Raw genomic sequence first — 55913 nt, 5'->3', positions numbered from 1 at the left:
CCGACCGAGCTGCGGCTGCTGCTCGAACTGAGCCGGCGGCCGGGGCAGGCGCTCTCCCGGCAGCAGCTGCTCCGTCTGGTGTGGGAGCACGACTACCTGGGCGACTCGCGGCTCGTGGACGCCTGCGTGCAGCGGCTGCGCGCCAAGGTGGAGGACGTGCCGTCCTCACCGACGCTGATCCGTACCGTGCGCGGCGTGGGCTACCGGCTGGACTCGCCTCAGTGACCGATCCGCACGACACGTCCCACGGCCTGACCGTGGCGAAGAGGGCGATACCGGCAGGGCTGCGCTTCACGAGCCTGCGGCTCCGGCTCGTGGTGGTCTTCGCGCTCGTCGCCCTGACGGCCGCCGTCTCCGCGTCCGGGATCGCTTACTGGCTCAACCGCGAGGCCGTCCTGACGCGTACGCAGGACGCGGCGCTCAGCGACTTCGAGCAGGAGATGCAGAACCGGGCCGCCGTGCTGCCCGAACACCCGACGCAGGGCGAGCTGCAGCACGCGGCGAACCTGATGGCCGACAGCAGCCAGCACTTCAGCGTGCTGCTCATCGACACGGACGAGAACGACCGCCGGGTGGTGGGCAATTCGGACCTCGACGCGTTCACGGTCGCCGACGTGCCGCGCTCCCTGCGGGCCGCGGTGGACAAGAAGCAGCCGGTCACCGACAACAACAAGAACCCGTACCACCTGTACTGGCAGCGGATCACGCGCGGCGACACCCCGTACCTGGTGGGCGGCGCGCAGGTGAACGGCGGGCCGACCGGCTACATGCTGAAGTCGCTCGAACCGGAGGCCAAGGATCTGAACTCGCTGGCCTGGTCGCTCGGGATCGCGACCGCGCTCGCCCTGATCGGCTCCGCGCTGCTCGCGCAGGCCGCGGCGACGACCGTGCTGAAGCCGGTGCACCGGCTCGGTGTGGCGGCGCGCAGGCTCGGCGAGGGCAAGCTCGACACAAGGCTGCGCGTCTCGGGCACGGACGAGCTGGCCGAGCTGTCCCGGACGTTCAACAAGACGGCGGAGAACCTGGAGAAGAAGGTCGCCGACATGAGTTCGCGCGACGAGGCGTCGCGCCGGTTCGTCGCCGACATGTCGCACGAGCTGCGGACGCCGCTGACGGCGATCACCGCCGTCACCGAGGTCCTGGAGGAGGAGCTGGACGCCGAGACGGGGTCGGTCGATCCCATGATCGAGCCGGCCGTCCGCCTGGTCGTCAGCGAGACCCGGCGCCTCAACGACCTGGTCGAGAACCTGATGGAGGTCACCCGCTTCGACGCGGGCACCGCCAGGCTCGTCGTCGACACCGTCGACATCGCCGACCAGATCACCGCCTGCATCGACGCCCGCGCCTGGCTGGACGCCGTCGAGCTGGACGCCGAGCGCGGCAACCTCGTCCGCCTCGACCCGCGCCGCCTCGACGTGATCCTCGCCAACCTCATCGGCAACGCCCTCAAGCACGGCGGCTCCCCGGTGAACGTCTCGGTGCGCACGGAGCCCGGCGAGGGCGGCGACCTCGTCATCGCCGTACGGGACCACGGCCCCGGCATCCCCGAGGACGTCCTGCCGCACGTGTTCGACCGGTTCTACAAGGCGAGCGCCTCCCGGCCCCGGTCGGAGGGGAGCGGCCTCGGCCTCTCCATCGCCCTGGAGAACGCCCACGTCCACGGCGGTGAGATCACCGCCGCCAACCACCCCGACAGCGGCGCCGTCTTCACGCTGCGGCTCCCGGTGGACGCGGACGCGAGCGACACCGGGGACCCAGGGGACCCAGGGGACACGGAAGACACCGAGAACGCCGGGAACTCGCAGGAAGGCGGTGTCGTCACATGAGGCTGCGGGGACGGCTGTGGGGGCTGCTCGGGCTCTCGGCGGTGCTGCTCGCCGGGTGCGGGATCCGCCCCACGGAGGTGCCCACCGAGTTCGGCGCGGCGCCCACGCGCGTGGGCTGCGCGATGTCCCGTACCGAGGGGGTGCGGGCGCAGGCGGCGGGCGAGTTCGGGGTGCAGGTGTACCTCGTCTGTACGTCACAGCTCGTGACGGTCGACCGGACGGTCACCGTGCCGCACGACCGGACCTCCGACCGCGTCGGTGTCGCCCAGGAGCTTCTGGCGCAGCTGGCCGAGCCGCTGTCGGCCAAGGAGAAGCAGGCCGGCTACACGACGGACGTCGGCTCCCGAACGAAGGTCTCGGGCCCGCGCGAGGGCGACCCCGCCGACGCGCTGCGCCTGAACGTGCCGCCGGACGACCTGTCGCCGTACGCCCTGGCCCAGATCGTGTGTACGTTCGCGAACAGCAAGGTGGCCGTGGACGGCGAGGACCAGGTGGCCCTCGGCGGTCCGGGCGACGACCCGCTGCGCGGCTACGAGTGCTCGGACGCGGTGAAGGCCCGGCCGGGGACAGCGCCCGCCCCGGCCGAGACGGTGGGCTGATCGCGCCCCATGACGTGACCCAGCTCATCATGGGGTCCCCGGAACCGATCGTCCCACCCGGGGCGTCTACGGGGTCGTGCAGCGCCACAGCTCGAACGGTCACGGGACCGTCATCCGCTTCCGTACGGCAGGGCTCGTCCTCCTGGCCGCGCATCTTCTTCTCGTCGCCTGGGTGACGCTGCGCCCCCTGGACGTGCCCTGGGTCAGCGCCGCGAACCTGCATCCGCTGGCCTCCATCCGGGCCGATCTGGCGCTCGGCTGGCGGCAGGGCGCCCGGTGCATCGTCACCGGTCTCGCGCTGCTCGCCCCGCTCGGCGTGCTGCTGCCCCTGGCGGGCGGCCGTCTCTCCGTGTCCACCTGGGGTTCGCTCCTGCGTACGGTCGCGGCCGGGGCGCTGATCTCGCTCGGCATCGAGCTGCTGCAGACCGGGGTGCCGGGCCAGGTCGTGAACATCGACTCGCTGCTGCTCAACACCGTGGGCGTGGCCCTCGCGCACGTCGCCGTGGTGCCCGCCCTGCGGGCCAGGCTCCGCCGCAGGGCCGAGCTGCGGCCCCTCCCCCAGCAGGAGCCGGCTCAGGGTCCGACCCCGACGATTCCCAGGGTCGGCGTAGCCCCGTGAGCCGATGCCTCACCCAGCTCACCGCCGTACCTTCGAATACGTAAGCAACGACGTAGGAACCACACCACGAAGGTTCGCGAAGGAGCCCACCATGACCGCCCTGGCCCGCCCCACCAACGGACGGATGATCGGCGGAGTGTGCGCAGCGCTGGCACGGCGTTTCGGCACCTCCGCGACCACGATGCGCGTGATCTTCCTGCTCTCGTGCCTGCTGCCGGGACCGCAGTTCCTGCTCTACATCGCGCTGTGGGTGCTGCTGCCGGGCGAGAACAAGGCGCGCCAGGCCTGGTGACCTGAAGCCATCGACGTACGAGAAAAGACATACGGAAAGGGGCGCACCCCGCGAGATCGCGGGGTGCGCCCCTTCGTCGTGCGCCGCGCCGGGGTCAGCCGAGGACCGGGACGCCGGGGCTGACCGGCAGGCCCTTGGTGGGCAGCGAGTCGGTGGGCAGCGAGTTGGTGGGCAGGCCGCCGAGCAGGCTGTCGACCGGGTCGTCGCTCTCGGCGAGCTGCTGCACGACCGGCTGGACGGTGGTCAGGCCGTTGTTCACGGCGTTCTGCGCGCCGTGCAGCGCCTCGGGGCCGCCGGCGGGCAGCGAGCCGGTCACCTGGTCAAGGGGGAGGCCCGAGGTCAGGCCGGTGACGGTCCCTGCGACGTCCGGGATGGCGGCAGCGTTCGCGGCGCCGGCGCCGGCGACGGCGAAGGCGGCTCCGAGGGCGGCGACACCGAGGGTCTTGGCAGCAGACTGCTTCATGGGGTCCTTTGTTCCTTGTTCTGGGGGACGCGGTTCCGTTCCCGGCAAACACGCGAGATCACCCCGGAGTTACTACCGACCCTCATCCGGCACCCGGTCCCGCCCTGCTGACCGTACGGGGAAACCGCAGGTCAGACAGGAGAGCGAGCCGTGTCAACACGGGACGGCGACAGCCCGTTCGCCGTCAACCCCGTGTTGACCTGACGCTTAACCGAAAAGCCACTCCGCACGCAGTTCGGCGTAGCGCGGCTTGACGACGTCGTTGATCATGGCGAGGCGCTCGTCGAACGGGATGAAGGCCGATTTGAGCGCGTTCACGGTGAACCACTCGAAGTCGCCCAGCGTGTAGCCGAACGCGTCGGCCAGGTGCTCGAACTCGCGGCTCATCGACGTACCCGACATCAGGCGGTTGTCCGTGTTGACGGTGATGCGGAACCGCAGCTTGCGCAGCAGCCCGATCGGGTGTTCGGCGTACGAACTGGCGGCGCCGGTCTGCAGGTTGGACGTCGGGCACATCTCCAGCGGCACGCGCTTGTCCCGTACGTAGCCGGCGAGGCGGCCGAGCTTGACGGTGCCGTCCTCGGCGACCTGGATGTCGTCGATGATCCGCACGCCGTGGCCGAGGCGGTCGGCGCCGCACCACTGCAGGGCCTGCCAGATGGAGGGCAGGCCGAACGCCTCACCGGCGTGGATCGTGAAGTGGTTGTTCTCGCGCTTGAGGTACTCGAACGCGTCGAGGTGGCGGGTGGGAGGGTAGCCCGCCTCGGCGCCCGCGATGTCGAAGCCGACCACGCCGAGGTCGCGGTAGCGGTTGGCGAGTTCGGCGATCTCCAGGGCGCGGGCGGCGTGCCGCATCGCGGTGAGCAGGGCGCCGACGCGGATGCGGTGGCCGTTCTCCTTCGCCCGGCGCTCGCCCTCGCGGAAGCCCTCGTTGACCGCCTCGACGACCTCTTCGAGGGTGAGGCCGCCCTCCAGGTGCTGCTCGGGCGCGTAGCGGATCTCGGCGTAGACGACGCCGTCCTCGGCCAGGTCCTCGGCGCACTCGGCGGCGACGCGGAAGAGGGCGTCGCGCGACTGCATGACGGCGCAGGTGTGCGCGAAGGTCTCCAGGTACCGCTCCAGGGAGCCGGAGTCGGCGGCTTCGCGGAACCAGAGGCCGAGCTTGCCCGGGTCGGTCTCCGGCAGGTTCTCGTAGCCCTGCTCGCGCGCGAGGTCGACGACGGTGCCGGGGCGCAGGCCGCCGTCGAGGTGGTCGTGCAGGAGGACCTTGGGGGCGCGGCGGATCTGATCCGGGGTCGGCACCTTGGGGCTGTCGGGGCGGGGCACGGTGGGCTGGCTCGTCATTTCCGCACTCTAACTCCTACGCGCGTAGATCGCTCCGGTTCGGCGAGAGAAAGTGCGGAGAAAGTGATCCGTCGATACGTAACAGTGACCCCACGGACGGGTGGCGTACATCGGTGGTTCTGACACTGTTCTGTCATGCAGCAGCAAGCGACGCCGGTGCGCGAGGCGAGGCTCGGCAAGGCGAACGGGCCCGTGCCCGGGGCGGTCGGCGGCGTGGTGCTGCTGCTGCCCGCGGGCGAGGAGACGTCCACACGCAAGCCCTCCCCGCTCACGACCGCGTTCCTGCGGCCGCTCGCGCGCAGACTCACGCGCTGCGGCCGGGAGGAGGGCCTGGTCACGCATGTCGTGCACTACCGCAGACGCGGCTGGAACGGGACGCAGGCCGAGACCGCGCGGGACGCCGGGTGGGCCGCCGACGAGGTGGTGCGCCGCTACGGCGACGTGCCGGTCTGCCTCGCGGGCGTCGACATGGGCGGCCGGGCGGCCCTGCACGCGGGCGGGCACACGGCTGTCGAGTCCGTGCTCGCGCTCGCCCCGTGGCTGCCCGAGGACGACGTGGCCCTGGCCCCCGAACCGGTGAAACAGCTCGCGGGGCGGCGGGTGCTGATCGTGCACGGCACGGACGACCGGCGCACGGACCCCGAACTGTCGTTCCGGTTCGCCGAGCGCGCGAAGAAGGCCAACCGCGACGTGTGCCGCTTCGAGGTGCACTCCGACGGACACCGGCTCGCCCAGCACCGCGCCGAAGTCACCGCGCTGTCGGTGGACTTCGTGCTCGGTACGTTGTTCGGGCATCCGTTCTCACGGCCGTTGCAGGACGCGCTGGCGGCGCCGCCGCCCTTGGGGCTGCGGATGCCGCTGGCCGCGGGGTTCGGGGAGTCGCTCAACCGGTGAGTCCGTCGGTGTGTCCGTCGGTGTGTCCGTCGGCTTGTGGCAGGAGTCTGCCGCGCCTCGAGAGCAGGAACTTCTTGAACGCCGCGACCGGCGGCGTGTCCGGGTGGCCCTCCAGCCAGGCCACGCCGATCTCGCGGACCGCCCGCTGCCCGGTGACCGTCAGCTCGACCACTCCGGGGCGCGGTACGGCCGGCGGCGGCAGGAGCGCCACGCCGAGGCCCGCAGCGACGAGGCCGCGCAGCGTCTCCGCCTCCTCGCCCTCGAAGGCGACCCGGGGTGTGAAGCCCGCCTCCGCGCACAGGTCGTCGGTGATGCGGCGCAGGCCGTAGCCGGGTTCGAGCGTCACGAAGGACTCGTCGGCGGCCTCCACGAGCCGGATTCGCCTGCGCCCGGCGAGCCGGTGGTCCTCGGGGACGACGAGACGCAGCCGCTGCTCGTCGAGGCGGCGGGCGACGAGCCCGGGGGCGTCCGGCACCGGCGAGGTGAGGCACAGGTCGAGTTCGCCCGCGCGCAGCCGCTCCAGCATGGCCTCGCCGTAGTTCTGGACGAGGCTGAAGCGGATGCGCGGGTGGTCCGCGCGGAAGGCGCGGAGCAGGCCCGGCACCGTCTCCGTGCCCATGGTGTGCAGGAAGCCGAAGGCGACCTTCCCCGACTCGGGGTCGGCGTCGGCGCGTACGGACTCGGCGGCCTTTTCCACCTCGCCGAGGGCGCGCTCGACCGACACGAGGAAGGTGCGGCCCGCCGGGGTCAGGGAGACGGTGCGGCCGTGGCGGGCGAACAGGTCGACGCCGAGGTCCTTCTCGAGCCGCACCATCGCGCGCGAGAGCGTCGACTGCGGTACCTGCATCTCGTGGGCCGCGCGCGTGACGTGCTCGGTGCGGGCGACCCCGGCGAAGTAGGCCAGGCGGGGCGCGAGCAGCCGCACGATGTCCTCGTCCTGCGTGTGCTGATGCTCCATGGGAACGATTATGGGGCGTTCATGCATTGGACGCATGAATCAAGGAGTCCTACGGTGCTGGCATGCCTGCTGCCAGTAGCCGGGCGGCCGCCTCCACGGACGCGGTCGCCGATGCCTCCGACACCGCCACCGCCGCCGCCGATACGCGTATGAGTCCGGGCGGGCCCGGCTACCGCCGCATGAGCTTCGCCCTCTTCCTCGCCGGTGTCGCCACCTTCGCCCTGCTCTACTCGACGCAGGCGTTGCTCCCCCTCGTCTCCGACAGCTTCGGGGCGAGCGCGAGCGCGGCGAGCTGGACGGTCTCCGGGGCGACGGGCGCGCTCGCCCTGTGCGTCCTTCCGCTGAGCGCCCTGTCCGAGCGGTTCGGCCGGCGCACCCTGATGACGGCGTCCCTGACGGTGGCCGTCACCGTCGGGCTCCTAGTCCCCTTCGCGCCCAGCCTGGGCGTCCTGATCGCCCTGCGCGTGTTGCAGGGCGCGGCCCTCGCCGGGCTCCCCGCCTCCGCGATGGCCTACCTCGCCGAGGAAGTACGGCCGAAGGCCCTCGTCAGCGCCATCGGGCTGTTCGTCGCGGGCAACTCCATCGGCGGCATGAGCGGCCGCGTCATCGGTGGCTGGATCGCGCAGGAGTGGGGCTGGCGGGCGGCCGTCGGCACGATCGGCGTGATCGCGGTCGTCTGCGCCGCCGCGTTCCGGCTGCTGCTTCCGGAGCCCCGCCACTTCACGCCGGGCTCACTGCGGCCCCGCGCCCTGGCCAGGACGGTCGGCAACCACCTCGCCAACCCGCTGCTCCGCCGCCTGTACGTGATCGGCGCGCTGTTCATGCTGGTCTTCGGCGCGGTGTACACGGTGATCGGTTACCGGCTCACCGCCGCCCCGTTCTCCCTGCCGCAGGGCATCGTCGGCTCGATCTTCCTGGTGTACCTCGTCGGTACGGTGTCGTCGGCGGCGGCCGGACGGCTCGTCGCGCGGCTCGGGCGGCGCGGCACGCTCTACCTGGCGGCGGGCACGACGACGGCGGGCCTGGTCCTCGCCCTCGTACCGCACCTCCTGGTCGTGCTCCTCGGGCTCGTGCTGATCACGGCGGGCTTCTTCGCCGGGCACGCCACGGCGTCGTCGTCCGTCAGCCACACCGCGACGCACGGCCGGGCGCAGGCGTCCGCGCTGTACCAGTCCGCGTACTACATCGGCTCCAGCGTCGGCTCGGCCGTCGGCGCCGTCGCCTTCCACGAGGGCGGCTGGGCGGGCACGGTCGGCCTGGGCGTCGTGGCCGTGCTCGGCGTCGTGACGGTCACGCTGTGGGGTTCGTACGCGGCACGGGCGCAGGGCCGCCGGGCAGCGGCGGGAACGGCCGCCGCACACTGACCCACGCCGGACTTCTGCCTCAGAGGTTGCGTCAACGCCCCCCGGACCTGCGCTTATCGCCGGTCCGGGGGCCGTTGTCAGTGGGCTGCGGTAGCTTGCGGAGTGCTGGGACTCACAGCGGCGATGGGGGCGTTGGACGATGAGCGACACTGCGACGAAGGCCGGGCTCGACGACCTGGAGAAGTACCGGGTCGAGCTGACGGGGTACTGCTACCGGATGCTGGGCTCGGCGTTCGAGGCCGAGGACGCCGTACAGGACACGATGGTGCGGGCCTGGCGCGGCTTCGACAAGTTCGAGGGCCGCTCCTCGCTGCGCTCCTGGCTGTACCGCATCGCGACGAACGTGTGCCTGGACTCCCTCCAGGCGGGCAACAAGCGGGCCAGGCCGATGGACCTGACGGCGGCGGCGCCGCTCGCGCAGGCCGCGCTGACGCCGCGCCCGGACAATGTGTGGCTGGAGCCGATGCCGGACGCGCGCGTCCTGCCGACGGTTCACGACCCCGCGGAGGCGGCGGTGGCCAAGGAATCGGTACGTCTCGCGTTCGTCGCGGCCCTGCAGCAACTGCCCGCCAAACAGCGGGCGGTGCTGATCCTGCGCGAGGTCCTCGCGTGGAAGGCGAGCGAGGTCGCCGAGCTGCTCGACACGTCGGTGGCGTCGGTCAACAGCGCGCTGCAGCGGGCGCGGGCGACGCTCGCGGACGCGCCGCCCGCCGACTCGGCGACGGCGGACACGCTCGACGAGGAGCAGCAGAAACTCCTCGCGCGCTATGTGGCCGCCTTCGAGGGCTACGACATGAAGGCGCTCACCGCGCTGCTCGCCGAGGACGCCGTCATGACGATGCCGCCGTTCGACCTGTGGCTGCGCGGCGCGGACGACATCACGGGCTTCATGACGACGATCGGCCACGAGTGCGCGGGCTCACGCCTGCTGCCGGTGTCGGCGAACGGGACACCGGCGTTCGCCCACTACAAGCCGGACCCGGACAACGGCGGGTTCGTGCCGTGGGCGATCCAGGTCCTGGAGATCTCAGAGGGCCGGATCGCCGGTTTCCACTGCTTCCTGGATCTCGGCAAGCGGTGGTTCCCGCTCTTCGGCGTCCCCGAGAGACTGCCCGCCTGAGCCGTCGCCGGACAGGCCGAGCGCGTCGGCCAGCCCGGACATCCGGAGCAGCAGGGCGAGTGCGGGGGACGGATCCCGCAGCCGGATGCGTCCGCCGGCCCGGCGGGCGGCCAGCTGCATCCGGGCGAGCGCGTCGACGGTGACGAGGTCGGTGCTGGTGACACCGGAGACGTCGCACACGACGGTCGGCTCGCGGCCCGGGGCCCGTTCGCGGGCGGCGCGGACACGGTCGCACAGGGCGGAGGCGTCGCCGGGGCGGATCGGCCCGGCGACGACCACTACGGGAGGGATGGAGGAAGCAGCCACGCAGAGAAGGACCCCGCGTCCGGCCGGAACTCATCGCCGTCGTGGTGTGCCGGGGCGGCGTGGGCTGGGTCACGTTGCGGCAGATAGGCGTTGACCTGCGGTTCCTTCCCGTCCGAGGGTGGAGCCCGTGCAAGGGGTTCTGAACGGGTTCGCGGTTATCGCCATCGTCATCGCGGTCGGCTATGTCATCGGGCGGCGCGGTCATCTCGGCGAGGGCGGCCGTGAGGTCCTGACGAGACTGGCCTTCCACGTGGCCACCCCCGCCCTGCTGTTCACGATGCTGGCCGAGGCGGACCTGTCCCTGATCCTGTCGCCGAGCCTGCTCGTCACCGCGCTGTCCACGGCCGCGATGGCCGGCGTCTTCGTCGTGGTGGGGGTCGTACGCGGCTGGGGTGTCGGCCGGACGACGATCGGCGCGCTGTGCTCGTCGTACGTGAACTCGGGAAATCTCGGCATCCCGATCGCCGTGTACGTCCTCGGGGACGCCTCGCTCGTGGCGCCGGTGCTGCTGTTCCAGCAGATCGTCGTGACCCCGGTCGCCCTGACGATCCTGGATCTGGCGGAGTCCGGATCGTCCGGGACGCGGCAGTCGTGGGGGCGGCGGCTGCTCACCCCGTTCCGGAACCCGATCGCGATCGGGGCGCTGTCCGGTGTCCTCGTCTCGGCGACGGGGATCACGGTTCCCTCCCCCGTCCTCGACCCGCTGGAGCTGATCGGCAACATGTCGGTCCCGGCGATCCTCATCGCCTTCGGCATATCGCTGTGCGGGAGCTCCTGGCCGGGCGGGCGCGGCGCGGACCGGGTGCCGGTGCTCCTGTCGACGACGCTGAAGGCGGTGGGTCAACCGGTGGCGGCGTGGGCGCTCGCGGCGTTCGTCTTCGGCCTGCGCGGCGAGCGGCTGCTGGACGTCGTGGTGACGTCGGCGCTTCCGGCGGCCCAGAACCTGTACACGTACGCGAGCCGCTATCGGGTGGGCGAGCGTCTGGCGCGGGAGTCGATCCTGCTGTCGACGATGGCTTCGGTGCCGGTGTTGGTGGTGGTGGCGGCGTTGCTGGGGTGAGTCAGAGGGTCGGAAACTCGCCGGTGTCGATGGTCAGGTTGAAGGGGGCGGGAAGCTCCAACGGCTCCCCGAACTTGACGACGCTCAGTGGCCGGTAGACATCGCCGTGTGGTTCTCCGAAGAGCGTCGACACAGGGCCTTCGGGAGCGAAGCGGTCGATCAGCAGGAAGAAGGGAATGCCCGCGGCGGCGTATGCAGCGCACTTGCTGATCCGGTCATGCGTGGCGTTGGAGCGAGAGGTGATCTCGACGACAAGTTCGGCCATTGCTGCTGGAATGTTCGAGTACGACTCCCCATTCTCAAGCGCCGGTGCCATGAGCACGTCTGGGACCAACATCCCCATGCGGGAGGGCACCGCGACGCCCAGGGTCTGGAAGCACTCCCAATGCTCGGGGAGTACGGAGTACAGGCGCCGCTGGATGCGCGCGGCAATGTAGTTGTGCTGGTAAGCGGGCGAAGGTGACACGGTGATGGTCCCGTCTACGATCTCCACCTTGCAGCCCTCAGGCCAGTCCATCTCCTCCCAGAGCCGGACCAGTTCGTCCCAGCTTTGCCCAGGGTCGTTGCGGACGGTAGGTGCGCTCATGGCGGTCTCCAATCTGTGCGTCACCCATGCCAGCATGCCGAACGGGACCGGTGCGGGTCCACCGATCCCGTTCACCCGAAAGAGGAAACCGCAGGTCATCCGATGCGTTCCAGCACGATCGGGCGCGCCGAGAACTCCGTCCCCGCCGCCGCGATGTCGTACGCCCCCTCCACCGACTCAAGGGCGTAAGCGAACCGCTCCGGCGTGTCCGTGTGGAGGGTGAGGAGGGGCTGGCCCGCGGTCACCGGGTCGCCTGGCTTCGCGTGGAGTTCGACGCCGGCCGCCGCCTGGACCGGGTCCTCCTTGCGGGAGCGGCCCGCGCCGAGGCGCCAGGCGGCCAGGCCGACGCCCATCGCGTCGAGGCGGGTGAGGACGCCGGAGGCGGGCGCCGTGACGACGTGGGTCTCGCGGGCCGTGGGGAGCGCCGCGTCCGGGTCGCCGCCCTGGGCCGCGATCATCCGGCGCCACGCGTCCATCGCCGAGCCGTCCGCGAGGGCCTTCGCCGGGTCGGCGTCCTTGAGGCCCGCCGCGTCGAGCATCTCGCGGGCGAGTGCGAGGGTGAGTTCGACGACGTCGGCCGGGCCGCCGCCCGCGAGGACCTCGACGGACTCGCGGACCTCGAGCGCGTTGCCCGCGGTGAGGCCGAGCGGGGTGTTCATGTCCGTCACCAGGGCGACGGTCGGCAGGCCGTGGTCGGCGCCCAGGCCGACCATCGTGCGGGCCAGCTCGCGGGCCTGCTCCAGCTCCCGCATGAACGCGCCCGTGCCCACCTTCACGTCGAGGACCAGCGAACCCGTCCCCTCCGCGATCTTCTTCGACATGATCGACGAGGCGATGAGCGGGATGCAGTCCACGGTCGCGGTGACGTCCCGCAGCGCGTAGAGCTTCTTGTCGGCGGGGGCGAGGCCGCTGCCGGGCGCGCAGATGACGGCGCCGACGTCCTCCAGGGTGCGCATCATCTCCTCGTTGGAGATGTTCGCGCGCCAGCCGGGGATCGACTCCAGCTTGTCGAGCGTGCCGCCGGTGTGGCCGAGGCCCCGGCCCGAGAGCTGCGGGACAGCCGCGCCGCACGCCGCGACCAGGGGCGCCAGCGGAAGGGTGATCTTGTCGCCGACGCCGCCGGTGGAGTGCTTGTCGGCGGCGGGGCGGGGAAGGACCGAGAAGTCCATCCGCTCGCCGGAGTTGATCATCGCTGCCGTCCAGCGGGCGATCTCCGCGCGGTCCATGCCGTTCAGGAAGATCGCCATGGCCAGGGCCGACATCTGCTCGTCGGCGACCTCGCCGCGCGTGTAGGCGTCGACGACCCAGTCGATCTGCGCGTCACTGAGCCGCCCGCGGTCCCGCTTCGTACGGATGACGGAGATGACGTCCATGGCACTTCCTCCCGGTAGCAGACCCACAAAACAGATACGAGCGCCGACTCTACGCGCATAGAACCCGACGGGTAAGACGGCCCCGCCAACTCGGCGGGGCCGTCTCGTGGTTACGCGTGTTCCAGGTGCTCCGGGCCGAACGCGTCCGGCAGCATCTCGCCCAGCGGACGCACCCCCGACGCGGTCTCCAGGAGCAGCTCCCGGCCCCCGAACTCGTAGAGGAGCTGGCGGCAGCGGCCGCACGGCATCAGGATCTCGCCCTTGCCGTCGACGCAGGTGAAGTGCGTCAGCCGGCCGCCGCCGGTCAGCTGGAGCTGGGAGACGAGGCCGCACTCGGCGCACAGGCCGAGCCCGTACGAGGCGTTCTCGACATTGCAGCCGGTGACCGTGCGGCCGTCGTCGACGAGGGCCGCCGCGCCGACCGGGAAGCCCGAGTACGGCGCGTAGGCGGCGGCCATGGCCGCGCGGGCGGCTTCCCGAAGCCCGGCCCAGTCGATCGCGGAGGTCACGTGCCCTGCCCCTTCCGGTACGGCTGGCCGTCCGCCTTCGGCATGCGCAGGCGCTGGGCCGAGAAGGAGAGGACGAGCAGCGTGACGACGTACGGCGTGGCGGTGACGAGCTGCGTCGGGACGTCGTCGGTGGTGGCGTACCAGGCTGCCATGCCCGCGGCGGCGACGGCGCAGACGACACCGGCGACGTACTTCTTCTTCACCAGCATCCAGATGGCGCCGATCACCAGGAGCAGGGCGACGAGCAGGAGGAGCGCGTGGACGTTCTCCGTGCCGCCGCGCAGCTTGAGGCTGTCGGTGTAGCCGAAGAGGCCCGCGCCGAGGGCGAGTCCGCCCGGCATCCAGTTGCCGAAGATCATGGCGGCGAGACCGATGTAGCCCTTACCGGCCGTCTGCCCTTCCAGGTAGAAGGGGTTGGCGACGATCGAGAGGAACGCGCCGCCGAGTCCGGCGAGGCCGCCGGAGATGATCACGGCGAGGTACTTGTACTTGAGCACGTTGACACCGAGCGACTCGGCCGCGACCGGGTTCTCGCCGCAGGAGCGCAGGCGCAGCCCGAACGAGGTGCGCCACAGCGCCCACCAGGTGAACGGGATCAGCGCGACCGCGATGATCGTCAGCGGCGACAGGTTGGTGACCAGGCCGCCGAGGAGCCCCGCGATGTCCGAGACGAAGAACCAGTGTTTCTCGTTCAGGGTCGTCAGCCAGTTGGAGAGGCCGGGGACCGTGATCGTGCCGAGCGAGTCGACCGGCGGGGACTGCTTGGTGGTGCCGCCCTCGACGCCCTCGAACGTGAAGTTGGAGAGGTAGCGGGTGACGCCGAGCGCGAGGATGTTGATCGCCACACCGGAGACGATGTGGTTCACGTTGAAGGTGACCGTGACGACCGCGTGCAGCAGGCCGCCGAGCGCGCCGCCGATGATGCCGACGAGCACGCCGACCCACGGGCCCCACTGATAACCGGCCCAGGCACCGAACCAGGTGCCCAGGATCAGCATGCCTTCGAGGCCGATGTTGACGACGCCCGCGCGCTCGGCCCACAGACCGCCGAGACCGGCGAGGCCGATCGGCACGGCGAGCTGGAGGGCCGTCGCCATCTGGCTGACGTTGGTGATGCCGTTCGCGTCAGTGACGATGCGGACGAGGGAGGTGAGTGCCAGGACGCCCGCGATGACGAGCATCAGGACCGGCAGGGAGAGTGTGCGGCGGCCGCCGGGTGCGGGCTGCGTCGCGGCCTTCTTGTCGACCATGACCGTGCTCATCGGGCAGCCACCTCCTTCGTGAGTGCGTTGGTGTTCTCACCGGCTGCGGCGGCGAGTTCGATGCCGACCCGGCGCTGCTGGCGGCGCTGGCCCCAGACCCGTACGGCCTCGTAGGAGACGACGACGGCGATGGTGATGATGCCCTGCATGATCACCGCGATCTCCTTGTCGTAGCCGCGCAGGTCGAGTTCCTGCGAGGCCTTCTCCAGCCAGGAGATGAGGAGCGCGGCGAAGGCGATGCCGACCGGCGAGTTGCGGCCGAGCAGGGCGATGGTGATGCCCTGGAAGCCGATCGTGGTCGGGAAGGTGAGCGAGTACGTGTGCGTGTCGCCGAGCAGGAGCGGCAGGCCCGCGAGGCCCGCCAGGGCGCCCGAGACGAGCATCGCGGTGAGGACCATGCGCTTGGCGTCGACGCCCGAGGCGGCGGCGGCCGACTCCGAGGCGCCGGTGGCGCGCAGGTCGAAGCCGAAGCGGGTGCGGTTGAGGACGAACCAGTACGCGACACCGAGCAGCGCGGCGATCACGACGAAGCCGTATATCTCGCCGACGCCCTCGCCCATGTCGATGCCCGGGAACCAGCCGGACTCGTGCATGACGCCGGTCGTCTTGTTGTTGCCGACCTGCACGCCGAAGACCTCGGGCAGGTACAGATAGCCGATCACGCTGGACGCGATCGAGTTCAGCATGATCGTCGCGACGACCTCGCTGACGCCGCGCGTCACCTTCAGGATGCCCGCGATACCGGCCCACATGGCGCCGGTCAGCATGGCGACGAGGATGAGGAGCGGGATCTGCGCGAAGCCCGGCAGGGCCACCTTCGCGCCGACGATCGCGGCGACGACGGCGGCGAGCCGGTACTGGCCGTCCACACCGATGTTGAAGAGGTTCATGCGGAAGCCGATGGCGACCGCGAGCGCGGCGAGGTAGTACATGCCGGCCTGGTTGATGATCAGGACCTGCACGTCCGAGAACGTCGCCTGCTCGAACATGATGCTGTACGGCTCGATCGGGGACTTGCCCGAGGCGAGCAGCACGATGGAGGTCAGCACCACGGCGGTGAGGAGCGCGATGACCGGCCCCGAGACGCCGAGGAGCAGCCGCTCCTTGTCGAACTTGTTCTTCATGGCCATCAGGACTCGTCCTCCGCCTGCCGCGCCGCGGGCTGCTCGGCGGCGTCTTCTTCTACGTGTTCGAGTTCTACGTGTTCGAGGTGGCCGGAGGCCGCGCCCGTCATCGCCGAACCCAGCTCCTCCGGGGTGATCGTGGCCGGGTCGGCGTCGGCGACGAGCCGCCCGCGGTAGATCACACGGAGGGTGTCGGAGAGGCCGATCAGCTCGTCCAGGTCGGCCGAGATCAGCAGCACGGCCAGGCCCTCGCGGCGCGCCTCGCGGATCTGGTCCCAGATCTGCGCCTGCGCGCCGACGTCCACGCCGCGCGTCGGGTGCGCGGCGATGAGGAAGCGGGGCTTGTGGCTCATCTCGCGGCCGACGATCAGCTTCTGCTGGTTGCCGCCGGACAGGGAGGCGGCGGTGACGTCGATGCCGGGGGTGCGGACGTCGTACTCCTCGACGATGCGGCGGGTGTCCGCCTGCGCCGCCTTGAGGTCGAGGAGGACGCCGCGCGCGTTCGGCTTCTCGGTGACGTGGCCGAGGATGCGGTTCTCCCACAGCGGGGAGTCCAGGAGCAGGCCGTGGCGGTGGCGGTCCTCGGGGATGTAGCCGACGCCCCGCTCGCGGCGCTTGCGGGTGGCCCAGGAGGTCATCTCCTCGGTCTCCAGCTCGATGGTGCCGGAGTCGGCGTGGGCGAGGCCGATGAGCGCGTCGATCAGCTCGGTCTGGCCGTTGCCCTCGACGCCGGCGAGGCCGAGCACCTCACCGGCGTGGATGGTGAAGGAGATGTCGTCGAGCAGCGGGCGGCCGCCCTCGGCGTCGAGCCGCAGGCCCTTGACGGTGAGCACCGGGCGCTCCGTCACCGTCGACTCCGCCGTCTCCGGCGTCGGCAGCTCGCTGCCCACCATCAGCTCGGCGAGCTGGCGGGGCGTCGTCTCCGCGGGGACGGCCGTGCCGACCGTCGTGCCGCGCCGGATGACGGTGATCTCGTCGGCCACGGAGAGGACTTCGCCGAGCTTGTGCGAGATGAAGATGACCGACAGGCCCTCGGCCTTGAGCTCGCGCAGGTTGTCGAAGAGCGCGTGGACCTCCTGTGGGACGAGCACGGCGGTCGGCTCGTCGAGGATCAGGGTGGTGGCGCCGCGGTAGAGGACCTTGAGGATCTCCACGCGCTGGCGGTCGGCGACGCCGAGGTCCTCGACGAGGACGTCCGGGCGCACGTTGAGGTGGTAGCGCTCGGAGATCTTGAGGATCTTGCGGCGGGCGCGGGCGCCGATCCCGTACAGCTTCTCGCTGCCGAGCGCCACGTTCTCCAGGACCGTGAGGTTGTCGGCGAGCATGAAGTGCTGGTGGACCATGCCGATGCCGCGCGCGATGGCGTCGGCGGGCGAGGAGTACGAGACGGCTTCGCCGTCGATCGCGATGGTGCCCTCGTCCGGCTTCTGCATGCCGTAGAGGATCTTCATCAGCGTCGACTTCCCCGCACCGTTCTCACCGACGAGGGCGTGCACGGTGCCCTTGTGGACGGTGAGGTGGATGTCGTGGTTGGCGACGACGCCGGGGAAGCGTTTGGTGATGCCGGTCAGTTCGACGGCCGGCGGGCTGCTGGACGCGTTGATGGCGCACTCTCCTGGGAGATGGGGGCCTTCTACACGCGTAGAGCCCCTACGGCAATACGAGGTGGACGCGAGTCGGTCGATTCGGGCGAATCGGCTCCGCCGCAAACAGGTGCGGTGCGTCCCGGGGTGGGGACAGGCCGCACCCCGCTGGGGGCGGGTGTGGTGCGTCCCGGGGTTCGGGACAGGCGAGCGGCCGTGTCCCGGGGCTGCCCGGCGCCGGGCTTACCGGTGCCGGGGCTGCCCATGGCCAGGGCCGGCCTCGCCCGCCGCAGACGGGGTGCGAACTCATCCCGGTCAGAGACTCGCCGCACCCCGTTTCCCGCTCATGTCCGCGTGGTGACTACTTGCTGTTGACCTTGATCTTGCCGCTGGTGATGCCCGTCTCGGCGGCCTTCAGCGCCTTCTGCATCGCATCGTTACCGGAGAACTTCGGGTTCGAGTCGGCGAGGCCGACCTCGCCCGACTTCAGGTCGCCGGTGATGACGCCGGTCTCGGGCTTGCCATCCTGGACCGACTTGGCCAGGTTGTACACGGCCGACGCCACATTCTTCGTGGCCGACGTGAGGATGTAGTCCTTGTACGGGGCCAGGGCCTTCTGCGCGTACTGGTCGGAGTCGACGCCGATCGCCCAGACCTTCTTCGCGGCGGCGGCCTGGATGACGCCCTGACCGGAGAGACCGGCGGCGTGGTAGACCACGTCCGCGCCCTTCTCGATCTGCGCCTCGGCGGCCGTCTTGCCCTTGTCCGGGCTGGAGAAGCCGCCCTCGTCGGCGGTCTCGGTCAGGTACTGCGAGACGACCTTGACCTTGCCGTTCGTGTCCTTGACGCCCTGCTTGAAGCCGGCCTCGAACTTGTGGATGAGGGGGACGTCCACGCCGCCCACGAAACCGACCGTGTTCGACTTGGTGGACTTCGCCGCCGCGACACCGGCCAGGTAGGAGGCCTCCTGCTCGCTGAAGACGAGGTCCGCGACGTTGTCCGCCTGGACCTGGGCGTCGTCCACGACACCGAAGGTGGTCTTCGGGTACTTCGCGGCGGCGGCCTTCACGGCCGGGGCGTACGCGAAGCCGATGCCGACGACCGGGTTGTAGCCCTCCTTGGCCAGGGAGACCAGGCGCGCGGTCTTGTCCGCGTCCGTCTCGCCGTCCGTCGGCTCCTGGTCCTCGCCCTTGTAGCCGAACTCCTTCTCGGCCTTCTTCATGCCCTCGTACGCGGCGTCGTTGAAGGACTGGTCGCCACGGCCGCCGACGTCGTACGCGATGGCGATGCCCTTGGACTTGCCGCCGTTCTCCTTGCTTGCGGCGTCGCTGGAGGTGCCGCCGCAGGCGGACAGGGAAGCGGCGAGAGCGACGGTCGCAGTGCCTGCGAGCGCTATTCGGGAAACGCGGCGCATGGGATGAGCTCCTTGGGTACAAGCACCGACGACGGTCCGGACGGCGCTGGCTTCGCCGCAGATTAACGCGCGTAGAACGCGCATTGAAGACCTCCCGGCAGACCGTTATGCGTCCGTACTGAAAGCGACCGGAATCGATCTTGTACGGACATACGGACGCGCCCCGCCTTCTGGGGGAAGGCGGGGCGCGTACGGGAACGGGGGGGCGGCTACGGCTTGGTCGCCACCGTCACCTTGCCGTCGATGATGTCCTGCTTGGCCTTCGCCACGGCGTCCGCGAGGCCCGCGATCTCCTTGTACTTCGGGTTGGTGTCGGTGATGCCGACGCCGCCCGCCTTCAGGTCGAACCGGGTCACGCCCGAGAGCGGCTTCTTGTCCTGGACGGATTTGGCCAGCTCGTAGACGGCGCGGCCGACATCCTTCGTGGCGGAGGTGAGGATGGAGTCCTTGTAGGCCGCCAGCGGCTTCTGGTCGTACTGGTCGGAGTCGACGCCGACCGCCCAGACCTTCTTCGCGGCGGCGGCCTGGATCACGCCCTGACCGGAGAGACCGGCCGCGTGGTAGACCACGTCGGCGCCCTTCTCGATCTGCGCCTCGGCGGCCGTCTTGCCCTTGTCCGGGCTGGAGAAGCCGCCTTCCTCGGCGGTCTCCGTCAGGTACTGGGTGACCACCTTGACCTTGCTGTTCGTGTCCTTCACGCCCTGGACGTAACCGGCCTCGAACTTATGGATGAGGGGGACGTCCACGCCGCCGACGAAGCCGACGGTGTTCGTCTTGGTCGCCTTCGCGGCGGCGACACCGGCCAGGTAGGAGCCCTGCTCCTCGGCGAAGACCAGGTCGGCGACGTTCTTCGCGTTGATCGTGGAGTCGTCGATGATGCCGAAGGTCGTCTTCGGGTACTTGGCGGCGGCGGCCTTGACGGCGGGCGCGTACGCGAAGCCGACGCCGACGACCGGGTTGTAGCCCTTCTTCGCGAGCGAGCTGAGGCGGGCGATCTTGTCCGCGTCGCTCTCGCCGTCGCTCGGCTCCTGGTCGTCGCTCTTGTAGCCGAACTCCTGGTCCGCCTTGACCATGCCCGAGTACGCGGCGTCGTTGAAGGACTGGTCGCCACGGCCGCCGACGTCGTAGGAGATCGCCATGCCCAGGTTCTTCTCCTTGGCCTCGTCGCCCGCCTTGTCGGCGCTGGTGCCGCCGCAGGCGGTGGCGGCGAGGGCGAGGCCGGAGACGGCCGCCGCCATGTACGTGAGCCGGGACGTGCGAGATCGACGCATGATGGACCGCTCCTTCGTCAACACGCCGTGTGGGGCGCTGAGTTCGGCGGAGCGTAACGCGCGTAGAAGGGGCGTGGAACCTGTTCGGCCCGGCTGTTATCGGATCGTGGCGGCGTACTGGGTGGGCGGGGCTTCGGGGTGCGGCCCCGCCGACGCCGGCGTCACGGGGCTCCGCCCCGGACCCCGCCGCTCCATCGCCGCAGGGGCTTCAATTGCCGGGGTTCGGCTTGTCCAGGAGGACCGTTGCCGTGAACAGTTCCACCCCCACCTCGATCGCCGACTCGTCCACGTCGAAATCGCCCTGGTGGAGGTCGCGGGAGGTGCGGTCCGACGGGGGCTTCACGCCCAGGCGGGCCATCGCGCCGGGGACGTGCTCCAGGTACCAGGAGAAGTCCTCGCCGCCCAGGCTCTGGGGGGTGTCCTCGACGGAGGAGAAGCCGCGCCGGGCGGCCATCGCGTCGCGCAGGAGGTCGGTCACCCCCGGCTCGTTGACGACGGGAGGGACACCGCGCACGTAGTTCACGACCGGCTTGGCGCGGTAGAGGTCGGCGATCTCCTGGACGGCGGCGTGGATCACGTCGGGCGCATCGCGCCATGCGTCGAGGTCGAGGCAGCGGACGGTGCCGGAGAGCTCGGCGTGCTGCGGGATCACATTGCAGATGTGGCCCGACTCGATGCGGCCCCAGGTGAGGGAGAGCCCGGAGCGGGCGTCGACGCGGCGGGCGACCAGGGCCGGGACCTCGGTGGCGACCTTGGCGACGGCGGTGACGAGGTCGGTGGTCAGGTGCGGGCGGGCGGTGTGCCCGCCGGGCCCGTCGAGGGTGACGTCGAGGCGGTCGCAGGCGGAGGTGATGGCCCCGTACCGCAGACCGATCCGGCCGGCGTCCACCTTCGGGTCGCAGTGCACGGCGACGATCTTGCGGACGCCTTCGAGCGCCCCTGACTCGATCGCGTCGGCGGCGCCGCCGGGCAGCACCTCCTCGGCGGGCTGGAAGATCAGCCGCACGGGGTGCGGGAGGAGCCCGAGCCGGTCCAAGTCGGCGAGGACGAGGCCCGCGCCGAGCACCACCGTGGTGTGCACGTCGTGGCCGCAGGCGTGCGCGCGGTCCGGGACGGTGGAGCGGTACGCGCAGGTGGCCTTGGTGTCCGGGATCGGCAGCGCGTCGATGTCGGCGCGCAGCGCGAACAAGCCGCGTCCGCCCTCCCACTCCCCCGTCTCGGTGCCGGTGCCGATGTCACAGATGAGGCCGGTCCCCGACCCCAGGACGCGCGGCGTGAGCCCTGCCTTCTCCAGCCGGGCCTTGATCGCGGCGGTGGTGCGGAACTCCTGGTTCCCCAGCTCCGGGTGCATGTGCAGGTCGCGCCGGAAGTCGACGAGCTCGGCGTACAGGGCTTCGGGCAGAGCGCCGGGGAGCGCACTGCCGGAGGCTGCTTCACCCGGCAGGTCGACCTCGGTCTCTCGGGGCGTCACGTAGTTCACCCTGTGAAGGGTAGGGCGATGCAGCCACCAACTAACCTGCGATCAACAAAAGTTAAGCCAGATTGGGGTAAGAAAACGGGCCGTGCTGCGCATGTCGATCGCGCTGGGTGGGTATTACGTCGCTTTCTGCTTGCGGCCCCGTGACCGCCCGGCACCGGCCCACCGTGGTGAGAGGCCGTCGCCGGTCAGGAGGGTGGGGTGCGGGCCGGCTTGGCCGAGGGCGGTCCGCGCGGCGCCTGGCGCTGGTGATGCCTCACACCATGCGCACGCCCCGCGCCGACCCCGCGATTCCCGCCAAAAAGCCCTGCGCGTGGTCGGACACGCCCTCGGAGAGCCACGCCGGGTCGATCTCGCAGACCGCGACCTTGACGCCCGTGCCCTCCAGGGCGATCGGCAGGGTGTGGACGACCGTCGAGGGGAAGCTCAGGATCGTGCGGCCGACAGGGCCCCGGCGGGCGATGAGTTCGAGGGGGAGGTCGGGGCGGACGACCTCCAGGCCGGTCTCGGTGGCGAGGCGGTGGAGTTTGTCGGCGGCCTCGCGGCGGTGAGCGAAGTAGCGGGTGGCGCCGTGGGCGGTGGCCAGGGTGCGGACCGCCTCCAGGTAGCGGTCCAGGTCCACCACTCCGGTTTCGACCAGGGACGTGCCCACCAGGTCCGCGCCCCGCGTCAGGCGCGGCGGGCCGAAACGGGCGCGCGTCCAGGCGTACGCGTTCGCCGTGATCGTCACCCCGTCGGGCGCCTCGTCGACCGGCATGGAGGTGAAGACGGACACCGTCCGGCGGCCGGATCGCGGAGTCAGCTTCCTGCGGGCCGAGGACGAGACCGGTGCGAAGACCAGGTCGCGGGGGCCGGGGCGGCCGCCGCGGCGGTGCCAGCGCACGAGGCGTTCGCCGCGCGCGATCTGCGAGATGAACTCCATGGTGGCCGTGCCGTCGTCGACGACGACCAGGTCACGGGCTCGGGTGATCATCAGCAGGAGCTGTACGTAGCGGGAGAACGGGTCGCCGATCACGACGCGCTCCGCCCTGCGCAGCGGCCCCGCGAGCCCGCCGACCGTCTGGAACGGGGCGCCCGCGCCGTCGCGCGCCTCCTCCCAGCGGACCGTGTGCCCTTCCGCACGCGCCAGTTCGGCCATGCGGCGCAGCTGGCCGCGGGTCATGGGGTCGGTGGGCGAGAGGACGACCACGGTCGCCTTCGCATCGGCGTGGTGGGCCCATTCCAGGACGTTGAGGAGCTGTACCGGGCTCTCGACGAAGCAGAGGGTACTGCTGGACATTGCGGCCCTCCCCGGGGACGCCGAGGCGGTCCGGCGTGCGCGCACACGCCGGACCGCGACAGGGGTGGTGGATCAGACGCCGACGGGCTCACCGGCGGCGACGGCGATCTCCGACTCGGCGACGACGCCCGCGACGCGGCGCAGCTTCTTCATCGGGCCGAGCTCGGACTCGTAGACCTTCTTGACGCCGTCACCGAGGGACGCCTCGATGGTGCGGATGTCGCGGACGAGGCGCTGCAGGCCCTGCGGCTCGACCGAGGCCGCCTGGTCCGAACCCCACATGGCGCGGTCGAGGGTGATGTGGCGCTCGACGAAGGTGGCGCCGAGGGCGACGGCCGCGAGGGTGGTCTGCAGGCCGGTCTCGTGGCCGGAGTAGCCGATCGGGACGTTCGGGTACTCGGCCTGGAGGGTGTTGATGACGCGGAGGTTGAGCTCCTCGGCCACGGACGGGTAGGTCGACGTGGCGTGGCACATGAGGATGTTGTCCGAGCCGAGGACCTCGACGGCGTGGCGGATCTGCTTCGGGGTCGACATGCCGGTGGAGAGGATGACCGTGCGGCCCGTCGCGCGCAGGGCGCGCAGCAGCTCGTCGTCGGTGAGGGAGGCGCTCGCCACCTTGTGGGCGGGGACGTCGAACTTCTCCAGGAAGGCGACGGCCTCGGTGTCCCACGGGGAGGCGAACCAGTCGATGCCGCGCTTCTTGCAGTGCTCGTCGATCTGGCGGTACTCGTCCTCGCCGAACTCGACGCGGTGGCGGTAGTCGATGTACGTCATCCGGCCCCAGGGGGTGTCCCGCTCGATGTCCCACTGGTCGCGCGGGGTGCAGATCTCGGGGGTGCGCTTCTGGAACTTCACCGCGTCGCAGCCGGCCTCGGCGGCCACGTCGATCAGCTTGAAGGCGTTGTCGAGGTCGCCGTTGTGGTTGATGCCGATCTCGCCGGTGATGTACACGGGCCGGCCGGGGCCTGCCGTACGCGAACCGAAGGTGCGGAGGCGGGAGTTGGGAGCAGCAGACATGTGAGGTGCGTTCCTTACTTGGTTTCGAGGGTGTCGAGAGAGGGGCCGAGGATCCAGCTGGCGATCTCTCGGATCGCGCCGTCGCCACCCGGGGCGGTGGTGACCGCGCGTGCGGCGCCGCGCACGACGTCGTGGGCGCTGGCGACCGCCACGGGCCAGCCGGCGACGGCGAAGCACGGGAGGTCGTTGACGTCGTTGCCGGCGTAGAGCACGCGCTCCGGCGCGATGCCCTGCTCCTCGCACCACTGCTTCAGTGCGAGGTCCTTGCGGTCGATGCCGTGCAGGACCGGGATCTTGAGTTTCCGGGCCCGTGCGGCGACGACCGGGTTCACTTCCGTGGACAGGATCAGCATCTTCAGGCCGCTCCTTCGGAGGGCCGCGATGCCGAGGCCGTCACCGCGGTGCACGGTGACGAACTCCCGTCCGTCGGAGTCGATCAGCACCCTGTCGTCGGTCTGGGTGCCGTCGAAGTCGAGGACGACCGCGTCGATGTCCTCCCGGGTGGGGAGGGTGCGCTGGTCGAAGAGGGGGGCCAGCGCGCGGGCGCGGGCCAGGTCGTGCGGGTCGTCGATCTCCAGGACCCGGGAGGGGTCGGTGCGCACGAGGTCGGTGCGGCCGAAGAAGCGGTGCTGGTGGCGGCGGAAGCCGGTGGCCTCCATCGCGTAGACGGCGCCGGTCTCCAGGAGGTCCTGGGGGCGGTCCTGGCGGCGCGGCCGGAAGGACTTGTCGTGGTTGACGCCGTAGCCGCCGCCGATCGCGGGCGCCTCGGTGACCAGGGTGTCGGTGCCGCCGAGCGTCGCGGACCGGTCCGCTTCGACGCCCTGCGGCTCGTCGGCGGCGTCCCGCCACACGAAACCGTGGAAGGGGGCGACGGTCAGGGCGCTGTCCGCGCCGTCCTCGATGATCGCGCGGACCACGCCGTCGACGTCCTCGCGGGCGATGAACGGGCTGGTGCACTGCACGAGCAGGACCACGTCCACGGCCGCGCCGTGCAGCGCCTCGTGGGCGTCCATGGCGTGCAGGACGGCCGCCTCCGAGGTGGCCTTGTCGCCCGCGATGGCGGCGGGCCGGGTGACGACCTCGGCGCCCGCCTCACGGGCGACGGCCGCGATCGCCGCGTCGTCGGTGGAGACCACGACGTCGGTGACCCGCCGGGTGGCCAGGCATGCGCGCACGGCGCGGGCCACCAGGGGCACGCCGCCGACCGGGGCGAGGTTCTTGGCCGGTACGCCCTTGGAGCCGCCGCGGGCGGGGATCACGGCGAGGACGCGGCGGACCGGGGTCGCCTGTCCCGCTTCCGGGTCGGTCATGTGGGGGTCTCCTTCACGGAGTTCGGGGTGGCTTGCGCGGGGCGTCCCGGCGGAGGTCACAGCTCACCCATCCGCCGGATGACGGGGGCGACGCGCTGCACGCCGTGCCGGTAGGCGCCGCGCGCGGCCCGGCGGACGATCTGCCGTACGGGGCCGGGGTCCCGGTCCGCGGCGGGGGCTCCCGGCAGCGGGCTGCCGTCGGGCGCCAGGTGGTGGCGGGCGAGGATGCGCGGCAGGTAGCCGGGGGCGGTGGTGCGGCTGTAGTACGGGGCGAGCGGCGGGCGGTCGCTCGCCAGGAGCGCGGCGACCTTGGCGCGGGCCCCGTCGAAGGCGCTCTCGTACGAGCCTCCCCCGGAGAGGGTGCCCCCAGCGGCGACGCCCTGCCGGGCCACCCACGCGGGGTCGGCCCGGGGCAGTTCGCCGGCGTCGAGCTGGTCCCAGGAGACCAGGCAGCCGGAGCCGGTGAAGTGGTGGTTGCCGAGCGCCTCGCGCACCCCAAGGTCGGTGAGCAGCGCGGTCGGGATGCGCCGGTGCAGCGATTCGAGGGCGGCCGTGGAGCTGACGGTGACGAGCAGGTCCGTACGGTCGAGGACCTCGCCCATGTTTCCGTACACGAGCCGGAAGTTGGGCGGCGGATCGAGGCGCTGGGCGAGCTTCTGGTACGGGACTTCCTCGATGTGCGTGGTGTGCTCGCCGGGCTTGGAGCGCAGCTTCAGCAGCACCTCACGCTCGGGGTACCGCCTGGCGTGCCGGACCAGGCGGTCCAGGAGGTACATCCGGTCGGCCGGGGTGTCCGGGACGGACGGCTGCGCCGCGAAGACCACGGTGTACGGGTCGTGCGCCTCCTTGTAGGAGTCGCCGCCCAGGAACGGCAGCGCGCACTCGGTGACCGAGCCCGCGTCCGCGCCGACCCCCTCGTAGACATCGCGGAAACGCTCCGCGTCGTAGGCCGAGTTGGCGAGGACCACGTCGGCGCCGTGTCGCAGCAGGAGCCCGTCGGCGAGCTTCTCGTAGACGACACCGACATAGCCGGTGACGACCACGGGACGGTCGGGGGCGCCGCGCCAGGCGTGGGCGAGTCCGTGCAGTACGGCCTGGACGCCGCCGCCCACGAGGGCGAGGACGACCACGTCGTACGCGCCGGACCCGTCGCCCCGCACGGAGCGCTCCATCTCCCGCAGGAACTCGACCGCGGTGACCTCGCGCAGCCGGTCGGCGCGGACGCCGACCTCGGTGAGCTGGCGCGGGGTGGGGGTGGCCCGGCCCCGCAGGAGGAAGCCGTCCAGGGTGACACGGGTGTCGTGGTTCGCGGTGAGCCGGGACGCGGTGAGCGCGCCCCATTTCCATCGGGTGTCGGAGTCTGCGAGTACGGCGATCCGCTGCGGAGCCGGTTGCTCGGGGGTACTTGCTGGCACGTCGACGAAGTTAGGAAGCCATTTCGATGCGCGGCCCAACCCGAGTGCAACAAACGGTTAACAGCATGCCGACGAATGGCGAATCGGCCCGGGAATCACAGTGGGCGAGGGCTGGTTCATGGTCTCGCCACACGTCGTTCACCCGGTCGCAAGTTCCCGGTCAAGACGAATGCCGGGCCGCCGCCTAACGTCACCGTCGTGGTCAAGCTCTCCGTCATCGTGCCGTTCTACAACGTGCAGCAATACGCGCCCGACACCCTGCGAAGTCTCCGTGCGAACGCGCGGGACGATTTCGAATTCATTCTCGTCGACGACTGCTCGACGGACGGCACCGCGGACATACTCGCGCGCGCCGAACGGGAACTGCCGGGTGCGCGGCTGCTCAGTCACGAGCGGAACCAGGGCCTTGCCTCCGCGCGCAACACGGGGATCGACGCCGCGCGCGGGGAGTTCCTGACGTTCCTGGACGGCGACGACTGGCTCGCCGCCGACTACTACCGTCAACTGCTCGCGGCGATCGAGGAGTTGGGGTGCGACTTCGTCCGGACCGACCATGTGCAGTGCACCGGGCGGGCCCGCGCCGTGCACCGCGTCCCGCACGGCAGGCGCGGTGTCGTGCTGAACCCCCGGGACGCGATCCTGCCGTCGGACCGGACGACCTCGGTCGACTACGCGTACGCCTGGGCCGGCGTCTACCACCGCCGCCTGGTCGACGACGGGCTGCTGCATTTCACCCCCGGCCTGCGGACCGCCGAGGACCGGCCCTGGATCTGGCGGCTGCACCGCGAGGCGGACTCGTTCGCGGTGACGGGACTTCTCGGTGTCTTCTACCGCCGAGGGGTCGCCTCGTCCCTCACCCAGATCGGTGACGTGCGCCAACTCGATTTCATCAAGGCGTTCGACCAGGTGATCGACGAGACATCCCGCGATTCCGACGCGGACCAATTGCTGCCCAAAGCGGTACGGACCTATTGCGCCGTCATGGCACACCATTTGGGCTCCATCGAAAGGTTCGAGCCGCACGTGGCACGACAATTGCGCGCCTTGTGCGCGAGCAGCCTGCGACGCCTTCCGCAGGCCGCGCTCATGGACACGCTCGACTCCATGGACCAGCAACGCGCGGCGCGCCTGCGCCGCCTGCGCCGACGGCCCGTGCCGAGCGGGGCGGTGAGCGCCTGATGCCGCGCACCACACAGATCTTCTGCGCGTCCACGCCGTACGGCGCCGCGACGCTCGCCGCGGCCATCGACGCGGGACGCTTCTCCCCCGCGGGCCGGCGTCTGCTGCTCATCAGCAACAACGCGGTCAATCCGGAGACGACCCCGTCGGTCGACGACGCGCCGGGGTTCGCCGCCGTGCGCACCCGGTTCGACGAGGTCCTCTCGTGGAACGAGACCGTCTCCCCGTTCCACCCGTCGGGCTGGCGCCCGCGCCTGAACGACGTGCCCCTGTGGGAGCGCCATCTGCGGGCGCTGTGGCGACTCGGTGACGACCGCGTCGAACTGGCCCTGGAGTCGGTCCAGGTCGCCCCGGCGCTCGCCCTGGCCCAGGTGTTCACCGACGCGCCCGTCGATGTCTACGCGGACGGCCTCATAAGCTACGGCCCCACGCGGGGCAAGCTGGACCCGCTGGTCGGGACGCGGGTGCGCCGCCTGCTCCACCTCGATCTCGTCCCGGGCCTGCGGCCGCTGCTGCTGACCGAGTTCGGGGTGCCCGCCGAACTCGTGCCGGACGAGGCGCTCGTCAAGGTCATGCGCGAGATGAGCGAAGCGGGCGCGGTGAGCGCGGGGTTGCCGGAGACCGGTGACAACCCCGTGGTGCTCCTCGGCCAGTACCTGTCCGCCCTCGACATCCTCACCGCGGAGCAGGAAGAGGATCTGCACCGGGAGATGGTGCGCGGAGCCGTCGCACTCGGGCACACCCGGCTCGTGTTCAAGCCGCATCCCGTCGCGCCCGCCCGCTGGTCGCGCCTGCTGGAGGAGGAGGCGGCGCGCCTCGGCGCCGAGCTGGTCGTCGCCTCGTCGCCGGTACCGGCCGAAGTCCTGTACGAGCGGCTGCGCCCGGCGCTCGTCGTCGGCTGCTTCTCGACGGCCCTGCTCACCGCGTCCGTTCTGTACGGGATTCCGGTGGCCCGGGTCGGCACGGACACGCTCCTCGACCGTCTCGCCCCGTACCAGAACAGCAACCGGGTTCCGGTGACGATCGTCGACGCGCTCCTTCCCTGCCTGGCCGACCGCGACCGTGTCGCCGCCCAGGAACCGGGCATGCCGGTCGAGGAGTTGGGCGACCTGCTGCGTGCCGTCGGCTTCGCGATGCAGGCCAGGATCTATCCGGAGCTGCGCCCGGCCGCCGAGCGCTACCTCTCGACCCGTCTGAACGACGACACGTGGCGCTACTTCAAGCGCCGGCGCCTCACCGCGCTGGCCCTGCCGGGCGCCGTCCCGTCCCAGCTCGCCTTCATCCCGCGCAACGCCACCGTGCGGCGCATCGCCCGTCGCGCCCGCGCCCTGCGGCCGGCGGCGCGGCGCTGAGCCCCGGCACGGGCCCGCACTCCACCCAGTCGCCCCCGTCCCGCCCCAGGGACGGGGGCGTTCTCCGTCACCCGCCCCGAAACGGAGCGCCTCCGCAGTGAACATGCCCGACGTGAGTACGTCCGACGTCAACGCGCCCGGCGTCGCAGCGCCCGACGTGAACGTGCCCGACCGGAAGCGCGCCCCCTTGCGGACCGTCCTCCGGCCGCCCAGGTCCGGCCCGGCCGGGCCGGACCCCTCCGTACCCGCCGCCCGCGGGGGACGGGACGGCCGGCTGCGGGCCCTGGACGGGCTGCGCATCCTCGCCGCGCTGATGGTCTGCCTCTACCACTTCGCCGGGAAGAACGGGACCGTCGCGGAGTCCTGGCACCAGTCGCCCGCAACGCTGTTCCCCGACATATCGGCGGTGGCGACCTACGGCTGTCTCGGCGTCCAGTTCTTCTTCGTCATCAGCGGCTTCGTGATCTGCATGAGCAGTTGGGGCCGCACCCTGGGCGACTTCTTCCGGTCCCGCGTCTCGCGGCTCTACCCGGCGTACTGGGCGGCGCTGCTGCTGGTCACCGGCGCCAGTTTCCTGCTGCCCGCGGTCGTGCACGCGGTCCGGGCGGACGAGTTCCTGGTCAATCTGACGATGTTGCAGCAGCCGATGGGGGTGCCCCGCGTCCTGGGGGTCTGCTGGACGCTGTGGGTGGAGGTGCGTTTCTACGCGCTGTTCGCACTGTTCGTCGTGTGGCGCGGCGTGACCTACCAGCGTGTGGTGATGTTCTGCGCGTTGTGGACGCTGGCCGGTGTCTTCGCCCGGGTCACGAACCACCCGCTCACCGACGAACTGGTGATGCGCGACCATGCGCCCTTCTTCATCGGCGGCCTGGCGCTGTACCTGATCCACCGCTTCGGCAGTGATCCCCTGCTGTGGGGCATCGTGGGGGTCAGCTTCCTCCTGGGGCAGCGCTATTCGGTGACCGCCCTGTGGCACCCCGGCGCGCAGGGCGACTTCGTCCGGAACCCGTACGTCATCCAGCTGATCGTCGCGCTGTCGTTCCTGTCCGTGGCGGCCGTGGCCCTGGGCTGGCTGCGCTGGGCGAGCTGGCGCTGGCTGACCGTGGCGGGCACGCTCACGTACCCCTTCTACCTGATCCACGAGCACCTGGGCTGGTTCGTGATCCGGGTGCTGCACCGCGGTGCGGAGCTGCCCCCGCGGCTGACGCTGGTGCTCGCGCCCGTCCTGCTGCTCGGCCTCGCCTGGCTGATCCACCGCTGTGTGGAGCGGCCCGTCGGACCCCGGATCAAGCGGGCCATGAAACCGCGGGCGGTCACCCGCTGAGCACCCGCCCTCGAACACTCGCGCGCCCCGCCCGAACCGTGCTCGGGCGGGGCGCGCGTGTCAGGCCCGTGCGGCCCGCACCCTGCGGACGACGCGCCGCACGGTCGGATTGCGGCGCAGCGCCTCGGCCCGCACCGGGCTCCCCCCGGGCAGGCGGAGGCTGGTCAGCCGCCGCTTCTTGAAGTAATGCGGGAACTGCTCCAGGTGCGCCGTGAGCCACGCGGCCGTCTCGTCGCGCAGCTCGGGGTGCTTGCCCGCCTGCATGCAGAAGCCGACGGCCCGCACCAGCCGCGACAGCTCGTCCGAGGCGTCCGCCGGGCGCGGGGGCTCGCCGACCGTCCCGTGCTCGGCGTCGGGCAGCGCCGCGTCGATGATGGTCAGCGGAATGCGGTTGCTGTTCTCGTACGGCGTGATGCGTTCGAGGAGCAGTTCGGTACCGACACGGGCGACCGGGATGTCGTAGAAGGCGGCGGCGGTCATCAGCGCCGTGGAGAAGCAGCCGATGACGAGTCGGGGCCGCAGGTACGCGAAGACGGTCTCGGCCAGGACCGGCGCGTCGAGGACGGTGAGCCGCACCCCGAGCTGTGCCGCCGCGGCGTCCAGGGAGTCGGAGTAGGCGGCGGGAGCGCTCGGATGGGGCTTGAACAGGACGGATTCATGACCGGCCGCGGCGGCCGCGCGCACCATCCGGATGTGCAGCTCCTCCTCCTCGTCCTGGCTGATCAGGTCGATGGCGGAGAGGTACTGGCCGAGCAGCACCGCGGTGGGCGCGTCCGTGCCGGGCAGGCGCCGCGCGAGGAGATCGGCGCCCTGGGCGCCGATCTCGTCCAGGACGGCGACGATCGCCTCGTTCGGTACGGGTTCGGGCTCGACGCCGTACTCGGACAGCAGCATGGGGCGCAGTCCGGCGATCAGGTCGAGGTGCAGGACGCGCACGATGCGGCTGGTCATGCCGTGGGGGACACGGTTGCGCGTGGGCCCGTAGCTCATCAGGCCGTCCGCGTAGATGTGGATCGGGCTGTCCGCGAAGATCTCGGCGACCGCCCTGGACGGATTGGCCTGGATCGATTCGCAGGCGATCTCGACGGGCTCGTCCCCGAGGTCCCAGGCGAGGCGTACGGCCTTCTCCCAGAGGGCGGCGTCCTGCTTGCGCGGCGACCAGCCGACCGGGTGGTGCGGATAGATGAATTCGTTCCAGGAACGCACTTCGTCGAACTCGGGGCGCAGTCTGTCGAATCCGGACATCCGGTCGAGCGGGGTGCCGACCTCTGGAATTGCCGCGGTGTTGCTGACGACGAGAATACGGCGGCGGCCCTCGCGCGGTCCGAACTGGCCCGCTCTGATGGCGGCGGTGACGGTCGCGGCGGCGTACTGCGTGGCCGAGAAGAATATCTGGATCATGCGGCGATCCCCTTCATTCCGCCGCGTACACGGCGCAGCGTCCGGACGCGTTCCTCACCCATGCCGACGAGGGCCTCCTCCAGCTCCTGTTCCGGCATCCGCCCCAGCGCCTGTGCGCTCAGCTGCCTGAGCTGCGTCGCCACGCTCCGCTCGAACCGGTCCTTGGCGAGGAGCTGGTGGGCGATCACCACGCAGTAGTTGCGCAGGGCCTTCTTGCGCAGTTGTCCGGCTTCCGGATCCTGTGCCAGCTCCGCGAGGACGAGGTCGAAGGAGCGGAAGAAGTCCAGCTGGCGTACGTCGCCGATCTGGGTCAGCGACGTGGCCACGCCCCGCCGGTAGAAGAGACCGCGCAGGCTCGCCACGGCGTAGGAGTCCGCACGGCGGTGCAGGTCCCAGATCCAGGGGCGGTCCTCGGCGGTACGCAGTCCGTCGTGGAAGCGCAGCAGGCCCCGGTCGAGCAGGCGGCGGTGGTAGACGCCGGCCCACGCGTACGGGTAGTCGACCATGGTGGACTCGCCGACCGGGAGGATGGAGCCACGAGGGTCGAGCGCGACGTGGCGGCGCCCTTCCGGGGCCCGGTGCACGGTCCGGGTCAGGCCGGTGACCTGTACGTGGTCGGTGCGCACGAAGTCGACGTCGAGCCGGTCGATCGTCTCGACGAGTTCGGGCAGATACCCCGGCGCGAGCCAGTCGTCACCGTCGAGGAACGTGAGGTAACGCCCTTCCGCCGCGTCGATACCGGTGTTGCGCGCGGTGGCCAGACCACCGTTCCGCTCGTGCCGGATCACCCTGGCGCCGGGAAGCCTCTTGGTGAGTTCGAGAAGCGCCTCGTACGTCTTGTCCTTCGTCGACCGGTCCTCGACGAAGAGGAACTCGAAATCGTCCCGCGCATTGTTCACGAGTCCGGCCACGGTTTCCGCGACGTAATGCTCGATGTTGAAGCAGGGAACTATCACGGAAAGTGTGGGCGAGCTTTTGGTCACGCGAACACCTGGGCCTTCTCGACAACGGATCCCTCGGACCCTACGAGCGCCTCGGCACCGCGTACTGAATCCGTGCCGACCACGAGGTGAACGAGAAGTGACGAGGCGGCCGTGAGCGGAACGGGTGCGGGCACGCCCGAACCGGGGTTCTCCGGCGCCGACAACAGCAGCTGCCACAGCTACTACCAGCCGGTCGACGAAGCCCTGGCCCGGTACGGCGTCGAGGTCTTCCGACCCGTTTCAGCGCACTCCGTACCGCGCTTCGATCCCCGCCACGATCAACCGCAGCCCCTCCTCGAACCGCTCGTCGTACGCCGCGAACAGATGCTGTCCCGCGGCGGCGGCGAGCGGGTAGTCGGCCAGCGCCTTCGCCCGCGCTTCGATGCCGACCTCGGCCTCCTCCCGCCCGGCATGCGGCAGCATGCCCTGCTCCTCCGTGACGAAGCCGAGCGTGTACATGTACACCGTGGTGCTCGCCCGGGCCGCCTGGCCGGGCTCGAACCCGGCGTCCACGAGGAACCGCAGGTTCGCCTCCAGCTCCGCGCCATGATCGGTCCCCGTGAACCGTGACCCGCTGAAGACCTTCGCGCCGTCGCGGTAGCGCAACAGCGTGGCGCGCAACCGCCGGTTGCCCTCGATCAGCCACTCCTGCCAGGTGCCGGCGGGCCCGTAGGTGACCTCTCCGACGGATCCTTGCCCGGCCCCCGTCATGCGCCGGAACATCACGGTCGCCATCTCGTCGAGCAGCGCCTGCTTGTTCTTGAAGTGCCAGTACAAGGCGGGCGCCTGCACGTCCAGCTCCTTGGCGATGGCGCGGAGCGTCAGGCCCTCCAGGCCGACATCGTTCAACAGGTCGAGGGCGGTGTCGGCGACGTGGGCCTTGTCGAGCTTGGCCTTCCTCGGCGCCTGGGGGCGCTCCCGCTCTTTCGGGTCTTTCTGCTCAGCCACGCTTGACAGTTTATCGCCGTTAAGGACATGCTCGGCACAGTGAACTTAACAACGTTAAGGGGTGGTGCGTGATGCCGGTGCCGACGACGGACGTCCTGGTCGTGGGGGCGGGCCCGACGGGTCTTTTCCTGGCGGCGGATCTCGCGCGGCGCGGGGTGCGGGCCTCGGTGGTGGAGCGAGCGGACAGCCTGTTCCCTGGCTCGCGGGGCAAGGGCCTGCAACCGCGCACTCAGGAGGTCCTGTACGACCTCGGAGTGCTGGACGAGATCTACGCGGCGGGCACGACGTACCCGACGATGCTGGCCTGGAAGGGGGACGAGCCCGACCAGGAGTGGGACATGGTCAAGCGCGGCGAGCCGACGGAGCAGGTGCCGTTCGCGGACGGCTGGCTGATCCCGCAGACCCGCACGCAAGCGGTGCTGTACGCGCGACTGCGGGAGCTGGGCGGCGAGGTCCGCTTCGGTGCGGGCCTCACCGGCCTGGAGCAGGACGCCGACGGCGTGACGGCGAGGTTCGAGGACGGCACGGCGGTGCGCGCCCGGTATCTGGTGGCGGCGGACGGCGGCCGTTCGACGGTGCGCAAGACGCTCGGCATCGCGATGACGGGCGAGACGGTCGACCCGAAGCCGATGCTGGTGGCGGACGTACGGATCACGCCGGGCGCGCCCGTCCCGGACACGCACTGGCACATCTGGCCGAAGGCCCAGGACGGCGGCGTCGCCTTCTGCCCTCTCCCGCCGGACGGCGGCGAGGGGCGCCTCTTCCAGCTGGCCGCGCAGTTCACGGACGAGTCGGCGGTCCCGGACACGTCACCGGCCGGGGTGGCCAAACTCCTGGCGACCCGTACGCCGTTGCGGGAGGAGCACATCGCCGAGGTCGTCTGGGCCTCCGACTTCCGGGCGCGGGCGGCCATGACGGACCGCTTCCGCGAAGGCCGGGTCTTCCTGGCGGGCGACGCGGCCCACATCCACTCCCCCGCGGGCGGCCAGGGCCTGAACACGAGCGTGCAGGACGCCTACAACCTGGCGTGGAAGCTCGCGGCCGTCCTGTCCGGCGGCCCCGAGTGGCTCCTCGACACCTACGAGGAGGAGCGGCTGCCCGTCGCGGCGGACATCCTCGGCCTCAGCACCCGTATCCACCGCGCAAACGCGGACGGCAGGCCCGCGCAGCGCGGTGAGGAGGTACAGCAACTGGGCATCGGCTACCGCGACGCGAAGCTGACCCGCGAGACCCGCACGGGCCTCGCGGACGACGCCCTGCGGGCCGGGGACCGCGCCCCGGACGGCCACCGCGGCGGAACCCGGCTGTTCGACGTCTTCCGGGGCCCGCACTGGACGCTGCTCGCGGTGGGCGAGGTTCCCGCGCTCCCGCCCCTCCAGGAGGAGTCCATACGCACGGCGCGCATCCCGGCCTACGAGGCGTACGGCACAGGCGTGTTCCTGGTGCGGCCGGACGGCTACGTGGGGTGGGCCGGGGAGACGGCGCGGGGCGTGGAGACGTACCTGAGGGAGGTCGGGGCCGGGGCCGGCTCCGGGGGCTGAGAGCCCGCCTCCGTAACCGGGCGGCTGTTACACGCTGGCCAGGGACAGCTTCACCGCGAAGCCCAGGAACAGCACCCCGGCCGCCGACGTCGCGCCCGCCGAGAGGCGCTTGCGGCGGCGGAAGGCGGCGGACAGCTTCGTGCCGCTGAAGATCAGCGCCGAGAGGTACAGCACGCTCGCGAGCTGCGCGAAGGCGCCGAGCACGACGAAGGAGACGGCCGGATAGGCGTAGGAGGCGTCGACGAACTGCACGAAGAACGCGATGAAGAAGAGGATCGCCTTCGGGTTGAGCAGGCTGATCACGAAGGCACGGCGGAAGGGCCGCTCCTGCGCCGAGGGTGCCTCGCCGGAACCGGCCTCGGCGGCGGCGATCCGCTCGCGCCGGGTCCGCCACATCGACCACGCGGCGCGCATCATGCCGATCGCGAGCCAGGTCAGATATCCGGCGTCCGCGTACTTCACGATCCCGAAGAGCACCGCGTTGGCCTGAAGGAGGGAGGCGACACCGGCGGCGGAGAGGGTCATCAGGACCGTGTCTCCGCACCAGACACCGGCGGCCGCTTTGTAGCCGGTGCGGACGCCGCGGCGGGCGGCCACGGAGAGCACGTACAGCGAGTTCGGCCCCGGGAGGAGGACGATGAGGACGGTACCCGCGAGATAGGTCGGAAGATCGATGACACCCAGCATGAGCGGAGTGTCGCACAGCGGTCCGACCCTCCGCCCATCTGTTCCAGCTGCCGGAACCGCACCGGCCCGCCCTCGGGAAGTGCCGGTAGATCGACGGAAGGTCGCTGGTCAGAACCGTTCCGAGGGGGTGTAGGTGCCCCACACCTCGCGGAGCGCGTTGCTGACCTCGCCGACGGTGGCGCGGGCGCGCAGGGCGTCCTTCATGGGGTGGAGGACGTTGTCGTCGCCCTCCGCGGCCTTCTTCAGGGCGGCGAGCGCCGTGTCGACCGCGGCCTGGTCGCGCTCGGCGCGCAGGGTGGCCAGGCGCTGCGCCTGCTGGGCCTCGATGGCGGGGTCGACGCGGAGGGGTTCGTAGGGCTCCTCGGCGTCGAGCTGGTAGCGGTTGACGCCGACCACGACGCGCTCCCCGGCGTCCGTCTCCTGCGCGATCCGGTAGGCGGAGCGCTCGATCTCCGCCTTCTGGAAGCCGTGCTCGATGGCGGCGACCGCCCCGCCCAGCTCCTCGACCCTGCCCATCAGTTCGAGGGTCGCGGCCTCGACGTCGTCGGTCATCTTCTCGACCACGTAGGAGCCGGCGAAGGGGTCGACGGTGGCTGTCACGTCCGTCTCGTAGGCCAGGACCTGCTGGGTGCGCAGGGCCAGGCGGGCGGACTTGTCGGTGGGCAGGGCGATGGCCTCGTCGAAGGAGTTGGTGTGCAGCGACTGGGTGCCGCCGAGGACCGCCGCCAGGCCCTGGACGGCGACGCGGACCAGGTTCACCTCCGGCTGCTGCGCGGTCAGCTGCACCCCGGCCGTCTGCGTGTGGAAGCGGAGCATCAGCGACTTGGGGTTCTTCGCGCCGAACTCCTCGCGCATCACCCGGGCCCAGATCCGGCGCGCGGCCCGGAACTTGGCGACCTCCTCCAGGATCGTCGTGCGGGCCACGAAGAAGAACGACAGGCGGGGGGCGAAGTCGTCGACGTCCATTCCGGCGGCGACCGCGGTGCGTACGTACTCAATGCCGTCGGCCAGCGTGAAGGCGATCTCCTGTGCGGGCGAGGCCCCCGCCTCGGCCATGTGGTAGCCGGAGATGGAGATGGTGTTCCAGCGCGGGATCTCCGCCTTGCAGTACTTGAAGATATCCGCGATCAGCCGCAGGGAGGGCTTGGGCGGGAAGATGTAGGTGCCGCGGGCGATGTACTCCTTGAGCACGTCGTTCTGGATGGTGCCGGTCAGCTGGTCGGCGGCCACCCCCTGCTCCTCGGCGACGAGCTGGTACAGCAACAGCAGCAGCGCGGCGGGGGCGTTGATCGTCATCGAGGTGGAGACCCGGTCCAGCGGGATGCCGTCGAACAGGACGCGCATGTCCTCGATCGAGTCGATCGCGACGCCGACCTTGCCGACCTCGCCCGAGGCGATCGGCGCGTCGGAGTCGTGGCCCATCTGGGTCGGCAGATCGAAGGCGACCGAGAGGCCCATCGTGCCGTTGGCGATCAGCTGCTTGTAGCGGGCGTTCGACTCGGTGGCGGTGCCGAACCCCGCGTACTGGCGCATCGTCCACGGGCGGCCCGTGTACATGGAGGGATAGACACCGCGCGTGAACGGGAAGGCGCCCGGCTCGCCCAGCTGACGCTCCGGATCCCAGCCCTCCAGGGCCGACGGGCCGTACACCGGCTCGATGGGCAGTCCCGACTCGGATTCGCGCGCCATGGTTGTGCCTCCAGCGATCTGCCGACTGATCGTGCGGGGGTGCGTGCTACTGCCAGTAGTCGCCGCGTCCTGCGACGGACTGTAGCGGCGGGCGTGCGCTCGGTGGAGGGGCCCACGCTGGGAGCTTGCTCACAAGCCGCGGGGCGGGAGTCGGCCAGAGTGCCCGCGCCCTGTTCGCAACCGTCGCGGCGCGGGCAGCATCTGAAGTGACAACAGGGAACGGCGCGGCAGGCGGGGGACGTCATGCGAACAGCTGTCATACGGAGAACACTCGCCGGGCTGGGGGTGCTCGCCCTGGCCTGCGGGTGCAAGGCCCAGGCGGTCGGGTCGGACGGCGCGGCGCGGTCGGGGCCGGTGCCCTCCGGCCCACCGGCATCCGCCGCCGCGCCTGCGGCCCCGTCGGCACCCGGGTCCGCGGCGACGCCTTCGCCCGGTCGGGACAAGCCGTCGTACCCCGCGCCCGCCAAGCCGTCGAACCCCGGTGCCGACAGGCCGTCGAGCCCCGCCGCGTCGCCGACGCCGCCGCCCCGGACCTTGTACGCGCCGGGCAGCCGCGGCACGCAGGTGCGTGAACTCCAGGCGCGGCTGCGGCAGATCGCCTGGCTCTTCGACGGACCGACCGGCACCTACGACGACCCGACGGCGAAGGCGGTCGGCGGGTTCCAGCTCAAGCGCGGTCTGCCGAGCACCGGTGTCACCGACACCGTCACCTGGCAGCGCCTGGTGGCGATGACGCACGAGCCGACTCGCGACGAGCTGTACGCGGCGGGCGGGCAGCCCGCCGCGAAACCGGACCCGCGCTGCATGACGGGCCGGGCGCTGTGCATCAGCAAGAAGAGCCGGACGGTGTCGTGGATGGTGGACGGCAAGCGGCTGCTGACGACGGACGTGCGGTTCGGGTCGCAGTACACGCCCACCCGTGAGGGCCTCTTCCACGTGTTCTGGAAGTCCCGGCACCACGTCTCGACGATCTACCACACGCCCATGCCCTACGCGATGTTCTTCAGCGGCGGCCAGGCGGTGCACTACTCGTCGGACTTCGCGGCCCGCGGCTACAACGGCGCCTCGCACGGCTGTGTGAACGTACGGGACGAGGCGAAGATCGCGAGCCTGTTCGCGCAGGTGCGCGACGGCGACAAGGTCGTCATCTACTGGTGAGACGAGGAGAGGCGCCGGACGAGAAGACGTGAGATGAGGTGCGGGGGCGTGGGTGGGACCGGGGGAACGTGTCCCACCCACGCCGGTGGCATGAGCCGAAGGTACGGGGGGAACCCCCGGCCCGTGCGCTGCCGATGACCAGTCGGCAATCAGTACTGCGTCGGCGGGTCGGAAAACGTCACACCTGGTGCGCAAGATTTTTTCGCGGGCCGGATTCGGGCAGGTCAGAGCGGGTTTCCCGGTACGTTTTCTGGCCGCGATCATGCCGGTCGCTCCGGCCGTGGCCGTCGTCGTGGCGGTCGTCGCGGTCATCGTCGTGACGGTCGCCGCCGACCCGGTGGGAGCCGCGGCCTGAGTCGGACTCCGAGTCGTCGTCCTCGTCGTTGTCCTGGCCGCCGCCGTGGTCGTGCGAGCCGGTGAGGCCGTACGAACCGTCGGGCCCGCCGGAGCCGTTCGCGCCACCTGACTGGTTCGTCCCGTTCATCCCGTTCGAGCCGTTCGAACCGTTGGGCGAGCCGTCGCTGCCGCCGTAGTAGTCGGAGTCGCGGGGGCTGTCGGCGTCGCTGGAGCCGTCGGACGGGTCGAGCACGCGGTCGCAGAACCGGCCGAGGTCCGCGGCGTTCCGGCCGTATTCCTGCGCGGAGCTGCGCAGCCGCTGCCGCTCGTCGGCGCTGAGGTCGCCGCCCCGGTAGCGGCGGCAGGCGTCGGTCACGCGGCGGTGGAGCCGGTCGGACATTCTGTCGCCGTCCTTGCCGCCGCCGGCGTCGGCGTCGCCCTTGCCGTCGTTGTCGGTGGCGTCGGACGCGGGATCACGGGACGCGTCCTTGTTCCCGGCGTCTCCGGCGCCGTTCCCCGCGCCCTGCGAACCGCTGGGGTCCGGGGTGGCCGGGCCGTCGGGCCGGGCCTCGTCCTTGTCCTTGTCCTTGCCGCGCGGCGGCGGCGAGACCAGCGGCCGCTCGTCGGGGTCGGTCACGCCTCCCGACACGGAGGAGGCGGGCGTCGGATCGCCGTTGCCACCGAACGGGGACGGCAGCATCCCGGCCCCCACGGCGACGCCGACCCCGCCGACCATGCAGGCGGCCAGCGCGGCGGCGAGCCCGAACCGCGCCGGACGGGCCCAGCGCGGGCGCCCCCCGGCCTCGTGCCGTCCGGCGATCACCACACTGTCGCCCGCCTCGTGCACGGCGGCGTCCACCGCGGAGACGGCGCGGGCCTCCCGGAACGCCTTCAACGCCACGTCCTCGCCCGGGAGTTCACCGTCGGGCCCGGCCGGGAGCACGGTCAGCGCGTCGAACGTGGCGCGGAGCCGTTCGGCCCGCCGGACGTCGTTCTCGGTGGCGGCCTCCAAGGGCTCCCCGCTCAGCAGGCGCTCCGCCGCGTCGCGGTCCAGCCACTTGTCGTGCTCGTCGGCCATCACATGTCCTTCTGCGTCCGTGTACGCGATTGCGTCACACCGGCAGACGTCACCGTACGGGTACTCGGCTGCCTCTGGTGCGGGACGGATTCGAGGGAACCGGAGGATCTATGCTCCGCGCCGAGCAGCTCGGCGAGCCGTTTGAGGCCGCGATGGGCGGCCGTGCGGACGGCTCCCGGCCGCTTGCCCAGGGTCTGCGCGGCGCTCTTCGCGTCGAGGCCGACGACGACGCGCAGCACGACTGCCTCCGCCTGGTCCTGGGGGAGCTGCGCTATCAGGTGCATGGCGCTGCCCGTGGCGAGGGACTCGAGCGCCTCGTCGGCGGTGTCGGAGAGGGCGGGCCTGCCGGTGAGTTCGCTCTCGTCGCCGCCGATGGCGGGGCGGCGCCCCCGCATCCGTATATGGTCCAGGGCGCGGTTGCGGGCGATGCGGGCGGCCCAGCCGCGGAACCGGTCGGCGTCGCCCTCGAAACGGGTGAGGTCCCGGGCGATCTGCAGCCAGGCCTCGGAGGCGACGTCCTCGGCGTCCGGGTCGCCGACGAGCGTGCGTATGTATCCGAGCAGCCGTGGGTGCACGGCGCGGTACACAGTCCGGAACGCGGTCTCGTCCCCGTCCTGTGCCGCAAGCACCGCGGCGGTCAGCTCCGCGTCGTCCCCCAGCACTTCCTGTCCCTGCCTGCCCCGGTGGTGAAGCCCGTGCCCCGTGTGAAGGTGTGCGCTCCCGGCGCGAATCAGCACGCTACGGCCTGAAACGCCCTCGCGTCCATGTTTGTACAAGGCGCAACCACCGAGTCACGCAGCGGGGTGTGACACAAAACGCATGCGCGGCGCTGAGACAAGTACGGGCCGCTAGCGACCCGTACCGCGCGGCGGCCGGGGTCTCTCCTGTGGGGGGTGGCGACCCCGGCCGTCCCGTTCACGGCCCGGTCGTGGCGGCCGGTGTCCAGCATCCGGCGGCGGCCCGCTCCGAGCGGTTCAGCCCGCGCCCGGCCTCGTACGACTTGCAGCGGGCCTGTTGGTCCTCGGCCGGTTCTGGGCGGGAAGGGTTCGCGGCCCCGGACGTCTTCTCGCGCTTGCCCGGCGGCACTTGCTCCGGGTTCACCACAACAGGGCTACTTACGGGCGGGGTTGACGCCCCCGCAGCCGAACTCGCCGTAGCCGTAGCCGGGCCCGTTGCCGCATTCGTGGACGGAGATGGAGCCGGAGCCAGTTCCGGAGCCGAAGCCGGAGCCGACGCCACCGGATCAGAGCTCGCCGGATCAGAGCTCACCGGAGGCGAACTCACCGCAGGCGGCGCCGTGTTCCGTACCGGCCGCGCCCGGTCCCCCGGAGCATCCGGCGAGGACACCGTCCCGATACCCGCCACCGCCACCCCGCCCACCGCGACGCTCGCCAGCAACGCCCCGATGACCGCCCGCAGGGACCACCCCGCCGGGCGGCGCCGTGGCCGCCAGTCGTCGCCGGGCCGGGGCCGCGCGTCGAGCCCACCGGCGTCCCGTACGGCGCGGAACGCGGTCAGCGCCGCCTGTTCCGCCTCCTGATCGGGCGGCCCGACGCGGACGACGGCCGCGGCGAGCCGGGCGCCGACGGCATCCGGCGGTACGGATCTCCCGGTCATCCCGCTCCCTCTTCCGTGCCGGGCGCGTCCTCGGCCCCGGCCAGTTGCCGCGCGAGCCGCTTCAGCCCCCGGTACGCCGCCGTGCGCACCGTGCCGGGGCGTTTGCTGAGGACGCGCGCGGCGGTGGGCCCGTCGAGCCCGACGACGACACGCAGCAGCACGGCCTCCCGCTGATCCGGGGGGAGTTCGCCGATGAGGGCGAGGGCGCGTTCCGTCGACAGGGTTTCCAGTGCCTGCTCGGCGGTGTTGTGGGCGGCGGGCAGGTCGAACACGTCCCGCTCCAGGACGGTGGTGCGCGGGCGCACCTTCTGCCGGCGCAGCAGATCGAGGGCGCGGTGGCGGGCGATGGTCGCGGTCCAGCCGCGGAAGCCCGCGCCGTCGCCCCGGAACCGGCCGAGGTCGCGGGCTATCTCCAGCCACGCGTCGGCGGCGACGTCCTCCGCCTCGGGGCCGACGAGCCCGCGCAGGTAGCCGAGGAGTCCGGGCTGCACCATGCGGTAGGCGACGGCGAAGGCGGCCTCGTCGCCTTCCTGGGCCCGCGCCACGGCCGCGCCCAGCTCGTCGTCGCGCGCATGCGGACGACGGGGCTCCGCTCCCTGGCCCAACCGCTTACCTCTTCGTACGACGAACGACGCGGACGGCGTGCACGGTTGTGGACGCGCCCCACGTCGATCAGCGCCCTTGCGCACAGAAACGTCACAGGGCGCTCCACAGATGTACGTACAACCTTTGGACGCCGCCGTTCGTCTGCAGGCACAGCCGTGGGGCGCGTGTGACGTTCCTCGACGGTTGTTCGCTGAACAGATCGACTACCCGCGGTTCCCGCGGGGTTCTTGTTAACTTCTCCAAGGGGTGGGGCATTTGAGCCCGCGACATTCGCGCGGCAAGGAGCAGGGCGCGCGCGCTTCGCACGCGTACAAGCCGCTCAGTATGAAGCGCAGAGCGTGGATCACGCTCGGTGCGGTGGTGCTCGGCGGGGCGGGGGCGGCGACGTACGCCATGGCCTCCGGCCCGGCGGACAGCGCCAAGGGTCCCGAGCGGCGGGCCGCGGCGGTGCACACGCTGAAGCTGCAGTCGAAGGGCGACCGGAAGGTCGTGCCGCAGAAGTCGACCGCGACGTTCGGCGCCGTGTCGGTGACGTGGAAGAACCCGGACGCCGAGATCGACGGCAAGGCGCAGTTCCGCGCGCGGGACGCCGAGAGCGGCGACTGGGGCAAGTGGACCACGCTGCCCGAGGAGACGAACGACGCGGACGGCGCCGAGCGCGAGCGCTCCGCGATCCGGGGCGGCACCGCGTCGGTGCCGACGGAGGACGTCTCCGACGGGGTCGAGGTCCGGGTGATCGCCGCGGACGGCACCGCCTCCGACCTGCCCGCGGGCATGGACGTCAAGCTGATCGACCCGGGCACCGGGCCGACGGCCGAGGGTCTGGCCAAGCCGGCCGCGTTCAGCGAGGACACGGCGACGCCCACGGCGACCGCGACGGCCGACCCGGCCACGACGCCCTCGGCGCCCTCGGCGCCGGAGACGGTGGACCCCGGCTTCACCGGGACGGAGACCGGAAGCCCGGCCGAGACCCCGCCGGCCACCACGACGGCCACCACCTCCCCGTCGCCGAGTGACACACCGCCCCCGGCTCCCCGCCCCTCCACGGTCGTGAAGCCGTACATCATCCCGCAGTCGGTGTGGGGCCCCGGCCTCTCGCACGACGGGACGCCGTCCTACGACACGGAGATCAAGGCCGCCGTCGTCCACCACACCGGTGTCGACGCCGACAACCAGGTCCCCTGCGCCAAGTCCGCCGAGCGGCTGCGCCAGATCCAGCAGGACCACGTCTCCAAGGGCTACTACGACCTCGGCTACAACTTCGTCGTCGACCGCTGCGGCCAGATCTTCGAGGGCCGTACCGGCGGCATGGACCTGCCGGTGCACGGCGCCCACGACTACGGGTTCAACACCGACACCGTCGGCATCTCCTACATCGGCAACTTCGAGAAGGTGAAGCCGACCAAGGCGGCGCTCGACGCGATCGCCCGCGTCGTCGCCTGGAAGTTCGGCCAGTACGGCATCAAGGCGACCAGCAACGTCACCCTGACGTCCAACGGTGACCTGGGTACCGACGGCAACAAGGTCGCCAAGGGCTCGACCATCACCCTGCCGCGCGTCTTCGGCCACAAGGACACCAACGCCACGCTGTGCCCCGGCGTGAACCTGTACCCGAAGCTGTCGCGCATCCGCACCCTCGCCGCGACGCCGGGCATCTCGCACGCGCTGCCCTCGCAGAACCTGACCGGCGACGCCACCCCGGACATCGTGACGGGCGTACCGAAGGGGTCGAGCGGCGGCCAGGTCGTCGTCGTCCCGGGCACCATCGACGGGCCCACCGCCACCGGCCGCAAGGCCATCTCGCAGGCCGGTGACGTGCTCGGCGCCGCCGAGACCGGTGACGAGTTCGGCACGGCCACCGCGACCGCCGACCTCAACGCCGACGGCTACACCGACCTGATCGTCGGCCAGCCCGGCGAGGACGACTCCGCGGGCCACAAGGACCGCGGCGCCGTCACCGCCCTGTACGGTCCCGAGCTCACCAAGGGCTTCGCCCTCGACCTGCCCGCGAGCTACACGCCGACCGGCGCCCGGATCGGTGCGGCGGTCGCCGCCGCCGACTTCGACGCCGACGGCAAGGCCGACGTGTTCACCGCCTCCACCGGCGCGGGCGGCACCTGGGCGGCCCGTTACGCCGACGGCCGGATCGCCCACGCCAAGCTGACGACCGCCACCGCCAACCTGGCCTGGGCGGACGCCACGAGCGGCGACTTCAACCTCGACGGGTACGCCGACGTCGCTCTCAACTACCGCGACGCGGGCTCCGTCGGCCGCGTCGTCTGGTTCAAGGGCGGCACCACCGGCCTGACCAAGGTGGGCACGCTGACCGTCAAGGGCGGCCGCTCCATCGCCACCGGTGACGTCAACGGCGACGGCGTCGACGACATCGTCGTCGGCCAGCCCTACACCGCCGAGTCCGGCGGCGTCTCCGGCGGCCAGGTCACCTTCGTCAAGGGCGTCGCGGGCACCGGCCTGACCGCCACCGGCGCGAAGACGATCAGCCAGTCCACCGCCGACGTCCCCGGCGCGAACGAGTCCGGCGACGCCATGGGCTGGTCCGTCGCGGTCGGCGACTACGACAACGACGGCTACGCGGACATCCTCACCGGCGCCCCGAACGAGGACATCACCCGTACGACGAACCGCTCCAACACGGGCACGACGCTCCTCCTGAAGGGCTCGTCGGCCGGGCCGACCGGCGCCGGCTCCGTCGCCCTCTCGCAGGACACGACGGGCGTCCCGGGCGCGACCGAGACGAACGACAACTTCGGCACGGCCACCGCCCTGGTCGACCTCTCCGGCTACGGCCGGGCCGACCTGGTCGTCGGCGCGGCGGGCGAGGACACCAACAACGGCACCCTGCTGTACGTGCCGAGCAACAGCACCGGTCTCGGTCTGACCTCGACCAAGACCTACAACAACGCGTCCCTGGGCACCCCGGCGGGCGCCCGACTGGGCGCCGGCCTGACGCCGTAGCGCCGCTTTTCCGGACAAGCTCCCGGACCGGCCTCGGGGGCGGCGCTCACTGCGCCACCCCGAGCCGGTCCAGGAACCGGAAGAACAGCTCCTCCGCCGACGGCTCCGCCGCCGCGCACAACACGTCGGCCAGCGGCTGCGCCTCGACGGTGCGCCCGCACTCGCCCGCCCAGGAGACCGCGCGCTCGGCCGCGTCGTCCGGCGGCAGGAAGTAGTCCTCCAGGGCGCGCTCGTCACCGCCGATGAACACGGCCATGGTGGTGCGCCCGAGGCACGTCGTCCACGCGCCGCTGTCCGGCGCCGCCGCCTCGATCACGGCGCAGCTGCTGTCCATCACGTACGCGAAGAGGGCGGGCGCCCGCGTCTCCGCCGCGAGAACGTTCATGCTGCCGACGTCGCGCGTCCGGTCACCCGTGCCGCCGGGGCACTCCCAGATCTGCCAGTCGCCGGGCCGCTCCTCCAGGAGCGTCAGCTCGTCGGCCACCGCGTCGAGGGCGCGCAGCTCCTTCAGCGGACGCTCGCTCCTGGCCACCACGTAGTAGCCCCAGTAGCCCATTGCCGTGCCCCCGTCCCGGTGCTCCCCTGTGGACCCCGGGCGAATAGACCACAGCGGTGCGGGACTTCGCCACCCGAAGCGTCAACTAGGCGATGACAGTGGCCGGGACGCCACCGGCCGTCACCTTGCGGTTCTGCAGGCGGGTCAGGGAGCGGACGAACCAGATCGCGGCCGCGGCGCTGACGATGTCGAGCACGTCACCGGCGATCACCCAGGCCGTCGCCGACTCGATCTCGGTGAGGCTCTCGGCCTTGTCGTACTGCCGGCCCGCGAACCGTCCGAAGACCTGGTTCAGGATCCAGAGGAACCACCACAGCTCGATCACGCCGGACCGCGCCCGCTTGCGGGAGAGTTCGAGGCCGTCGGCGCTGGCGTGCCAGGTGTCGAGCGCGATGCGGCGCGGGAACCAGAACGCCACGACCGGCACGAAGAAGCCGAAGACCGCCCAAGGGCGGGCCTTGCTCTGCCCCTGCGGCGCGAAGATCTCCGCGTTGTCGCGCACGCGCAGGAACCAGAGGATGAAGCCGATCGCGGTAACCACGAGCGCGCCCGTCTGGGCCACGCCCAGGAACCGGTACGCGTCGTCGAGGCGGCCGAACTTCCCGTCGTCGAACCCGGCCCAGCCACCGCCGACGAGGTCGGACAGGGCCCGGTACTCGGCGATCCCGACGCCCACGGCGCCCAGGTCGACCACGAGGACGAGGCCGAGCAGCGCCATGGCGAGGGTGGCGAGGCCGTTCGGCGACCGCAGCAGCGCCCAGCGGGCCCTCGGGTCGTAGGGCGCGGACGGCACCGGCGGCGGCAGCGGCGCCAGCGGCTCCGCCCGGTCGGCCCCGGCGCCCGGCGGCGCGGTCAGCGACCCGAACGCCTCGTCCGAGCAGCGGGCGCACAGCCCGTCCTCGACCAGCGCGTTGTTCTTCCCGCATCTTCTGCACAGCACAGCCGCGCGCCCTCCCCAGGCAACCGCCGCTGTGTTCGACCCCCCGGCCGCGCGGCCAGCGGACCATACGGCCCGCCGACCTCCGATGTCCAGTCGTTTCCGCAGGTCAGCCGGTTACCCGAGCCGCGAGGTCGACGAACTGCGGCCACGTCGGCTCCGGCTTCCGGGCGTCCCAGAGCTTCTGCGCGGTGGCCCGCAGCGGCATCCGTACGCCTTGCGCGACCTGCGCCTGGGTCTGCGACTGCGCGAGGTCGCACCAGACGGCGAAGGTGCCGCCGAGGATCTGGTCGTCGTACTTGGCGGGCACGGCCGTCGTCCCGCGCACGACGCGCGGCGTCCAGCTCTCGTAGATCCGCTTGCCGGTCGGGTAGGTGAAGGTGTTCGGCTGGCCGAGGACGTAGTAGAGGAACTCGTCGTTGTAGTTGGTCAGCTTCCGCCCGGCGCTCAGGTACGAGACCGGTTCGCGGGCCCCGATCTCCTTGCCGGTCCAGTACGCGACTTCCAGGTTCTTGTCGGCGTCGACGTTCCCGCCCTCGTAGAACCCGTCGTTCCAGGCCTTGAGGTGCCGGTCGTAGGGGGCCATGGTCTTCGCCCGGTCGTTGAGCCAGGACTGCGCGAGGTCCTGCACGCGCGCGCCCGAGCCGTGCGCCCGCCGCGCCGCCGCGGCGAGCTGCGGGTAGGAGGTCTCCGGGCTCTTGACCGTCAGCGCCCGGTACTCGTCGGCGCCCAGGTGCCAGTAGGCGCCCTTGAACAGGCCCGCGTACTCCTTCAGCAGGTCGTCCACGATCTTCGCGGACTCCGGCTCGGAGATGTCGACGGCACCGCGCTGCGCCACGCCTTTCGCGTCGCGGAGCTGCAGATCGGGGTGGGCCTTGATGACCGCGCCGAGGTGGCCGGGCGAGTCGATCTCGGGGACGACCGTCACATGCCGCTCGGCGGCGAGGTCCAGGATCTCCCGCACCTGAGCCTTGGTCAGGTGGTCCTTCGACACGATCTCCGGGTGCGAGTCGGACTCGATCCGGAAGGCCTGGTCGTCGGAGAAGTGCAGCCCGAACTGGTTGTACTTCAGGTCCCCGATCTCCCGGATCCTGTCCTTGATCCAGTCCGCGGAGAAGTGCTTGCGGGCGATGTCCATCATGAACCCGCGCTGCGGCTTCGCGGGCGCGTCGTCGACCACACCTTCCGGGACGGTCGCACCGCCGTGCGCCTCCTGCTTCAGGGTGCGCGTGCCGTAGAAGACGCCGGTCTCGGTCGGCCCGACGATGCGGACGGCCCCGTCCCGCACCGTCATCCTGTACGACTCCTGGTTCGCCCGGCGCGCCCCGCCGAGCGCCAGTTCGACGTCCCCGGCGCCCGCCTCGGCGTCCTCGCCCGCGTACTTCAACCCCAGTTCCCCGGCGATCAGCCTGCCCTCGTCGGCGAGCTTCCCGTCCCGTACGACGACGCGGCCGCCGTCCGCCTTCCAGCCGGGTCCGCGCGCCGCGGTGAAGTCGCGGACCGCGGGGATCGTGCGCGGTGGCTTCGACAGCGCGTACGACCGGCTGGGCGAGGGAGACGGGGACGCGGGCGCCGACGAGCCGGTCTTGCCGTCGCTCGGTGCCGACCCGGAGGAGCTGTCCCCGTCGTCGGGCCACAGCACGGCCGCGACGACCACCGCCCCGGCCACGACGACCCCGCCGCCGGCCAGCAGAACCTTCCGCTCCACGTGCGACCACCTCCGCTCGCGATCATGTTCCCGCCGACGGTAACGGCCGCCCCCCAGGGGTGCGGGGACCTGTGCGCCCAGCCACGACGCGTCGGCACGTACAGCGGGACAGGACCACGACGGCGCTGTCACGGAAACGCCCTAAACTCTTCCGTCCGGGTGAAATTCGCGCATCCGTCGGACACTCGCAATCACACCTCGCTAGCGTTACGGCACAAACACACGCACGCCGCCCGTATCACCAGTCCATCGCACAGCCCCCACCCGTTTCCGCCGGAGGACCCGCTGTCCGCGCACCGCGCCCCGTTCGTACCCGGCCGTCCGCCCCTGCCGGCGCAGACCGGATCGGCTCAGGGAGTCGCCCGCTTCAACGCACTGCCGCGGGCCACCGCCGAGGACGCCCTGCACACCTGCTTCGGCAGCCGCGCCTGGGCCCGCCGCCTCGTCGCGCACCGCCCCTACCCCGACCTCGACGCGCTGCTCGCCGCCGCCGACGAGGCCGCGTACGACCTCCCCATCAGCGCGATCGCCGAGGCCCTGACCAGCGAGGAGCTGCCCCGCCTGCCGGGCGCCGCCGCCTACTCGGCCGCGTACACCGCGCTGGCCGCGGCGCACGGCGCGTACGAGAGCCGCTTCGGGCACGCCTTCGTGATCTGCCTGGACGACATCGCGCCGAGCGAGGCGCTCGACCATCTGCTCGCCGGGATCCACGCCCGCCTCGGCAACGACCGGGAGGAGGAGCGCGTGACCGCCGCGGAGGAGCTGCGCCGACTCGCCCGGGGACGCATCACCCGTCTGCTGCGCGCGCTGCCCGCCGCCCGGTCCGGGGACCCGGACACCGCACGGGAGCCGAGCCTGGGCGATAGCCCGTACGTGCCTGTTTGATTGCCTGTTTGATCACACCGGAGGCCCCGGCGCGATCGAGCCGACAACTCGTCGATACGATGACGAGCGGCCGGTGGACCGTACCCGGCCGGGCCCGACCGACAGTGAAGCCGGCGCGGCCCTCAGTCCCCGCTCCCGGAGGGTTCTTCCGTGCCGGCTGGAACGCTGTACCGCGGCCGGGAAGGCATGTGGTCGTGGGTGGCTCATCGAGTCACCGGTGTCCTCATTTTCTTCTTCCTGTTCGTACACGTGCTGGACACCGCTCTCGTCCGCGTCTCCCCGGAGTCGTACGACGACGTCGTATCCACTTACAAGACGCCGATCGTCGCGCTCCTTGAGTACGGCCTCGTCGCCGCCATTCTCTTCCACGCGCTCAACGGCCTGCGTGTCATCGCCGTCGACTTCTGGTCGAAGGGCCCGCGCTACCAGAAGCAGATGCTCTGGACCGTCGTGGGCATCTGGGTCGTCCTGATGATCGGGGCGCTCTACCCGGTCCTCGGCCACGCCGTCCGTGAACTCTTCGGGAGCTGAGGCCAGAAATGTCCGCTGACACCACTTCCGCTCCGTCCGGCGTCGGGCCCGTCGAGGGCGTCTCGCTCTACGACGCCGACAACCCGGCCCCCGTCATCGAGGCGCCGCGCAAGCGCACCTCGAAGACCGGCAAGGGCAGCCGCGGCAACTTCGAGATGATCGCCTGGCTGTTCATGCGGCTGTCCGGCGTCGTCCTGGTCGTCCTCGTCCTCGGCCACCTGCTGATCCAGCTCGTGCTCGACGGCGGCGTCTCCAAGATCGGCTTCGCGTTCGTCGCGGGCCGCTGGGCGTCCCCGTTCTGGCAGGGCTGGGACCTGCTGATGCTCTGGCTCGCGATGCTGCACGGCGCCAACGGCCTGCGTACCGTCATCAACGACTACGCCGAGCGCCCCCAGACCCGCCTGTGGCTGAAGGGCCTGCTGTACGCCGCGACGGTCTTCACCGTCCTGCTGGGCACGCTGGTGATCTTCACCTTCGACCCGAACATCCGTTAAAGCCGAGGCGAGCGAACCCCGTGAAGATTCACAAGTACGACACCGTCATCGTCGGCGCCGGTGGCGCGGGCATGCGCGCGGCCATCGAGTCGACCAAGCGCAGCCGCACCGCCGTGCTGACCAAGCTCTACCCCACCCGCTCCCACACGGGCGCGGCGCAGGGCGGCATGGCCGCCGCGCTGGCCAACGTGGAGGAGGACAACTGGGAGTGGCACACCTTCGACACGATCAAGGGCGGTGACTACCTGGTCGACCAGGACGCCGCCGAGATCCTGGCGAAGGAGGCCATCGACTCGGTCCTCGACCTGGAGAAGATGGGCCTGCCGTTCAACCGCACCCCGGACGGCACGATCGACCAGCGCCGCTTCGGCGGTCACTCCCGTAACCACGGCGAGGCGCCCGTGCGCCGGTCCTGCTACGCCGCGGACCGCACGGGCCACATGATCCTCCAGACGCTGTACCAGAACTGCGTGAAGGAGGGCGTGGAGTTCTTCAACGAGTTCTACGTCCTCGACCAGCTCATCGTCGAGGAAGACGGCGTCAAGAAGTCCGCCGGTGTGGTCGCCTACGAGCTGGCCACCGGCGAGATCCACGTCTTCCAGGCGAAGTCGGTCATCTACGCGTCCGGCGGCACCGGCAAGTTCTTCAAGGTGACGTCCAACGCGCACACCCTGACCGGCGACGGCCAGGCCGCCTGCTACCGGCGCGGGATCCCGCTGGAGGACATGGAGTTCTTCCAGTTCCACCCGACCGGCATCTGGCGCATGGGCATCCTTCTCACGGAGGGCGCCCGCGGTGAGGGCGGCATCCTCCGCAACAAGGACGGCGAGCGCTTCATGGAGAAGTACGCGCCGGTCATGAAGGACCTCGCGTCCCGTGACGTCGTGTCCCGCTCCATCTACACGGAGATCCGTGAGGGCCGCGGCTGCGGTCCCGAGGGCGACCACGTCTACCTCGACCTCACGCACCTCCCGCCGGAGCAGCTCGACGCGAAGCTCCCGGACATCACCGAGTTCGCGCGTACGTACCTCGGTATCGAGCCCTACACGGACCCGATCCCGATCCAGCCGACCGCGCACTACGCCATGGGCGGCATCCCGACCAACGTCGAGGGTGAGGTCCTCGCGGACAACACCACCGTCGTCCCGGGCCTGTACGCCGCCGGTGAGGTCGCCTGTGTCTCCGTGCACGGCGCCAACCGCCTCGGCACCAACTCGCTGCTCGACATCAACGTCTTCGGCAAGCGCGCGGGCATCGCCGCCGCCGAGTACGCGCACACCACGTCCTTCGTCGAGCTGCCGGAGGACCCGGCGTCGCTCGTCGAGGCCCAGGTCGAGCGGTTGCGCAACGCGACGGGCACCGAGCGCGTCGCGGTCCTGCGCAACGAGCTGCAGGAGTGCATGGACGCCAACGTGATGGTGTTCCGCACCGAGCAGACGATCAAGACGGCCGTCGAGAAGATCGCCGAGCTGCGCAAGCGTTACCTCAACGTCTCGATCCAGGACAAGGGCAAGCGGTTCAACACCGACCTCCTGGAAGCCATCGAGCTGGGCAACCTGCTCGACCTGGCCGAGGTCATGGCGACCTCCGCGCTGGCCCGCAAGGAGTCGCGCGGCGGCCACTACCGCGAGGACTTCCCGAACCGCGACGACGTCAACTTCATGCGCCACACCATGGCGTACCGCGAGGTCGGCGACGACGGCTCCGAGTCCATCCGTCTGGACTACAAGCCGGTCGTCCAGACCCGCTACCAGCCGATGGAGCGTAAGTACTGATGGCAACCCCGATCATGGACAAGGCGGAGGCGGCCGGCAAGGCCGAGCCCGGGTTCGCCGACTCCCCGTACATCACCGTCACCTTCCGGATCCGCCGGTTCAACCCGGAGGTCTCGGCGGAGGCGAACTGGGTCGACTTCCAGCTGGAGATCGACCCGAAGGAGCGCGTCCTCGACGCCCTTCACAAGATCAAGTGGGAGCAGGACGGTTCGCTGACCTTCCGCCGCTCCTGCGCGCACGGCATCTGCGGGTCCGACGCGATGCGTATCAACGGCAAGAACCGCCTTGCCTGCAAGACGCTCATCAAGGACATCAACCCGCAGAAGCCGATCACGGTCGAGGCCATCAAGGGCCTGACGGTCCTGAAGGACCTGGTCGTGGACATGGATCCGTTCTTCCAGGCGTACCGCGACGTCATGCCGTTCCTCGTCACCACGGGCAACGAGCCGACGCGTGAGCGCCTGCAGACGGCCGAGGACCGCGAGCGGTTCGACGACACGACCAAGTGCATCCTGTGCGCCGCGTGCACGTCGTCGTGCCCGGTGTTCTGGAACGACGGGCAGTACTTCGGTCCCGCCGCGATCGTGAACGCGCACCGCTTCATCTTCGACTCGCGCGACGAGGCCGGGGAGCAGCGCCTGGAGATCCTCAACGACCGTGACGGTGTGTGGCGCTGCCGCACCACCTTCAACTGCACGGATGCCTGCCCGCGCGGCATCGAGGTCACCAAGGCGATCCAGGAAGTGAAGCGCGCGCTGATCACGCGCCGCTACTGACCTTACGGTCGTGCCCGGTCCGTGGGCCCCGCTCCTCTCCAGGAGCGGGGCCCACGGCCGTTCAGTGGCGTGTCCGCCACGAGTCCGCCACGGATTCCGGACACCGGATACACGCCCGCCTGCCCGATTCAGGGCTAATCTGACGTTATGTCATACGCCACGCCATCCCCGTCGGCCGTCCTCGGCTTCGACAACGCCCTGCTCCCCGTCGGCGACCTGGCCGAGGCCGCCGCCTTCTACGAGCGTGCCGGGTTCCCCGTGAAGTTCCGTCTCGACGAGGCCGGCATCGCGGTGCTCGGCGCCGGCAAGGAGACGCCGGGGCTGCTGCTGCGCGTCGAGGAGGGCTTCACGCACCGGCCGCCGCCATGGCCCGCGACGCGGCTCTGGCTGGAGGTGCCGGACGCCCGCGCCACGGCCCGCTCCCTGGCCGAGGCGGGCATCACGCCGCTCGACCCGCCCTTCTCCACGTCCACCGGGTACGTCGTCGAGATCGCGGATCCCTGGGGCAACGTCATCGGGTTCACGGACTACCTCAAACGCCCCGAGCTGGCACGTAATTGACGATTCCACCGCGCCCCGACCGAGACCCCCGTCACGCCCCGCCACTCCCGCTTGAACGTGTTCAAAAACAGGTCTACTGTCACTCCTGTCAGCGTTTTTGAACGCGCTCAAGGCAGTCCGAGGCAGTTCAAGGAGGGTGGGGCATGGACCTCACAGTGGTCGCCTACGTCGTGTACCTCGTCATCAGCATCGGTCTGACCGTCTGGGTGGCGCGCACGCTGAGCCGTAACGGCAGGGTCTTCCTCGCCGACGTGCTGCACGGCAACGAGAAGCTGGCCGACGCCGTCAACCACCTCCTCGTGGTCGGCTTCTATCTGGTCAACCTCGGCTTCGTCGCCCTCTACCTGAGCGACGACGGGACCATCCAGAACGCCCGCGGCGTCTTCGAGGCGCTGTCGACCAAGCTCGGCGTGGTGCTCCTCGTCCTCGGCGTGATGCACCTGGGCAACGTCTATGTCCTCAACAAGATCCGGCGGCGCGGCGTCATGGAGCGCGAACAGCTGCCGCCGGTCCCGCCGCAGGGATGGGCCGCTCCGGTGGCCGGGGCGTGACAGCGGTGGGAACCCCGGGGGGAGCCACGGGGGAGACGGACCGGAGCGCCCGGGGGGACGCTCCGGTCCGCCGGCTGACCGTGCTCTACGACGCCGGATGCCCGCTGTGCACGTTCGCGCGCGGCTGGCTGGCCCGGCAACGGCAACTGGTACCGCTGGACTTCGTGCCCGCGGGGTCCGACGAGGCGCGCGGCCGCTTCCCGGGCATCGACCACGCGGCGACGCTCAGCGACATCACCGTCATCGGCGACGGCGGGCAGATCTACCGCGGCCCCGCCGCCTGGGTCGTCTGCATGTGGGCGCTGCGCGAGCACCGGGCCACCGCCCACCGCATGGCGACGCCCGCCGGGATGAAGGTCGCCAAGCAGGTGGTGCTCGGCGCCGCCAAGTACCGCGAGACGCATCAGTGGCGGCAGGCCGGGGGCGGGGCGTACCGGCGCGCGGACGGCTGGGTGTACGACGCGAAGGACGGCTGGTACTACGTGCGGCCCGGAGCGGTCAGTGCGAGTCGCGGGGCGGTCAGTGCGAGTCGCGGGGCGGTCAGTGCGAGTCGCGGGGCGGGGCGCGCGGCCTGTGACACCGGTTGCCGCGTCGCCGATTAGGCTTCTGGGCGTGGCTACAGACAAGTCGGAGGCCAAGGGCGCCAAGAGTGAGCAGACGCGGGCGCTGATCCTGGAGACCGCGATGCGGCTCTTCCGGGAGCGCGGCTACGACAAGACGACGATGCGGGCCATCGCCCAGGAGGCCGGCGTCTCCGTCGGCAACGCGTACTACTACTTCGCCGGCAAGGAACACCTCATCCAGGGGTTCTACGACCAGATCGCCGCCGAGCACCGGGCGGCGGTCCGGTCCGTCCTGGACAACGAGACCGACCTCCAGGCGCGGCTCGCCGGGGTCCTCCGGGTGTGGCTGGAGATCGCGGAGCCGTACCACGAGTTCGCGGCCCAGTTCTTCAAGAACGCGGCCGACCCGGACTCGCCGCTCAGCCCGTTCTCGGCGGAGTCTGAGGGGGCGCGGGAGGCGTCGATCGCGGTGCACCGGGAGGTTCTCGCCGGGTCCAGGTCGAAGGTGGCGAAGGAGCTCGCGGTGATCCTGCCCGAGCTGATGTGGCTGTCCCAGATGGGGCTCGTCCTCTACTGGGTCTTCGACAGTTCGCCGGGCCGCGAGCGCAGCCGGCGCCTCGCCGAGCGGGGCGCGAGGCTCACGGCACGGGGCGTGGCGCTCGCCCGCTTCCGGGTCCTGCGCCCGCTCGTCCTGGAGGTGCACGAACTGTTCATCGACTTCCTGCCGGGGATGACGCGGACGGCGCCGGAGGCGTAGGCGCGGGCGGGCCCGGCCCGTGGGCCCCTCTGTCCTTTACCCGGGCTTGGGCCGGTACCGTCGCGGAATGCCCGGCACCACCCCTCCCCCACAGTCCTCGCGAACCGCCTCGCGCATCAGCCGCCGCAACGCCCTCGGCATGGGCCTCGGCACGGCGGCCGCGCTCGCTCTGCCCACCGCTCAGGGCGCGTACGCCGCTCAGGGCGCGTACGCCGCTCAGGGCGCGTACGCCGCTCAGGGCGCGTACGCCGCTCAGGGCGCGTACGCCGCGACCTCGGTCATCGGGGGTGAGCGGCTGGCCGCCTCCGGTGTGCAGGTGCGGCTCGGCGCGGGCGCCCCGAAACTGCCGAGACTCGCCGCGAAGGCGTGGCTGGTCGCCGACAGCGACAGCGGCCACGTCCTCGCCTCCTACGGCGCCCACCGCGTCCTGCCGCCCGCCTCGACGCTGAAGATGCTGTTCGCGGACACGGTCCTGCCGG

Annotated in this window: 55 protein-coding genes (2 of these 55 only partly in view); 26 read left to right on the top strand and 29 right to left on the bottom strand. The window is 71.2% G+C overall.

The window, feature by feature from the left end; translation table 11 throughout:
* The 5 genes from afsQ1 to ACH4RC_RS11065 form a co-directional block, all read left to right on the top strand.
* Positions 1–225, top strand: the 3' portion of a protein-coding gene (gene afsQ1 / locus ACH4RC_RS11085) for a two-component system response regulator AfsQ1 (RefSeq protein ID WP_161300939.1). Its footprint begins 453 nt before the window's first position; 225 of the gene's 678 nt are visible here — the last part of the coding sequence; the start codon falls outside the window, past its left edge; the stop codon is at positions 223–225.
* Entirely contained in the window at positions 222–1826 is a 1605-nt protein-coding gene (locus ACH4RC_RS11080; RefSeq protein ID WP_398198203.1) for an ATP-binding protein, read from the top strand. The genes afsQ1 and ACH4RC_RS11080 overlap by 4 nt, the downstream gene beginning before the upstream one ends.
* Positions 1823–2425, top strand: a complete 603-nt coding sequence (locus tag ACH4RC_RS11075) for a hypothetical protein (RefSeq protein WP_398198200.1) — start codon at positions 1823–1825, stop codon at positions 2423–2425. The genes ACH4RC_RS11080 and ACH4RC_RS11075 overlap by 4 nt, the downstream gene beginning before the upstream one ends.
* Before the next feature lie 76 nt (positions 2426–2501).
* On the top strand, positions 2502–3044 hold the full coding sequence (locus tag ACH4RC_RS11070; RefSeq protein WP_398198198.1) for a VanZ family protein: 543 nt from the start codon (positions 2502–2504) through the stop codon (positions 3042–3044).
* Between the two features lie 91 nt (positions 3045–3135).
* Entirely contained in the window at positions 3136–3336 is a 201-nt protein-coding gene (locus ACH4RC_RS11065; protein ID WP_324771855.1) for a PspC domain-containing protein, read from the top strand.
* A 94-nt stretch (positions 3337–3430) separates the two neighbouring features.
* Here ACH4RC_RS11065 and ACH4RC_RS11060 read toward each other — a convergent pair whose 3' ends face one another.
* The gene (locus ACH4RC_RS11060; protein WP_398198195.1) at positions 3431–3799 is read right to left on the bottom strand and encodes an ATP-binding protein; all 369 of its coding nucleotides are present in this window, start codon (positions 3797–3799) and stop codon (positions 3431–3433) included.
* Between the two features lie 207 nt (positions 3800–4006).
* Positions 4007–5143 (bottom strand): adenosine deaminase, encoded by a 1137-nt coding sequence (locus tag ACH4RC_RS11055; protein WP_398198193.1) that lies wholly within the window; start codon positions 5141–5143, stop codon positions 4007–4009.
* A 135-nt stretch (positions 5144–5278) separates the two neighbouring features.
* Here ACH4RC_RS11055 and ACH4RC_RS11050 point away from each other — a divergent pair, with 135 nt between their 5' ends.
* Positions 5279–6037: an alpha/beta hydrolase gene (locus ACH4RC_RS11050; RefSeq protein WP_398198190.1), complete on the top strand. Its 759-nt coding sequence runs from the start codon at positions 5279–5281 to the stop codon at positions 6035–6037.
* On the opposite strand, the gene ACH4RC_RS11045 is transcribed toward ACH4RC_RS11050, so the two are convergent.
* Positions 6027–6995: a LysR family transcriptional regulator gene (locus ACH4RC_RS11045; protein ID WP_398198188.1), complete on the bottom strand. Its 969-nt coding sequence runs from the start codon at positions 6993–6995 to the stop codon at positions 6027–6029. The two genes, ACH4RC_RS11050 and ACH4RC_RS11045, sit on opposite strands and share 11 nt — an antisense overlap.
* Positions 6996–7057: 62 nt before the next feature.
* On the opposite strand from ACH4RC_RS11045, the gene ACH4RC_RS11040 reads away from it, so the two are divergent.
* Both ACH4RC_RS11040 and ACH4RC_RS11035 read left to right on the top strand, forming a co-directional pair.
* On the top strand, positions 7058–8359 hold the full coding sequence (locus tag ACH4RC_RS11040) for an MFS transporter (RefSeq protein WP_398198186.1): 1302 nt from the start codon (positions 7058–7060) through the stop codon (positions 8357–8359).
* Between the two features lie 139 nt (positions 8360–8498).
* Positions 8499–9479: a sigma-70 family RNA polymerase sigma factor gene (locus ACH4RC_RS11035; protein ID WP_398198183.1), complete on the top strand. Its 981-nt coding sequence runs from the start codon at positions 8499–8501 to the stop codon at positions 9477–9479.
* Here the strand turns inward: ACH4RC_RS11035 and ACH4RC_RS11030 are convergent.
* On the bottom strand, positions 9387–9785 hold the full coding sequence (locus ACH4RC_RS11030) for an STAS domain-containing protein (protein WP_398198180.1): 399 nt from the start codon (positions 9783–9785) through the stop codon (positions 9387–9389). The two genes, ACH4RC_RS11035 and ACH4RC_RS11030, sit on opposite strands and share 93 nt — an antisense overlap.
* A 127-nt stretch (positions 9786–9912) precedes the next feature.
* On the opposite strand from ACH4RC_RS11030, the gene ACH4RC_RS11025 reads away from it, so the two are divergent.
* A complete protein-coding gene (locus tag ACH4RC_RS11025; RefSeq protein ID WP_398198179.1) occupies positions 9913–10845 on the top strand; it encodes an AEC family transporter in 933 nt (310 codons plus the stop codon).
* A 1-nt stretch (position 10846) separates the two neighbouring features.
* Here the strand turns inward: ACH4RC_RS11025 and ACH4RC_RS11020 are convergent, their stop codons facing one another.
* The 13 genes from ACH4RC_RS11020 to ACH4RC_RS10960 form a co-directional block, all read right to left on the bottom strand.
* Positions 10847–11431, bottom strand: a complete 585-nt coding sequence (locus ACH4RC_RS11020; protein ID WP_398198176.1) for a Uma2 family endonuclease — start codon at positions 11429–11431, stop codon at positions 10847–10849.
* Positions 11432–11526: 95 nt separating this feature from the next.
* On the bottom strand, positions 11527–12804 hold the full coding sequence (locus ACH4RC_RS11015) for a thymidine phosphorylase (RefSeq protein ID WP_398198173.1): 1278 nt from the start codon (positions 12802–12804) through the stop codon (positions 11527–11529).
* A gap of 110 nt (positions 12805–12914) precedes the next feature.
* Entirely contained in the window at positions 12915–13313 is a 399-nt protein-coding gene (locus ACH4RC_RS11010; RefSeq protein ID WP_398198170.1) for a cytidine deaminase, read from the bottom strand.
* Positions 13310–14575, bottom strand: coding sequence for an ABC transporter permease (locus ACH4RC_RS11005; protein WP_398198167.1), 1266 nt, complete (start codon positions 14573–14575; stop codon positions 13310–13312). Before ACH4RC_RS11005 ends, ACH4RC_RS11010 begins: the two co-directional genes overlap by 4 nt.
* The gene (locus ACH4RC_RS11000; RefSeq protein WP_398199159.1) at positions 14572–15699 is read right to left on the bottom strand and encodes an ABC transporter permease; all 1128 of its coding nucleotides are present in this window, start codon (positions 15697–15699) and stop codon (positions 14572–14574) included. The genes ACH4RC_RS11005 and ACH4RC_RS11000 overlap by 4 nt, the downstream gene beginning before the upstream one ends.
* Before the next feature lie 5 nt (positions 15700–15704).
* Positions 15705–17303 (bottom strand): ABC transporter ATP-binding protein, encoded by a 1599-nt coding sequence (locus ACH4RC_RS10995; RefSeq protein ID WP_398199157.1) that lies wholly within the window; start codon positions 17301–17303, stop codon positions 15705–15707.
* 340 nt (positions 17304–17643) lie between these two features.
* Positions 17644–18696 carry a BMP family protein gene (locus ACH4RC_RS10990; RefSeq protein WP_398198164.1) on the bottom strand — a complete coding sequence of 351 codons (1053 nt, stop codon included), beginning with the start codon at positions 18694–18696 and terminating at the stop codon, positions 17644–17646.
* A gap of 209 nt (positions 18697–18905) precedes the next feature.
* Positions 18906–19967 (bottom strand): BMP family protein, encoded by a 1062-nt coding sequence (locus ACH4RC_RS10985; RefSeq protein WP_398198162.1) that lies wholly within the window; start codon positions 19965–19967, stop codon positions 18906–18908.
* A gap of 208 nt (positions 19968–20175) precedes the next feature.
* Entirely contained in the window at positions 20176–21438 is a 1263-nt protein-coding gene (locus ACH4RC_RS10980; protein ID WP_398199154.1) for an amidohydrolase, read from the bottom strand.
* A 262-nt stretch (positions 21439–21700) separates the two neighbouring features.
* Entirely contained in the window at positions 21701–22723 is a 1023-nt protein-coding gene (locus tag ACH4RC_RS10975) for a hypothetical protein (protein ID WP_398198159.1), read from the bottom strand.
* Between the two features lie 72 nt (positions 22724–22795).
* Positions 22796–23740 (bottom strand): N-acetylneuraminate synthase family protein, encoded by a 945-nt coding sequence (locus tag ACH4RC_RS10970; protein WP_398198157.1) that lies wholly within the window; start codon positions 23738–23740, stop codon positions 22796–22798.
* A 14-nt stretch (positions 23741–23754) separates the two neighbouring features.
* Positions 23755–25050, bottom strand: a complete 1296-nt coding sequence (locus ACH4RC_RS10965) for a cytidylyltransferase domain-containing protein (protein ID WP_398198154.1) — start codon at positions 25048–25050, stop codon at positions 23755–23757.
* A 56-nt stretch (positions 25051–25106) separates the two neighbouring features.
* Complete coding sequence (locus tag ACH4RC_RS10960) at positions 25107–26465, bottom strand: DUF6716 putative glycosyltransferase (protein WP_398198151.1); 1359 nt, start codon at positions 26463–26465, stop codon at positions 25107–25109.
* 198 nt (positions 26466–26663) lie between these two features.
* Between ACH4RC_RS10960 and ACH4RC_RS10955 the strand changes: the two genes are divergently transcribed.
* From ACH4RC_RS10955 to ACH4RC_RS10945, 3 genes are all read left to right on the top strand, one after another.
* Positions 26664–27644, top strand: coding sequence for a glycosyltransferase family 2 protein (locus tag ACH4RC_RS10955; RefSeq protein WP_398198148.1), 981 nt, complete (start codon positions 26664–26666; stop codon positions 27642–27644).
* Positions 27644–28996: a polysialyltransferase family glycosyltransferase gene (locus ACH4RC_RS10950; RefSeq protein WP_398198146.1), complete on the top strand. Its 1353-nt coding sequence runs from the start codon at positions 27644–27646 to the stop codon at positions 28994–28996. Before ACH4RC_RS10955 ends, ACH4RC_RS10950 begins: the two co-directional genes overlap by 1 nt.
* A gap of 103 nt (positions 28997–29099) precedes the next feature.
* On the top strand, positions 29100–30320 hold the full coding sequence (locus tag ACH4RC_RS10945) for an acyltransferase family protein (protein ID WP_398198144.1): 1221 nt from the start codon (positions 29100–29102) through the stop codon (positions 30318–30320).
* A gap of 60 nt (positions 30321–30380) precedes the next feature.
* Here the strand turns inward: ACH4RC_RS10945 and ACH4RC_RS10940 are convergent, their stop codons facing one another.
* The 3 genes from ACH4RC_RS10940 to ACH4RC_RS10930 form a co-directional block, all read right to left on the bottom strand.
* The gene (locus ACH4RC_RS10940; RefSeq protein WP_398198141.1) at positions 30381–31721 is read right to left on the bottom strand and encodes a polysialyltransferase family glycosyltransferase; all 1341 of its coding nucleotides are present in this window, start codon (positions 31719–31721) and stop codon (positions 30381–30383) included.
* Positions 31718–32704, bottom strand: a complete 987-nt coding sequence (locus ACH4RC_RS10935; protein WP_398198139.1) for a glycosyltransferase family 2 protein — start codon at positions 32702–32704, stop codon at positions 31718–31720. Before ACH4RC_RS10935 ends, ACH4RC_RS10940 begins: the two co-directional genes overlap by 4 nt.
* Positions 32705–32944: 240 nt before the next feature.
* Entirely contained in the window at positions 32945–33652 is a 708-nt protein-coding gene (locus ACH4RC_RS10930) for a TetR/AcrR family transcriptional regulator C-terminal domain-containing protein (protein ID WP_398198138.1), read from the bottom strand.
* Positions 33653–33723: 71 nt separating this feature from the next.
* On the opposite strand from ACH4RC_RS10930, the gene ACH4RC_RS10925 reads away from it, so the two are divergent.
* Positions 33724–35193: an FAD-dependent monooxygenase gene (locus ACH4RC_RS10925; RefSeq protein WP_398198135.1), complete on the top strand. Its 1470-nt coding sequence runs from the start codon at positions 33724–33726 to the stop codon at positions 35191–35193.
* Between the two features lie 27 nt (positions 35194–35220).
* Here ACH4RC_RS10925 and leuE read toward each other — a convergent pair whose 3' ends face one another.
* Entirely contained in the window at positions 35221–35880 is a 660-nt protein-coding gene (gene leuE / locus ACH4RC_RS10920) for a leucine efflux protein LeuE (protein WP_398198133.1), read from the bottom strand.
* 108 nt (positions 35881–35988) lie between these two features.
* The gene (locus ACH4RC_RS10915) at positions 35989–37569 is read right to left on the bottom strand and encodes a methylmalonyl-CoA mutase (protein ID WP_398198130.1); all 1581 of its coding nucleotides are present in this window, start codon (positions 37567–37569) and stop codon (positions 35989–35991) included.
* Between the two features lie 243 nt (positions 37570–37812).
* Between ACH4RC_RS10915 and ACH4RC_RS10910 the strand changes: the two genes are divergently transcribed.
* The gene (locus ACH4RC_RS10910) at positions 37813–38727 is read left to right on the top strand and encodes a L,D-transpeptidase family protein (protein ID WP_398198128.1); all 915 of its coding nucleotides are present in this window, start codon (positions 37813–37815) and stop codon (positions 38725–38727) included.
* A 178-nt stretch (positions 38728–38905) separates the two neighbouring features.
* On the opposite strand, the gene ACH4RC_RS10905 is transcribed toward ACH4RC_RS10910, so the two are convergent.
* The 3 genes from ACH4RC_RS10905 to ACH4RC_RS10895 all read right to left on the bottom strand — a co-directional run bounded on the left by ACH4RC_RS10905 (position 38906) and on the right by ACH4RC_RS10895 (position 41242).
* Entirely contained in the window at positions 38906–40141 is a 1236-nt protein-coding gene (locus ACH4RC_RS10905; RefSeq protein ID WP_398198125.1) for a hypothetical protein, read from the bottom strand.
* Positions 40141–40803 (bottom strand): RNA polymerase sigma factor, encoded by a 663-nt coding sequence (locus ACH4RC_RS10900; protein WP_398198122.1) that lies wholly within the window; start codon positions 40801–40803, stop codon positions 40141–40143. The genes ACH4RC_RS10905 and ACH4RC_RS10900 overlap by 1 nt, the downstream gene beginning before the upstream one ends.
* A gap of 253 nt (positions 40804–41056) precedes the next feature.
* Entirely contained in the window at positions 41057–41242 is a 186-nt protein-coding gene (locus tag ACH4RC_RS10895) for a hypothetical protein (RefSeq protein WP_398198120.1), read from the bottom strand.
* 196 nt (positions 41243–41438) lie between these two features.
* Here ACH4RC_RS10895 and ACH4RC_RS10890 point away from each other — a divergent pair, with 196 nt between their 5' ends.
* Positions 41439–41681 (top strand): hypothetical protein, encoded by a 243-nt coding sequence (locus tag ACH4RC_RS10890; RefSeq protein WP_398198118.1) that lies wholly within the window; start codon positions 41439–41441, stop codon positions 41679–41681.
* A 73-nt stretch (positions 41682–41754) separates the two neighbouring features.
* Here ACH4RC_RS10890 and ACH4RC_RS10885 read toward each other — a convergent pair whose 3' ends face one another.
* Complete coding sequence (locus ACH4RC_RS10885; RefSeq protein WP_398198116.1) at positions 41755–42363, bottom strand: RNA polymerase sigma factor; 609 nt, start codon at positions 42361–42363, stop codon at positions 41755–41757.
* Between the two features lie 256 nt (positions 42364–42619).
* Here ACH4RC_RS10885 and ACH4RC_RS10880 point away from each other — a divergent pair, with 256 nt between their 5' ends.
* A complete protein-coding gene (locus tag ACH4RC_RS10880) occupies positions 42620–45340 on the top strand; it encodes an FG-GAP-like repeat-containing protein (RefSeq protein WP_398198115.1) in 2721 nt (906 codons plus the stop codon).
* Between the two features lie 46 nt (positions 45341–45386).
* On the opposite strand, the gene ACH4RC_RS10875 is transcribed toward ACH4RC_RS10880, so the two are convergent.
* The 3 genes from ACH4RC_RS10875 to ACH4RC_RS10865 form a co-directional block, all read right to left on the bottom strand.
* Positions 45387–45896 carry a hypothetical protein gene (locus ACH4RC_RS10875; protein WP_398198112.1) on the bottom strand — a complete coding sequence of 170 codons (510 nt, stop codon included), beginning with the start codon at positions 45894–45896 and terminating at the stop codon, positions 45387–45389.
* An 85-nt stretch (positions 45897–45981) separates the two neighbouring features.
* A complete protein-coding gene (locus ACH4RC_RS10870) occupies positions 45982–46836 on the bottom strand; it encodes a DUF4328 domain-containing protein (RefSeq protein WP_398198110.1) in 855 nt (284 codons plus the stop codon).
* 106 nt (positions 46837–46942) lie between these two features.
* Complete coding sequence (locus tag ACH4RC_RS10865) at positions 46943–48541, bottom strand: glycoside hydrolase family 20 protein (protein WP_398198107.1); 1599 nt, start codon at positions 48539–48541, stop codon at positions 46943–46945.
* Between the two features lie 285 nt (positions 48542–48826).
* On the opposite strand from ACH4RC_RS10865, the gene ACH4RC_RS10860 reads away from it, so the two are divergent.
* The 10 genes from ACH4RC_RS10860 to ACH4RC_RS10815 form a co-directional block, all read left to right on the top strand.
* Positions 48827–49426 carry a 2-oxo-4-hydroxy-4-carboxy-5-ureidoimidazoline decarboxylase gene (locus tag ACH4RC_RS10860; RefSeq protein WP_398199152.1) on the top strand — a complete coding sequence of 200 codons (600 nt, stop codon included), beginning with the start codon at positions 48827–48829 and terminating at the stop codon, positions 49424–49426.
* 150 nt (positions 49427–49576) lie between these two features.
* Entirely contained in the window at positions 49577–49957 is a 381-nt protein-coding gene (sdhC, locus tag ACH4RC_RS10855) for a succinate dehydrogenase, cytochrome b556 subunit (RefSeq protein WP_394431184.1), read from the top strand.
* Between the two features lie 8 nt (positions 49958–49965).
* Positions 49966–50451, top strand: a complete 486-nt coding sequence (locus tag ACH4RC_RS10850) for a succinate dehydrogenase hydrophobic membrane anchor subunit (RefSeq protein WP_398198105.1) — start codon at positions 49966–49968, stop codon at positions 50449–50451.
* A 20-nt stretch (positions 50452–50471) separates the two neighbouring features.
* Positions 50472–52226 carry a succinate dehydrogenase flavoprotein subunit gene (sdhA, locus tag ACH4RC_RS10845; protein ID WP_398198103.1) on the top strand — a complete coding sequence of 585 codons (1755 nt, stop codon included), beginning with the start codon at positions 50472–50474 and terminating at the stop codon, positions 52224–52226.
* Positions 52226–53002, top strand: a complete 777-nt coding sequence (locus ACH4RC_RS10840; RefSeq protein WP_398198101.1) for a succinate dehydrogenase iron-sulfur subunit — start codon at positions 52226–52228, stop codon at positions 53000–53002. The genes sdhA and ACH4RC_RS10840 overlap by 1 nt, the downstream gene beginning before the upstream one ends.
* A gap of 147 nt (positions 53003–53149) precedes the next feature.
* On the top strand, positions 53150–53563 hold the full coding sequence (locus tag ACH4RC_RS10835; protein WP_398198100.1) for a VOC family protein: 414 nt from the start codon (positions 53150–53152) through the stop codon (positions 53561–53563).
* Between the two features lie 143 nt (positions 53564–53706).
* Complete coding sequence (locus ACH4RC_RS10830) at positions 53707–54114, top strand: hypothetical protein (protein WP_398198098.1); 408 nt, start codon at positions 53707–53709, stop codon at positions 54112–54114.
* Between the two features lie 5 nt (positions 54115–54119).
* Positions 54120–54716, top strand: coding sequence for a thiol-disulfide oxidoreductase DCC family protein (locus ACH4RC_RS10825; RefSeq protein WP_398199151.1), 597 nt, complete (start codon positions 54120–54122; stop codon positions 54714–54716).
* A 4-nt stretch (positions 54717–54720) separates the two neighbouring features.
* Positions 54721–55434, top strand: a complete 714-nt coding sequence (locus ACH4RC_RS10820) for a TetR family transcriptional regulator (protein WP_398199149.1) — start codon at positions 54721–54723, stop codon at positions 55432–55434.
* Between the two features lie 67 nt (positions 55435–55501).
* Positions 55502–55913, top strand: partial view of a D-alanyl-D-alanine carboxypeptidase family protein gene (locus tag ACH4RC_RS10815; protein ID WP_398198096.1) — the 5' end (the start) only. The gene runs 863 nt beyond the window's last position; only the first 412 of its 1275 coding nucleotides appear in the window; the start codon lies at positions 55502–55504; its stop codon lies off the right edge, out of view.

The sequence above is a fragment of the Streptomyces sp. NPDC016845 genome (assembly GCF_044332585.1).
Taxonomy (GTDB): domain Bacteria; phylum Actinomycetota; class Actinomycetes; order Streptomycetales; family Streptomycetaceae; genus Streptomyces.
The sequence above is the reverse complement of the archived record's forward strand: the minus strand, read 5'-3'. Positions and strand labels throughout refer to the sequence as shown.

What these genes read in the sequence shown, in the direction of transcription:
- ACH4RC_RS11020 (WP_398198176.1), bottom strand. Translation starts at nt 11,431, where the DNA reads ATGAGCGCACCTACCGTCCGCAACGACCCTGGGCAAAGCTGGGACGAA.
- ACH4RC_RS11040 (WP_398198186.1), top strand. Translation starts at nt 7,058, where the DNA reads ATGCCTGCTGCCAGTAGCCGGGCGGCCGCCTCCACGGACGCGGTCGCC.
- ACH4RC_RS10840 (WP_398198101.1), top strand. Translation starts at nt 52,226, where the DNA reads ATGGCAACCCCGATCATGGACAAGGCGGAGGCGGCCGGCAAGGCCGAG.
- ACH4RC_RS11055 (WP_398198193.1), bottom strand. Translation starts at nt 5,143, where the DNA reads ATGACGAGCCAGCCCACCGTGCCCCGCCCCGACAGCCCCAAGGTGCCG.
- ACH4RC_RS10945 (WP_398198144.1), top strand. Translation starts at nt 29,100, where the DNA reads ATGCCCGACGTGAGTACGTCCGACGTCAACGCGCCCGGCGTCGCAGCG.
- ACH4RC_RS10940 (WP_398198141.1), bottom strand. Translation starts at nt 31,721, where the DNA reads ATGATCCAGATATTCTTCTCGGCCACGCAGTACGCCGCCGCGACCGTC.
- ACH4RC_RS11015 (WP_398198173.1), bottom strand. Translation starts at nt 12,804, where the DNA reads ATGGACGTCATCTCCGTCATCCGTACGAAGCGGGACCGCGGGCGGCTC.
- ACH4RC_RS11075 (WP_398198200.1), top strand. Translation starts at nt 1,823, where the DNA reads ATGAGGCTGCGGGGACGGCTGTGGGGGCTGCTCGGGCTCTCGGCGGTG.
- ACH4RC_RS11000 (WP_398199159.1), bottom strand. Translation starts at nt 15,699, where the DNA reads ATGAAGAACAAGTTCGACAAGGAGCGGCTGCTCCTCGGCGTCTCGGGG.
- ACH4RC_RS10985 (WP_398198162.1), bottom strand. Translation starts at nt 19,967, where the DNA reads ATGCGTCGATCTCGCACGTCCCGGCTCACGTACATGGCGGCGGCCGTC.
- ACH4RC_RS10905 (WP_398198125.1), bottom strand. Translation starts at nt 40,141, where the DNA reads ATGGCCGACGAGCACGACAAGTGGCTGGACCGCGACGCGGCGGAGCGC.
- ACH4RC_RS11065 (WP_324771855.1), top strand. Translation starts at nt 3,136, where the DNA reads ATGACCGCCCTGGCCCGCCCCACCAACGGACGGATGATCGGCGGAGTG.
- ACH4RC_RS11045 (WP_398198188.1), bottom strand. Translation starts at nt 6,995, where the DNA reads ATGGAGCATCAGCACACGCAGGACGAGGACATCGTGCGGCTGCTCGCG.
- ACH4RC_RS10835 (WP_398198100.1), top strand. Translation starts at nt 53,150, where the DNA reads ATGTCATACGCCACGCCATCCCCGTCGGCCGTCCTCGGCTTCGACAAC.
- ACH4RC_RS10910 (WP_398198128.1), top strand. Translation starts at nt 37,813, where the DNA reads ATGCGAACAGCTGTCATACGGAGAACACTCGCCGGGCTGGGGGTGCTC.
- ACH4RC_RS10830 (WP_398198098.1), top strand. Translation starts at nt 53,707, where the DNA reads ATGGACCTCACAGTGGTCGCCTACGTCGTGTACCTCGTCATCAGCATC.
- ACH4RC_RS10875 (WP_398198112.1), bottom strand. Translation starts at nt 45,896, where the DNA reads ATGGGCTACTGGGGCTACTACGTGGTGGCCAGGAGCGAGCGTCCGCTG.
- ACH4RC_RS10925 (WP_398198135.1), top strand. Translation starts at nt 33,724, where the DNA reads ATGCCGGTGCCGACGACGGACGTCCTGGTCGTGGGGGCGGGCCCGACG.
- ACH4RC_RS10950 (WP_398198146.1), top strand. Translation starts at nt 27,644, where the DNA reads ATGCCGCGCACCACACAGATCTTCTGCGCGTCCACGCCGTACGGCGCC.
- ACH4RC_RS11005 (WP_398198167.1), bottom strand. Translation starts at nt 14,575, where the DNA reads ATGAGCACGGTCATGGTCGACAAGAAGGCCGCGACGCAGCCCGCACCC.
- ACH4RC_RS10990 (WP_398198164.1), bottom strand. Translation starts at nt 18,696, where the DNA reads ATGCGCCGCGTTTCCCGAATAGCGCTCGCAGGCACTGCGACCGTCGCT.
- ACH4RC_RS10975 (WP_398198159.1), bottom strand. Translation starts at nt 22,723, where the DNA reads ATGTCCAGCAGTACCCTCTGCTTCGTCGAGAGCCCGGTACAGCTCCTC.
- ACH4RC_RS11035 (WP_398198183.1), top strand. Translation starts at nt 8,499, where the DNA reads ATGAGCGACACTGCGACGAAGGCCGGGCTCGACGACCTGGAGAAGTAC.
- ACH4RC_RS10915 (WP_398198130.1), bottom strand. Translation starts at nt 37,569, where the DNA reads ATGGCGCGCGAATCCGAGTCGGGACTGCCCATCGAGCCGGTGTACGGC.
- ACH4RC_RS10965 (WP_398198154.1), bottom strand. Translation starts at nt 25,050, where the DNA reads ATGACCGACCCGGAAGCGGGACAGGCGACCCCGGTCCGCCGCGTCCTC.
- ACH4RC_RS10970 (WP_398198157.1), bottom strand. Translation starts at nt 23,740, where the DNA reads ATGTCTGCTGCTCCCAACTCCCGCCTCCGCACCTTCGGTTCGCGTACG.
- ACH4RC_RS11060 (WP_398198195.1), bottom strand. Translation starts at nt 3,799, where the DNA reads ATGAAGCAGTCTGCTGCCAAGACCCTCGGTGTCGCCGCCCTCGGAGCC.
- leuE (WP_398198133.1), bottom strand. Translation starts at nt 35,880, where the DNA reads ATGCTGGGTGTCATCGATCTTCCGACCTATCTCGCGGGTACCGTCCTC.
- ACH4RC_RS11050 (WP_398198190.1), top strand. Translation starts at nt 5,279, where the DNA reads ATGCAGCAGCAAGCGACGCCGGTGCGCGAGGCGAGGCTCGGCAAGGCG.
- ACH4RC_RS10850 (WP_398198105.1), top strand. Translation starts at nt 49,966, where the DNA reads ATGTCCGCTGACACCACTTCCGCTCCGTCCGGCGTCGGGCCCGTCGAG.